Below are 46,782 nucleotides of genomic sequence, written 5' to 3'. Positions count from 1 at the left end.
TACGGAGCATTTTCTTTGAGCGCTGCGCAGATTGCTAGGTTTTCACACAGTCTGTGGCGCCGGGTTTTTTGTGTCTGGCCGTCAGAAAGAGGAACGATTGGCGGCAGGGCTTTTCGAACGTGATACATCCCACACGCTCAAGAGGTGCACCATGACCCCTGAAACTGAAGGCAAAGAAGAGAAGGGCCCGAGTGGATTGCCGTTTATCAATGATCCGGGGAATGAAGATCCCGGCTCGCTGATGGATGATGCGACGGTGCCGTTGAATGATGCGGATGAGGCGGATATGGAGTATGAGGAGGATGGGGATGAGCAGTGAGGTGGGGTTGAGGTGTTGAATGATGGTTTAAGGGCCTGACTCAGCAGGCCCTACAGAAAAATCTGTTCCTCAGAATGATACGTCGATTCTTTGTGCTCTGATTTTTACAAACTGACCATTGAGGTGCGGAAAATCGAAGTGGATATCTTGATCCGCAAATTCGACGAACGACTTGAGCGTATCGCCTTCTAAGCGCCCGTAGATATCGCATGAGAAACCATTGTCAAGCATCTCGACACGTGTTTCGCTGCTTTCACATGTTGAGATGTCTATTTCGTCCGGCAGCACCATTTCGAACTCGGCTGAGTAGGTCTCACCTACTTCGATGACTGACGGGCAGTGGCCTGCGAAACATCTCACAGTCACACCGTTGATGCTGAGCAGGACCATCTCCTCAATCATGGGGTCAATTTCAACGATATTTACCAGATACTTTTTAATCATCTGCAGGTCTCACCGTTTTGTCTTTCCCGGCTCCATTTATTGTTCGCCATAATTCTTTTCCACTCTTGGCGTGGAGCGTCGTGATTTCATTTTTATTATTGGTACCTACGAAAGCGAATTTTGCCTCGCCCTTTCTATTGGTTCCCATAAGACGCAGATAACCTGATCGGGCTTCGCCTTTGTACTCGTACTCAATGCGCGTGCCGTGATTTATAACCATTCTCGCAGTAGACAGGTACTCTTCCTGGCTCGTCGCGTTGAACTCCGCCCCATGTTTTTCATAGTGTCCGGCCAGTTTTTCATTGCTGCCAAAATTTTGGGGCGGTGACCTAGGTGCGGGGACTGCTGGCTCCCCCTCATCAACCTTAACCCCATCACTTGCCCCCGGAACCTCACACCCAGGCTTATTCGGCGGTGGGCAATTGGACGTCAACCCCAACGGATCCACCCACCCCGTCGGATTCGGCACGTACTGGTACTGGTTCAACCCACCCGCCAGCTTCACCGGATCCGGTGTCAGATACCTTCCCAATCTCGGGTCGTAATACCGATGCCGGTTGTAGTGCAGCCCACTTTCAACATCGAAATACTGCCCCTGAAACCGCAGCGGTTGGTCGAGGTAGTCTTCGCCGGCGAGGGTGACGGCGGCGACTTTGCCGTAGGCGTCGTATTGCGCGGACCAGACGATTTCGCCGCTGTAGTCGGTGAGTTCCTGTGGGGTGCCGAGGTGGTCGAGTTGGTAGTAGAACGGGCAGGCCTTTTTCGGGCCTTTGCCGTCGAGCATCGCGAGTGGGCGGAAGGTGCCGGGTTCGTAGAGGAAGCTGCGGTATTGCGTGGCGCTGCTTTCGGCGACGAGGTGTTCGCCTTGCCAGAAGAATTCGGTGACGGCGCCGTCGACGGTTTTGCGGATACGGCGGCCGAAGGCGTCGTATTGATAAGTGGCGGTCTGGCCGTCAGGGCGGGTCAGGCCGATCAGGCGGTGCTGGCAGTCGTAGCGGTATTCGGTGACCAGGGTCTGGCCGTGGCCTCGGCGTTCGCGGATCAGGTTGCCGAAGGCGTCGTAGTCGTAATGACGGTCGCCCTGCATCAGCAGGCGATTGCCCTTGATCTGCGCAGGGCCGGGGCGGTCCTGCATCAGCAGGTTGCCGGCCGGGTCGTGGGCGAAGGATTCGGGCAGTTCGTCGCGTGAGTGACGTACGCGGATCAACCGGTCGAGGGCGTCGTAGCCGTAGGTGCGCTGGCCGTGGCGGCTGTCGGCGATGTGCTCGAGATTGCCGTTGGCGCTGTAGGCATAATCGCGGCGGTACAGCGAGGCGTGGCGATGACCTACAGCATGGGCGAGCAAGCGGCCCTGATCGTCGTAGGAATATTCGCTGAGCAGCAGACCCTGCTGGCGTTGCTGTTCACGACCGCAGTGGTAGACGTGGCGCGTGAGCGGCGTGCCGTTGAGGTCGATGGCCGACAGCGCACCGCCCTTGGCATAGTGATAGTCGAGCTTGCTGTTGTCCGGCAGGCGCAGGCGTTTGAGCTGGCCGCACGCGTCATAGGCGTAACGCAAGGTGCCCCAGCCCTGATGCTCGGTGATCAGCCGGTCCTGACGGTCGTACTCAAAGGCCAGCGGATGGTTTTGCCCGTCATCGACACCGATCAACCGACCGAGGCGGTCGTAGTCATAGCGGATCTTGGCGCCATCGGGCAGGGTCTTGACCAGCAAACGTCCAGCCGCGTCGCGCTCGTACCGGGTGACCAGCGATAAACCCTGCTCGCCGAACTCGGTCTTCTCCAGCAGGTGCCCGTTGAGGTCGTAGGCATAGGCAGTCCGGCGCCCATCAAACCCGGTTTCCTGTCGAATCAGCCCGGTCGGCGTGTAATCCAGTCGGTACTTTTCGCCCGATTCGTTTTCAATCTCGGTCAGCAACAGCCGCGCATGGTCATAGCGATACTGCACGCGGGTGCCGTCAGGATTGATCCGCCGCGAGACCAGGTGCAGGTCATCGTCATATTCATAGCGGGTGATACGACCGAGCTCGTCACGTTCTGCGGTGATCTGGCCGTAGGCGCCGTAGCTGTAGGCGCGCGTGCTGCCCGTAGGAGAAGTCGTCAGGATCAGTCGGCCGGCGGCGTCCCACTCCTGACGGCTGACGACACCAAATTCGTCCTGAGTGGTAATCCGCCGGCCCAGCGCATCGTAGGAAAAGCGCCGCACGCCGCCATCGGGCAGGGTTTCCTCGATGAGCTGGCCCAGCTCGTTCCACACCCAGCGGTGGCGGCTGCTGTCCGGATAACGCAGCGACAGCAACTGCCCGCGCAGGTTGTAGTAGTAATGGGTGACCTGGCCGTCGGGATCGACCGCTTCGGTGACGGCGCCTTCAGCGTTGCGCCGATAGATCCACACCGCCTCACCACGGCAACGCTTGTAGAGAAAACCGTTGCGGTACTCGTAGGACGTTGGTGCATCGTCCGGCGGAATCACCGCGATCAGCCGTCCGACTTCGTCGTAGCGGTATTCGGTGACCGCGCCCAACGCATCCTGCTCGGCGATCAAGCGCCCCTGCTGGTCATAGGCCTTGAGCTGCTCGCCGCCATCGGCCGCAACCTGGCGCACCAGCCGCGCGCGCTCGTCGTGGACGTAGACTTCTTCGGTGCCGTCGACGTAATGCACGGTCACGCTGGCGTCGTCATCGTTCCAGACGTAACGGGTGTTCATCTGCGAGAACGACGCCCAGTGGCGCACGCAGCGCGCCGCTTTGCCCTCGCGCTGCCACTCCCAGAAGAAGCTGGCACCGCCGGTCAACTGGCGCTGGAGGATGACGTGGTGGTCGTCGTAGTCGTAGCGCTCGCTGTCGCCGACCGCGTTGGTCGCGACCAGCAGGCGTTGCCGGGCATCGAAGCTGTAGGTGGCAAGGTTTTGCTCGGTGGTCCACTCGCCCTGAACAAAAACTTGGTAATCGATCGCCACCAGCTGCGCGCGGTCATAGCGCAACAGCAGGGCGCGGCCGGCGCCGTTGTCCAGACGCTGAATGCGGTCGGAGCGATCGCGTTGCAGGGTCAGACGATTACCGTAGACATCGCTGATTGCGGTCAGCCGGCCGGCGCGAAAGTGATAGAACCGCGCACTATCGCCGGCCAACGCCAGAATCAGTTCTTCCGGCTCATCGCCAAGAAAGATCGCCGCCCGCGACAGGCTGTTGTGAATCGCCGGGCGCGCGACGTTGGGCAGGGGAAAACGAGTGCGGCGGTTCTCGTGGTCGATCCAGATCACGCCATCACCGTCGAAGGCCAGCCGATGGGCCAGCGTGTGGCTCCAGCCGAAACCCAGGCCGATGTCGATCTCGACCGCGCTGCTGCGGTACAAACGGGTGAACTCGAAGGGCAACACGCCGTCGAGCACGGCGTCGGTCAGGGTCAGCAGTTCTTCGCCGGTGACCATCGACACCGGGCAGCCATTGGTACAGGTTTTGGGCACGCAATCGGCGGCGTCGCCGTTGGGGTTTTTCGATTGGTCGGGGACGTCGTCGTGTGGCTCATGGCGCTCAAGGCGCGCCATGTTTTGAGATTTGTCCCGCGCGAGTGGCGCCGGATTCGGCACGCTCAACACAACTTCATTGGCTTGGCGAATGTTCAGCGGAATCGATGGCGTCGGCTTCAGCTCCACCTCGCGCGCATGAAACATCAGCGGCTTCAGCGTGCTCGCGTGCTGCTTGAGCTCCGGCGTCGAAGTCAGCTCAGCCAGACGCAAGGCTGACGCGGCCAGCCATTCCCGCGCCCGTGGCGACTTGATCTTCGCCAGGACCTTGCTGCTCAAACGCAGCGATACGCCGGCACCCCCGGCGACGCGCATCAACAGGAAACTGATGAGCAACTCGGTGCGAACTTCGGCCGTCACCTCGGCGAGGTATTGCGGCGGCAGCATCTTCAGCCAACTGGTGAACGCGGCCAGATGAATGAACAGCAACGGCTCGTCGCTGAGCATCAACAAAGCGTTGGCAATCGCCTCGCTGGAAGCCGCCAGCAGCGCCTCAAGTTCGGCTTCGCTCAGGTATTCCAGGAGCTTTGCGCTGTGCTCCTGCAGATCGGCAAGTAGGGCGAACAGTTGTTGAATGTCATCCCAGACGCCATTCAGGGCTTTTTCCAGGCCGCGCCAATCGGCCCGTTGCAACTGTCCGTAACGATCAAGAAAGCCGGCGCTGGAAAACTCCGTCCACTGCGGTTGGAAGCCTGTCCATTCGCTGCGCAGCCAGCCTTCAAGACCGGCAATCACGCCTTCATATGAGGCATACAGGGCGCGGACATGGTCGGTAGAAACATCGGGAAAGAAGGTGACGCGGTAGCGCTGGCTCCGCACGCAATCGGTGACCTCGAGGATCCCGCTCGGGCCAATGGTGTAGCGCAGTGGTTCGCCGAAGGTCAGCACACCGTCGACGTCGCTGAGCAGCGGTTCGAGGGTCACCGGGGTGTCGCCGATCGGCACGAAGCGCGCGGTTTCGAACAAATGCACCAGGGTCAGCGGCCCGCTGGCCGGACACATGACCACCGATGAGCTGACAGGTGCGCGCGAGGTGATCGGCGCGCTCAGTTGTACGTCATTGCCAACCTTGAACACCTGCTCGATGTCCAGCGCGGTCCCGGTCCAGAACTGCTCGGCCCAGGCGTCGTAGTTGTTCAGGCACAGGCGGAACTCGTCGATCAGCGCTTCGAAATCTGGCTGCTTCGGATTCAGGGCGGCCACCACCAGCAGTCCGATGCTGTTGTTCAGGGCCAGGAGCCGATCGGGTTGAAACATTCGCAGTCGCTCGCGCATGTGAAAAAACGGGAGCGCGGACTTTGCGGGGGATCAAAAAGGAAAGAAGTCGGGGAAGTAGGCAGTGTCTGTAGGAGTTTTCGCTAAATGCGAAAAGGCGTCGATGGCATTGCCCGTTGCTCAATGTCCATCGGCCTCGCTATGCTGCTGAACCCATTAATCAGATCCGCGTTGCGGCACGTTGCCTGTCGCCCGGGATGTCTTTGTTAACGGATCCGATGATGAATGCACCGCTGAAGACGTTCGGCCCGATCAAGGCCGTGATTTTCGATATGGACGGTTTGCTGCTCGACACCGAGGGCATTTACACCGAGGTCACCTCGCTGATTGCCGGGCGCTACGGGAAAACCTTCGACTGGAGCGTCAAACAAAACATCATTGGTCGCGGTGCCAATGACCTGGCCAATTACGTGGTGCAGGCGCTGGAACTACCGATCACTCCGGAAGAATTCCTGCAGATCCGCGAGCCGCTGATGCGCGAGCGTTTCCCCAAGGCGCAGGCGATGCCGGGGGCCGAAGCGCTGGTGCGTCACCTCAAGGCGCACAACATCCCGATCGCGGTGGGCACCAGTTCGTCGCGCCAGTCGTTCGGGCAGAAAACCACTTTGCATCGCGACTGGTTTGCGCTGTTCGATTTCATCGTCACGGCGGACGATCCGGAAGTCGGCGCGGCCAAACCGGCGCCGGATATTTTCCTCACCGCCGCCCGGCGTTTGGGCGTTGCGCCCAAGGATTGTCTGGTGTTCGAGGATTCGCCGTTTGGCGTCACCGCAGCGAAAGCGGCAGGCATGACCGCGATCGCCATCCCCGACGCAGCGATGGCCGATGAGAAATATGCCCACGCTGACGGCATTATTCGCTCGCTGAAAGATTTCACGCCCAGCGTATTTGGCCTGCCGATGCTGGAACTGGCTTGACCGCTTAAACATAAACGCCGCCCTTCTATAAAGAAGGGCGGCGTTTTTTTTGCCGGTCTGTCAGGCGCCGAAACCACCGTCGATGGTCAGGCTGGCACCGGTGATGTAACCGGCTTCCGGCCCGGCCAGGTAGGCGACGAAGCTGGCGATTTCATCGGCGGTGCCGTAACGACCGACGGCCATCAGCGGGATCAGGCTGTCGGCGAATTCGCCGTGGGCCGGGTTCATGTCGGTGTCGACCGGGCCAGGTTGCACGTTGTTGATGGTGATGCCCCGTGGGCCGAGGTCGCGGGCAAGGCCTTTGGTCAGGCCGACCAGTGCCGATTTGCTCATCGCGTAGACACCGCCACCGCCGAAAGGCATGCGGTCGGCGTTGGTGCTGCCGATGTTGATGATCCGCGAGCCTTCGCCCATGTGTTTCGCTGCTTCCTGCGAAGCAATGAACACGCTGCGCACGTTGATGGCCAAAGTCTGATCGAAGTCTTCCAGTTTGAAATCTTCCAGCGGCGCGATGGCCAGTACGCCGGCGTTGTTGACCAGAATGTCCAGCCGGCCAAACGCTTCGACGGTGGCGCTGACGGCGTGGCGAATCGCGCCGGCATCGGCGCTGTCAGCCTTGATCGCCAAGGCTTTGCCGCCGTTGCCGGTGATGCTGTTCTGTAGTTCTTCGGCTTTGGCGGCGGAGCTGACGTAAGTGAAAGCGACGGCGGCGCCTTCAGCGGCCAGGCGTTTGACGATGGCTGCGCCGATGCCGCGCGAACCGCCTTGAATCAGAGCGACTTTGCCGCTGAGGTGTTGAGTGGTCATGTTCGATCTCCAAGTGTTCGAGGCGGAATGCCTTGGTGTTGGTGCCGAGTATCGGCGTGGCATCGACAACCGGGTAGACCATGATTGCTATAGTCTGTGTAAACCAGAAGTTTATAGTGGCGATCATGGAAACGTTCAGCAGTATCGAATGCTTTGTGCGCAGCGCCGAAGTCGGCAGCTTCGCCGAAGCCGCGCGACGCTTGAGCCTGACCCCGGCGGCGGTCGGCAAGAGCGTGGCGAAACTGGAGGCGCGGCTTGGCGTGCGGCTGTTCCAGCGTAGTACACGCAGCCTGACCCTGACCGAAGCGGGGCAGCTGTTTTTGAGTGAAGTCAGCGCCAGCCTGACCACCATCCAGAATGCCGTGGCCAATCTGGCCAGTGCCGGCGGGCAACCGGCCGGCACGCTGAAAGTCAGCATGGGCACGGTGTTCGGCCGTCTGTATATCGTGCCGCTGCTCGGTGAGTTTCTGCGGCGTTATCCGGCGATCAACCCGGACTGGCATTTCGATAACCGCCAGGTCGATCTGATCGGGCAGGGATTCGACGCGGCGATTGGCGGCGGCTTTGAACTGCCACAAGGCGTGGTTGCGCGCAGGCTGACACCGGCGCATCGGGTGTTGGTGGCATCGGAGGACTATCTGCAAAAACATGCGCCGATCAGCCATCCCGATGACCTCAGGCAACACGACGGCATTCTGATTCGCTCACCGCAGACCGGGCGCGTGCGTTCCTGGCAACTGACTCACCGCGATCAGCAACACAGTCCGCTGACATTGCGGGCGCGGATGACCATGAGTGATTCCGAGGCTGCCTGTGCAACGGCGATGCAAGGTTTGGGCATTGCGCTGGTGAGCATGCCGTTTGCGGTCGCGTATCTCCAGGCAGGGACGTTACAGCGGGTGCTGCCGGACTGGTTTGTCGATGACGGCAACATTTCGATCTATTACGCCGAGCACAAATTGTTGCCGGGCAAGACCCGGGCGTTTGTGGATTTCGTGATTGAACAGTTTGCTGAGCAGGGACTGGGGCGGCGGTTTAGTGCTATCTGAGCCAGGCACCAAACCGAGTTGCGGCTATCGCGGGCAAGCCCGCTCCCACAAGTTTTGAGTTGCTCACACATGTTGCAAAGAACACAAAACCCTGTGGGAGCGGGCTTGCCCGCGATGAACGATAACTCGGTCTATCGAGCAAAGCGCTGCGCCCAGCCAACAATATTCTTCGGCCGTGGCGTCGCATAAGTCCGCACCTTCGACGTCGACAACTTCAAACGCACCAGCGACTCGGCAATCGTCACCGCCGCCGTCACGCCATCCACCACCGGCACGCCGGTGCGCCGGCGGATCTGCTCGTCCAGCCCGGCCATGCCGCCGCAGCCCAGGCAAATTACCTCGGCCTTGTCCTGGGTCACCGCCAGTTCGGCCTGCTGCACAATCGCTTCCAGTGCGCGCTGCGGTTCGTGTTCCAGCTCCAGAACCGCCAGACCACTGGCGCGCACCGAGGCACAGCGATCCCACAGGCCGGACAATTTCAGCCGATCCTCGATCAGCGGCACGGTGCGATCCAGTGTGGTCACCACCGAGTAGGCATGGCCGAGAAACATCGCGGTGCTGGCCGCCGCATCAGTGATATCTACCACTGGCACGTTGAGCAGTTCCTGCAAGCCTTCGCGGCCATGTTCGCCGTAGCCGGCCTGGATCACCGCATCGAAGGGTTGATCGTAGGCCATCACCCGGTCCATCACGGCGATGGCGGCCAGGTAGCTTTCGAAATTGCCTTCAATCGATTCGGCGCCGAAGAATGGGGTCAGGCCGACGATTTCGGTACCGGGTGAAGCGACGGCCTGCGCCGAGCGGGCGATGGCGTCGGTGATGGATTCGGTGGTGTTGACGTTGACCACGAGAATACGCATGGAAAATCCTTATTGCGGGCAGTGGTGCGGCCCGAAAACCGGGCCGCGAAGGGATCAGTGGCTGACGTTATCCACAGCGATGCATTCGCCGCTGACTTCGGCGTAATGCGTCTGGCGTTTGGCGATGATCAGGTAAAGCATGCCGGCGATACCGGCACCGATCAGCCAGGAGAACGGCGAAACACTGTGGAAACCAGGTACCAGGGCCAGGACGATGGCGATCAGCGCTGCAGGAATAAACGCCGCCACCGCGCGGAAATTGATGCCGCGGCTGTAGTAATAAGCGCCGTTGGGGTCTTCGCTGTAGAGCTGCGGCACGTTGATGCGGCCTTTGCGGATCAACCAGTAGTCGACCATGATCACCCCGTACAGCGGGCCGAGCAGGGCGCCGAGGCCCGACAGGAAATACACGATCACCAGCGGGCTGTTGTAGAGGTTCCACGGCAGGATCAGCACGGCAATGGTCGCGCTGATCAACCCGGCGCGGCGGAAGGTCAGGTACTTCGGCGCCAGGTTGCTGAGGACGAACGCCGGGGCGACGAAGTTGGCCATGATGTTCACTGCGACGGTGACGATCAGAAAAGCCAGGCAGCCGAGCACCAGAAAGAATGTGTTGGGGATCGAGGCGATGATTTCGGTCGGGCTTTCGATGATTCGCCCGTTGATCTGGAACTGCGCGCCACACAGCAACACAGTAATCGCGGCGAATACCAGAATGTTCACCGGCAAACCCCAGAAATTTCCCACCTTGATGGTTTTGCGGCACGGCGAAGAACGGGCGAAATCGCAGAAGTTGAGGATCAGCGTGCCGTAAATCGCCAGCCACAACGCGCCGCCGGCAAAGATGTTGCGCCACATCTCGCCACCGGTCAGCGGCTCGCGGATCGACCAGGCAATGGTCGCGTTGGCCTGGAAGTACATCCACCCGGCGAGGGCAGCAACGGTCAGCAGAATCACCGGTCCGGCAAACGCCTCGTAACGGCGCACCATCTCCATGCCGTAGGCGAGGATCGCCAGTTGCACCAGCCAGATGGCAACGAAGCACACCCAGCCCAGAGTCGACAGGCCGAGAATCGAGTTGTGATCGTATTCGGCAAAGCCCGGATGCACGGCGGTCAGCAGGACGCGGAATACCACCGAGGCGAGGTACGTCTGAATACCGAACCAGGCGATGGCGATAACCGCCCGGATCAATGCAGGAATTTGCGCACCATGGATGCCGAAACTGATCCGGCTGATCACCGGAAACGGCACCCCGGTTTTCTGCCCCATGTACCCGGACAGGTTCATGAAGAAGTACACCAGCGCCGCGCCGATCCCCAGCGACAGCAGAATCTGCCAGCCGCCCAAGCCCAACGCATACAAGCCGATGGCGAACGAGTAGTTGGCGATGTTGTGCACGTCGTTCGTCCACAGGGCGAAGATGCTGTACTGGCCCCAGCGCCGGCCTTCGGCTTTGGTCGGCGCCAGATCGCTGTTGTGCAGACGCGGGCTCAGTTGAAGCGGCTCGCTCAGTCCGTCATCGGGCAACGGTTGATCGAGCGTGGCGGAGGGCAGATTCAGCGCGATGTTATTCGAAAGACTTGTACGCATTCCGGCAGGCTCCTGACGTTCACTCCCGCGATGACTGTGCATGAGCGCTCAAGCTCGACAAATCTTCGTCGCGACGGTGAAGGCATCACTGGTTACGGGGCATCTGCAGCCTGTACGGGATAGGGCGCTTCAGGCTTGCGGATCGAAAGTGTGCATGTTTTGCGGTTTTGTATACAAAACATGTATGCGATAAAGCCAGATTTGTGCCAGTTGCCAATTTATAAGCGGCAGGGCTCATTTCGAATAGTTATCAATGCGGCATAAGTGGCTGAAAAACAGGCGATATAAATTGATCGATCGGGCAGGGATTTTTTTCAGGGGAGGGAGTTTGCAGAGGGGCAAGCAGATGGGGATTCTGCTGGGGAGTGTAACTTTTCAGGGCGTCAGAACTGAAAGTGCACACATAAATGGCACCGATGGTGACAACCTTGTGTACACCTTTTGTGTGCCTGGCACCTATCAATGTGGGAGCGAGCCTGCTCGCGAATGCGGTGGATCAGGCAACTGAAACGTTGACTGCAACTGCGCTTTCGCGAACAGGCTCGCTCCCACAGGGGAACTCATTTCAGCAAATGATCAAACCTTGCTCTTGCTGATGATATTCCCCGCGTGCAAGCCGCATTCTTTCTGCGTGGCTTCTTCCCACCACCAGCGGCCTTCGCGCTCGTGCTGGTTCGGCAGCACCGGGCGGGTGCAGGGTTCGCAGCCGATGCTGATGAAGCCGCGCTCGTGCAGGCTGTTGTACGGCAGTTCGAGCATGCGGATGTAGCCCCAGATCTCCTCGCTGGTCATCTGCGCCAGCGGGTTGAACTTGTACAGGGTGCGTTCCGGTGTCGAGAAGGCTGTGTCGATTTCCAGCACCGCCACAGCGCTGCGGGTGCCCGGGCTCTGATCGCGGCGCTGGCCGGTGGCCCAGGCTTTGACGTCGGACAGCTTACGGCGCAGCGGCTCGATCTTGCGGATGCCGCAGCATTCGCCGTGGCCGTCCTTGTAGAAACTGAACAGGCCTTTTTCCTTCACGAACGGTTCGAGTTTCGTGTAGTCCGGCGAGACGATTTCGATGTCGATCTGGTAATGCTCGCGCACTTGCTCGATGAAGCGGTAGGTCTCCGGATGCAGGCGGCCGGTGTCGAGGCTGAACACTTTGACGTTCTTGTTCAGCTTCCACGCCATGTCCACCAGCACCACGTCCTCGGCGCCGCTGAAAGATATCCACAAGTCATCGCCGAACTCGGCGAAGGCGAGCTTGAGGATGTCCTGGGCGGATTTGTTGGCATAGGTCGTGGCGAGTTCCACGACGTCGAACGATGGGCTCATCAGGGCGGCTTCCTACAGGTCAATGGCGCTCGGGCGCTCTATAGGGGGCCGATGGTAACAAAAAGCTGCCGCGCCCGGGGCGTCCTCTGCGTTGCGCGCCTCGGGTGCAAACGCTAGAGTTCGGCCTCGCTCGACTCAATAATCACTACAAACGGGAGTGTCTTGTGGAAATTGCTTGCCTGGATCTTGAAGGGGTACTGGTACCGGAAATCTGGATCGCCTTCGCCGAAAAAACCGGAATCGACTCCCTCAAGGCCACCACTCGGGACATTCCCGATTACGACGTATTGATGAAGCAGCGTTTGCGCATCCTCGATGAGCACGGCCTCAAGCTCTCGGACATTCAGGAAGTGATCGCCACACTGAAACCGCTGGATGGCGCGGTGGAGTTCGTCAACTGGCTGCGCGAGCGTTTCCAGGTGGTGATTCTATCGGACACCTTTTATGAGTTTTCACAGCCACTGATGCGCCAGCTGGGCTTCCCGACTCTGCTTTGCCACCGCTTGATCACTGACGAAAGCGGTCGGGTGACGGGCTATCAACTGCGCCAGAAAGATCCCAAGCGCCAGTCGGTGCTGGCGTTCAAGAGTCTGTACTACCGGGTGATCGCGGCGGGTGATTCGTACAACGACACGACCATGCTCGGCGAGGCGGATGCGGGGATTCTGTTTCACGCGCCGGACAACGTGATTCGCGAGTTTCCGCAGTTTCCCGCGGTGCATACGTTTGAAGAGCTGAAGCAGGAATTTCTCAAGGCCTCTAATAGAGAGTTGAGTTTGTAGTCGTCTGGAAGGGCGTCTTCGCGAGCAGGCTCGCTCCCACACGATGATCGTTCCCACGCTCTGCGTGGGAATGCCTCATCGGACGCTCCGCGTTCGGCTTCTGAAAGGGACGCGGAGCGTCCCGGGCTGCATTCCCACGCAGGAGCGTGGGAACGATCGGTGTGGGAGGCTGCTCGCGATGCTTCAGAGGTTCTGCAGGGTATCGAGCAGGATCCGCACTTTGGTCATCGACTCCTGATACTCCGCCTGCCAGTCCGAATCGGCGACGATCCCGCCGCCGCCCCAGCAGCACACCTGACCATCCTTGACCAGCAGACTGCGAATGGCGATGGAGCTGTCCATCTCGCCGCGCACGTCCAGATACAGCAACGAGCCGCAATACAGACCGCGCCGGGTCGGTTCCAGCTCGTCGATGATCTGCATCGCCCGAATCTTCGGTGCGCCGGTGATCGAGCCGCCGGGGAAGCTGCCAGCGATCAGGTCCAGCGCATCACGATCCGCCGCCAGTTCACCGGTCACGCTGCTGACCAGGTGATGCACGTTCGGATAGCTCTCCAGACTGAACAACTCCGGCACCCGCACCGAGCCGATGCGGCAGGTGCGCCCGAGGTCGTTGCGCAGCAGGTCGACGATCATCAGGTTTTCCGCGCGATCCTTGGGGCTGGCCAGCAGTTCGGCGGCGTTGGCGGCGTCTTCGGCTGGAGTCAGGCCGCGAGGGCGGGTGCCCTTGATCGGACGCGTTTCAACCTGGCGCTGGCTGACTCTGACGAAACGCTCCGGTGACAGGCTCAGCACTGCGCCGCCGTCGGGCAGGCTCTGGAACCCGGAGAACGGCGTCGGGCAGGCCTGACGCAAAGCGCAGTAAGCCAGCCACGGATCGCCCTGGCATTCAGCACGAAAGCGTTGCGCGAAGTTGACCTGATAGCAGTCGCCAGCCTGGATGTAGTCCTGAATGCGTTCGAAGGCCTGACGGTAATCGTCGGCCGAGAGATCAGCGGCCATCGGGGCGTTCAGTTTGAAGGGCGCCAGCGCGTCAACTTGAGGCTGAGTGAACAGCGCGACCAATCGCTGCCGTTCACTGTCGACAAGCGATGGATGAAAGACCAATTGGCTGGTTTGCCCGTGGTGATCGCTGATCAGCGCCCAGTCGTACAGGCCAAAACGCGCATCGGGCAGTTGCAGGTCATCCAGCGCCTGACTCGGCAGGTTTTCCAGATGCCGGCCGAAGTCGTAGCTCAGATAGCCGATCAGTCCGCCGGCGAATGGTAATTCATACCCGGCAGGCAACTGAGCTTCGCCCAAGCGGCTGAGGTTGTCGCGCAGGCGCTGCACAAAGTGCGCACCGTTCTCGTCCGGCAATACTGCCAATTGTTCCAGCGGCCAGGCGCTGAGCAAGTCATAACGGCCGCGTTCAGCGCTCGGCCGGCCGCTGTCGAGCAGCACGGCGCCGGGTGCGTTGCGAATGGCCGCGAAATAGTCGGCGGGGTTGGCGCGGTAGGGCAGTGGGTGTACGGAGCAGGTCAACATGGGCGGGGCAGATCGGCCGTTGAGGCGGGGTGGGGATTGTAGTCCTCTGCGGGAATTGCTCCTAGAGGGGATGTCGGCGATTGGCAGATGGGCGGCAGAGTTGAAGCTCGGGTTCTTTGATCGTTCCCACGCTCCGCGTGGTAACGCCGCCATGGACGCTCTGCGTCCACTGTGACGCGGAGCGTCACGGGCTGCATTCCCACGCAGAGCGTGGGAACGATCAATGTGGGGGATCAGCCCTCGACCGCAGGAATATGCCCAAACATCTCCTGGGTAAACGCCACCCGCTCTTCTACCGATTCCTTAACGCCCCGCGCCTTCAGCTCTTCCAGCCGCGCTTCGACCGCGTGAGTGCGCAAGGTCAGGCCGCAATCGTTGGCGATCTGAATGTTCAGCCCCGGCCGCGCATTCAGTTCGAGAATCAACGGACCCTTTTCCTGATCGAGCACCATGTCCACACCGATATAACCCAGCCCGCACAGCTCATAGCAGCCGGCGGCGAGTTTCATGAAACCGTCCCAGTAGGGCAGTTGCACGCCGTCCACCGCGTTGGTGGTGTCGGGGTGTTTGGTGATGATGTTGTTCAGCCAGGTGCCGCGCAGAGTCAAACCGGTCGCCAGATCCACACCAACGCCAATGGCGCCCTGGTGCAGGTTGGCCTTGCCGCCTGACTGGCGGGTCGGCAGACGCAACATCGCCATCACCGGGTAGCCCATCAGCACGATGATGCGGATGTCCGGCACGCCTTCGTAGCTGATGCTCTTGAAGATCTGGTCCGGGGTCACACGGTATTCGATCAGTGCGCGGTCGCGGTGGCCGCCCAGCGAGTACAGGCCGGTGAGGATGCTGGAGATGTGATGCTCCAGCTCTTCGTGGGCGAGGATCTTGCCCGACACCGTGCGATAACGGCCTTCGAAGCGGTCGGCGATGACGATGATGCCATCGCCACCCGCGCCCTGCGCCGGTTTGATCACGAAGTCGCTGCGCCCGCCGATGATCTCGTCGAGCTTGTCGATTTCCTTCTCGGTGGAGATCACCCCGTACAGCTCCGGCACGTGAATGCCGGCGGCGATGGCGCGTTCCTTGGTGAGGATCTTGTCATCGACGATCGGGTACAGGCTGCGCTTGTTGTACTTGAGCACGTAGTCCGCGTTTCGGCGGTTGATGCCCATGATGCCGCGCGCCTCGAGGGCCTTCCAGGTCTTCCAGAAACCGAACATCAGGCGTCAGCCTTCTTCAGGAAGGCCTTGAAACGCACCAGTTCGGTCAGGCGGTAGCCGCGGTAGCGACCCATCGCCAGCATGAAACCGACCAGAATCAGCAGGATCGCCGGGAAGGTAAACACGAAGTACACCAGCTCCGGCACGGTCATGATCAGGTGCGCCAGGGAGGCGGCGAACAGCGTGCCGATGGCGACTTTCAGCGCATGGTTGGCGCCGCGTTCTTCCCAGGTAATCGACAGACGCTCGATGGTCATGGTCAGAATCACCATCGGGAACAGCGCCACCGACAAGCCACGCTCAAGCCCCAGCTTGTGGCTGAACAGACTGATCGCCGCAATCAACACCACAACGAAGGTCAGCACCACCGACAGGCGCGGCAGCATTTGCAGTTTCAGATGTTCGAGATACGAGCGCAGCGACAGGCCCAGCGCGGTGATCACCGTGAACAGCAGAATGCCGAAGCCCAGCTGCGTTTCGCGGAAGGCCAGGGCGATCAGCACCGGGGTGAATGTGCCCAGGGTCTGCAGGCCGATCAGGTTGCGCAGGATCAGGATCACCAGCACGCCGATCGGGATCATCACCATGATCATGAAGGTCTGCTGGGTCTGCAGCGGCAAGCCGTACAGCGAATAATCGAGGAAGTTGGCGTCGGTGTTTTCGTCGGTCAGCTTGGCCAGACGAATCGCGTTCATCTCGCTGTTGTTCAGGCTGAAGGTCACGTTGGCTTTCTTGCCGCCGTCGACGGTGATCAGGTTTTCATCGCCGGTCCACCACAGCAGGCGGTCGGTCGGCAGGCCTTGCTCACCGGTTTCCGGATTGAAGTACAGCCAGTCGTTGCCGTTGAAGCTGCGCAGCCACAGTTCGGGTGTCTGTGGCTGATCGGCGACGAGGCGGATGGTGTGGACTTTTTCTACCGGAACGTGGGCAATCGACAGCAGCAGTTCGACGATCTTGGCTTTGTGCGAGGTCGACGGATCGCCGGCCAGCAGCAACTTGACGTTGTCGTCATTCACGTTGTTGACGCGCTTGATCGCCTCGCCAATAAAGGTTTCGACGTCGGCCGAATGTTGGCGGATCGGCGCGAGCAGGGCTTCGGCGGCGATCTTTTCCGGGCCTTCGATGACCATGCTGTCACGGAAGGTCGGGCCTTTGACCTTGGATTTTTCCGCGGTGTAGCGCTTGGTCAGCACCAGACGGTAATACAGCGTCTGGTTGCCCTTGGCGCGACGGGCCGACCAGGTCACCTTGCGGTTGCCGTCGATGCGGTTGACCGCGACGCCGTAGTTATTGGAGATGAAGCTTTCGTTGAGGCTCACGTAATCGCGGCTCAACGGCGGCACGAACATCTGGATCTTCACCGGATCCTTGGTGTTGGCGACGAACTCGACCTTGGCGTCGATGTTCCACAGGTCGTCGGTGGCGTCTTCGGTCACCGGGATGCCGAGCACGAAAATCTGATAGGCCGTAACCGAAACGCCCAGCAGCACCAGCACGGCGATCAGGATTTTCAGGTGGAAGGTTAGAGAACGCATGGAAATTACTCGGCGGTATGAGCGGCGATGGTGCAGGCAGGTTTGCCGGCAGCGTATTTAAGACTGGGGTCGACCAGCGCGTCGAAGCGTTTCAGCGCCTCGGAGCCGATCAAAAGCGGGTATTGGAACGCACTTCGGTCGGTGAGGTTCACTTCGATGCTGCGCAATGCCGAACCCATGCAGATATCCAGCTCGATAACCGGACGGGCGGTGTACTGCTTGCCTTCTTCCGGATCGTAGTCGCCGGCGCGGCGCTTGATCTTGCTGACGCGAGCCAGCGGCCGTTCGATGGGGTGTGAATGCGCGGTGTCGATGGCCAGGTAGAAACGTACCCAGGATTCACCGTTGCGTTTGAAACGTTTGATGTCGCGGGCGCTCAGCGAGGCGGTTTTCGCCCCGGTGTCGAGTTTGGCCGCAACTTCGAGATTGATGCCGTCAAGCGAAGCGTATTCGTTGAGGCCGTACACGGTTTTTTCCCCCGCGGCGGCGAGGCCGGGCAGGCAAAACAGAGCAAAAAAGGTGGGGAAAGGCTTGAGTCTCATAAATCCTGGTGCGCAGCGTTCCGTTATCGGTTCAGGTGCCCGCACAACCGTGCGCAAGCCCCCGCGTGTGCCTGGCAGCTTTTTATGGCAAGCCGTACAAAGACCCGCAAATGCGGGCGGCATTCTAGCACGGTGGTTTTATGGCGCCAGCGCTTGGGGCAGGGTGTAGCAAGATCAAAAGATCGCAGCCTGCGGCAGCTCCTACATTTGGATTTGCGTGCGCCCTGTAGGAGCTGCCGAAGGCTGCGATCTTTTTGCGGTTATTAGACGATTGTCGACAATACCTATTTATCCTTTGACTCATCGGGCCAGATTGGCTAGTTTTTGCCGCATTGGATTTAAAGGTGTCGACAATCATGCTGGATCAACTCGATCCCCCGGTCATCAATGGCGACGATTCCGAGACGCTGTCGGAAAACGTCTTCCGCCGTATCCAGGCGGCTATCGTCAAAGGCGAGATCGCCCCGGGCAGCAAGATCTCCGAGCCGGAACTGGCGCGTACTTATGGCATCAGTCGGGGTCCGCTGCGTGAGGCGATCCATCGTCTGGAAGGGCAGCGCCTGCTGGTGCGCGTGCCGCACGTCGGTGCGCGGGTGGTCTCGCTCAGCCATGCCGAATTGATCGAACTCTACGAAATCCGTGAATCTCTCGAAGGCATGGCCTGCCGCCTCGCTGCCGAGCGCATGAGCGTCGAGGAGATCGACGAACTGCGCCGGGTGCTGGAAACCCACGAGCGCGATGCGGCGTTTCAGGCCGGCGTCGGTTACTACCAGCAGGAAGGCGATTTCGACTTTCATTACCGGATCATCCAGGGCAGCGGCAATCGCACGCTGACGCAGATGCTCTGCGGCGAGCTGTATCAACTGGTGCGCATGTACCGCATCCAGTTTTCCACCACGCCGAACCGCCCGCACCAGGCCTTCGCCGAACACCACCGCATTCTCGATGCCATCTCCGACCGTGACGGCGAGCTCGCGGAATTGTTGATGCGCCGCCACATCGGCGCCTCGAAACGCAACATCGCCCGTCACTACGAGGACGGCGCCCACAACAAGACAGCCACTGAACGAGGTGATGCATGACTTCCAACCTGAACACGCCGGGCCAGCGCTTCCGCGATGCGGTCGCCAGCGAGCATCCTTTGCAAGTGGTCGGCGCGATCAACGCCAACCACGCGCTGCTGGCCAAGCGCGCCGGTTTCAAGGCGATCTACCTGTCCGGCGGCGGCGTGGCCGCAGGCTCGCTGGGCGTGCCGGACCTGGGCATCACCGGGCTGGATGATGTGCTGACCGACGTGCGCCGTATCACCGACGTTTGCGACCTGCCGCTGCTGGTGGATGTCGACACCGGTTTTGGCTCGTCGGCCTTCAACGTGGCGCGCACGGTCAAGTCGATGATCAAGTTCGGCGCGGCGGCAATTCACATTGAGGATCAGGTCGGCGCCAAGCGCTGCGGCCATCGCCCCAATAAAGAAATCGTCAGCCAGCAGGAAATGGTCGATCGCATCAAAGCCGCCGTCGATGCCCGTACCGATGACAGCTTCGTGATCATGGCGCGCACCGATGCGCTGGCGGTGGAAGGTCTGGAATCGGCACTCGATCGTGCGGCGGCGTGCATCGAGGCCGGCGCTGACATGATTTTCCCTGAGGCGATTACCGAGCTGGACATGTACAAGCTGTTCGCCAATCGTGTGAAAGCACCGATCCTGGCCAACATCACCGAGTTCGGCGCAACGCCGCTGTACACCACCGAACAACTGGCCGGCGCTGACGTGTCGCTGGTGCTGTATCCGCTGTCGGCATTCCGTGCAATGAACAAGGCAGCGGAAAATGTCTACACGGCGATCCGCCGCGATGGCACGCAACAGAATGTCATCGATACCATGCAGACTCGCATGGAGCTCTACGATCGTATCGATTACCACACGTTCGAGCAGAAGCTCGATGCGTTGTTTGCTGCGAAAAAATGAAGATCAAAAGATCGCAGCCTGCGGCAGCTCCTACATGAACCACATTCCCCTGTAGGAGCTGACGAGTGCAACGAGGCTGCGATCTTTTTCCCGCACTCCCTAACAAATTCAAGATTGGAGACAACAATGGCCGAAGCAAAAGTACTCAGTGGCGCCGGGCTCCGTGGCCAGGTTGCCGGGCAAACCGCGCTGTCCACCGTGGGCCAGGCCGGAGCCGGGCTGACCTATCGCGGCTACGACGTGCGTGAACTGGCCGCCGACGCGCAATTTGAAGAAGTCGCCTATCTGCTGCTGTACGGCGAACTGCCGACCAAAGCGCAACTGGCCGACTATCAAAGCAAACTGAGCAAGCTGCGCGACCTGCCGCAGGCTTTGAAAGAAGTGCTCGAACGAATTCCCGCCGACGCCCACCCGATGGACGTCATGCGCACCGGTTGCTCATTCCTCGGCAACATCGAACCGGAGAAAGACTTCTCCGAACAGCGCGACAAGACCGACCGTCTGCTGGCCGCGTTCCCGGCGATCATGTGCTACTGGTATCGCTTCAGCCACGACGGCAAGCGCATCGACTGCGTCAGCGACGAGCCAACCATCGGCGGCCACTTCCTGCACCTGCTGCACGGCAAGAAACCGAGTGAATTGCACGTCAAAGTGATGAACGTGTCGCTGATCCTCTACGCCGAACACGAATTCAATGCCTCAACCTTCACCGCACGCGTTTGCGCCTCGACTTTGTCGGATCTGTACTCGTGCGTGACGGCGGCCATCGGTTCGCTGCGTGGCCCGTTGCACGGTGGCGCCAACGAAGCGGCGATGGAAATGATCGAGCGCTTCGGTTCACCGGAAGAGGCGATCAAAGGCACCCTCGGCATGCTCGAGCGCAAGGACAAGATCATGGGCTTCGGCCACGCGATCTATAAGGACAGCGACCCGCGCAACGAGGTGATCAAGGGCTGGGCGAAAAAACTCGCGGACGAGGTCGGTGACAAGGTGCTGTTCCCGGTATCGGAAGCCATCGACAAGACCATGTGGGAGCAGAAGAAACTGTTCCCGAATGCCGACTTCTACCATGCCTCGGCGTACCACTTCATGGGTATCCCGACCAAGCTGTTCACGCCGATATTCGTCTGCTCGCGCCTGACCGGCTGGGCCGCGCACGTGTTCGAACAACGCGCCAACAACCGCATCATCCGCCCAAGCGCCGAATACACCGGCGTCGAACAGCGCAAGTTCGTGCCAATCGAACGTCGCTGAATGGTGAGCTAAGCCGAGTACACCGCAGACCCCTGTAGGAGCTGCCGAAGGCTGCGATCTTTTGACTTTGATTTTCCAGAAGCAAGATCAAAAGATCGCAGCCTTCGGCAGCTCCTACACGGGGCGGTGTGACCCTTGAGGTCGGTGTAACGCCCACCCTTTGAAACCACCGTGACCCGAGTCCTGACCCGATGAACACAGAATTCCGCAAGAACCTGCCCGGCACGCCGCTGGATTACTTCGACACCCGCGCGGCGGTCGAGGCGATTGCGCCTGGCAGCTACGACACCCTGCCGTACACCTCCCGCGTGCTGGCGGAAAACCTTGTGCGTCGCTGCGACCCGGCCACGCTCACCGACTCGCTCAAGCAACTGATCGAACGCAAGCGCGATCTCGATTTCCCGTGGTTCCCGGCGCGGGTGGTCTGCCATGACATTCTCGGCCAGACCGCGCTGGTCGACCTCGCTGGCCTGCGCGATGCCATCGCTTTGCAGGGCGGTGATCCGGCGCAGGTCAACCCGGTGGTGCCGACGCAATTGATCGTCGACCACTCGCTGGCCGTCGAGGCGGGCGGTTTCGATGCCCAGGCCTTCGAGAAGAACCGCGCCATCGAAGATCGCCGCAACGAAGACCGTTTCCACTTCATCAACTGGACCAAAAAGGCCTTCAAGAACGTCGATGTGATCCCGCCGGGCAACGGCATCATGCACCAGATCAACCTGGAGAAAATGTCCCCGGTGATTCAAGTGCGCGAAGGCGTGGCGTTCCCCGACACCTGCGTCGGCACCGACAGCCACACGCCGCACGTCGATGCGCTGGGCGTGATTGCCATCGGCGTTGGCGGCCTCGAAGCCGAGAGCGTGATGCTCGGCCGTGCGTCGTGGATGCGTCTGCCGGAAAGCGTTGGCGTCGAACTGACCGGCAAGCTGCAACCGGGCATCACCGCCACCGACATGGTCCTGGCCCTGACCGAATACCTGCGCAAACAGAAAGTCGTCGGCGCCTGGCTGGAGTTCTTCGGTGAAGGTGCAGCAGCGCTGACCCTCGGTGACCGCGCGACCATCTCCAACATGGCCCCGGAATACGGCGCCACGGCGGCGATGTTCTACATCGACCAGCAGACCATCGATTACCTGAAACTGACCGGTCGTGAAGACCAGCAGGTTCAATTGGTCGAGCAGTACGCCAAACTCACCGGCCTGTGGGCTGACAGCCTCAAAGGTGCGCAATACGAGCGCGGCCTGACTTTTGATCTGTCCTCGGTGGTGCGCAACATGGCCGGCCCGAGCAACCCGCACGCCCGCGTTGCGGTATCGGATCTGGCGGCCAAAGGCATCTCCGGCCAGTGGGATGACGTGCCGGGGCAAATGCCCGACGGCGCAGTAATCATCGCCGCGATCACCAGTTGCACCAACACCAGCAACCCGCGCAACGTCATCGCCGCAGGCCTGTTGGCGCGCAATGCCAACAAGCTCGGCCTGACGCGCAAGCCGTGGGTCAAATCTTCGCTGGCGCCGGGCTCGAAAACCGTGGCGCTGTACCTCGACGAAGCGGGGCTGACCACTGAGCTGGAACAGCTCGGTTTCGGCGTCGTGGCGTTTGCCTGCACCACTTGCAACGGCATGTCCGGCGCCCTCGATCCGCTGATCCAGCAAGAGATCATCGACCGCGATCTGTACGCGACCGCAGTGCTTTCCGGCAACCGCAACTTCGACGGGCGCATTCACCCGTACGCCAAACAGGCATTCCTCGCCTCGCCGCCGCTGGTGGTTGCCTACGCGATCGCCGGGACCATCCGTTTCGATATCGAGAAGGATGTGCTGGGCGTGGTCGATGGCCGGGAAATCCGCCTGAAAGACATCTGGCCGAGCGATGAAGAAATCGATGCGGTGGTGAAGTCTTCGGTCAAGCCTGAGCAGTTCCGTCAGGTCTATATTCCGATGTTCGCCGTGCATGAAGACACCGGGCCGAAAGTCGCGCCGCTGTACGACTGGCGCGAGATGAGCACCTACATCCGCCGTCCGCCGTACTGGGAAGGCGCGCTGGCCGGCGCTCGTCCGCTGAAGGGCATGCGCCCGCTGGCGGTGCTGCCGGACAACATCACCACTGATCACCTGTCGCCATCGAACGCGATCATGCTCGACAGCGCCGCCGGCGAATACCTGGCGAAAATGGGCCTGCCGGAAGAGGACTTCAACTCCTACGCCACCCACCGTGGCGACCACCTGACGGCCCAGCGCGCGACCTTCGCCAACCCGAAACTGTTCAACGAAATGGTCGTGGAAAACGGCAAGGTCAAGCAGGGTTCGCTGGCGCGTGTCGAGCCGGAAGGCCAGGTCATGCGCATGTGGGAAGCCATCGAAACCTACATGCAACGCAAGCAGCCGCTGATCATCATCGCTGGCGCTGACTACGGTCAGGGTTCGTCCCGCGACTGGGCGGCGAAAGGCGTGCGCCTGGCCGGCGTCGAGGCGATTGCCGCTGAAGGTTTCGAGCGCATTCATCGCACCAACCTGGTGGGCATGGGCGTGTTGCCGCTGGAATTCAAACCCGGCACCAACCGCCACACCCTGGCCATCGACGGCAGCGAAACCTACGACGTGATCGGCGAGCGCAAGCCGCGTGCGGATCTGACGCTGGTGATCAATCGCAAGAACGGCGAGCGCGTCGAAGTGCCGGTGACCTGCCGTCTCGATACCGCGGAAGAAGTGTCGATCTACGAGGCCGGCGGCGTGTTGCAGCGCTTCGCACAGGATTTCCTCGAAGGATCGGCGGTAGCCGTTTAAACAGGTTCAGCGGCCGAGGGGTGATGAGTCCCTTGGCCGCTTAGAAGGAGCAATCATGGCTCACGCACCACAAATCAGAATCCCTGCGACTTACATGCGCGGCGGCACCAGCAAAGGCGTGTTCTTCAGCCTCAAGGATCTGCCCGAACCAGCGCAGGTTCCAGGCCCGGCGCGCGACGCTTTGTTGCTGCGAGTGATCGGCAGCCCCGATCCCTACGACAAGCAGATCGACGGCATGGGCGGCGCGACGTCGAGCACCAGCAAAACCGTGATTCTGTCCAAGAGTCTCAAGGCCGATCACGACGTCGATTACCTGTTCGGACAAGTGTCGATCGACAAGCCGTTCGTCGACTGGAGCGGCAACTGCGGCAACCTCTCGGCGGCGGTCGGTTCGTTCGCCATCAGCAACGGTCTGGTCGACGCCAGCCGCATTCCGCACAACGGCGTGGCGGTGGTGCGCGTGTGGCAGGCCAACATCGGCAAGACCATCATCGCCCACGTGCCGATCACCAACGGCGAAGTGCAGGAAACCGGTGATTTCGAACTCGACGGCGTGACCTTTCCGGCGGCGGAAGTGCAGGTTGAATTCATGGATCCGGCGGCGGAAGAAGAGGGCGGCGGTGGCTCGATGTTCCCCACCGGCAATCTGGTCGATGAGCTTGAGGTCCCGGGTGTGGGCACGTTCAAGGCGACCATGATCAATGCCGGGATCCCGACGATTTTCGTCAACGCCGAAGACATCGGTTACACCGGCACCGAACTCCAGGGCGCGATCAACGGCGATCCAAAAGCGCTGCTGATGTTCGAGACAATTCGTGCCTACGGTGCGTTGCGCATGGGCCTGATCGCCAATCTGGAAGAAGCCGCCAAGCGGCAACACACGCCGAAAGTTGCGTTCGTCGCCAAGCCTGCGGATTACGTGGCGTCGAGTGGTAAAGCGATCGCTGCTGGTGACGTGGACCTGCTGGTGCGCGCGTTGTCGATGGGCAAGCTGCACCACGCCATGATGGGCACGGCAGCGGTGGCGATCGGCACGGCGGCGGCGATTTCCGGGACGTTGGTGAATCTTGCTGCGGGTGGGATTGAGCGCGATGCGGTGCGTTTCGGCCATCCGTCGGGGACTTTGCGCGTGGGCGCTGAGGCGACGCTGGAGAATGGCGAGTGGGTGGTGAAGAAAGCCATCATGAGCCGCAGTGCGCGGGTGCTCATGGAAGGCTATGTCCGCGTGCCCGGAGATTCTTTCTGACTTAACACAAAACCAATTAGGAGCTGCCGAAGGCTGCGATCTTTTGATCTTGATCGCGAAAAACAAAATCAAAAGATCGCAGCCTTCGGCAGCTCCTACAGGAGTGAATCGAACATGAGCGCCAACGTCGACCTGAACAACCGCCCCGATTACGATGCAGTCCTGCAGGACATCGCCGACTACGTCCTCACCTTCAAGCCCGAATCCGCCGAAGCGCTGAACACCGCGCGCAACTGTCTGATCGACACGCTGGGCTGCGGCTTGCTGGCCCTGCGTTTCCCCGAATGCACCAAGCACCTCGGCCCGATCGTCGAAGGCACGGTAGTACCGTTCGGTGCACGAGTCCCAGGTACCCCTTATCGCCTCGACCCGGTCAAAGCAGCGTGGGATATCGGCTGCATTGTCCGCTGGCTCGACTACAACGACACCTGGCTCGCCGCCGAATGGGGGCATCCATCGGACAACCTCGGTGCCATCCTCGCCGTTGCCGATCACCAGTCACAGAAACGCATCGCCAGCGGTGAAGCACCGCTGACGGTCCGCGATGTGCTGGAAGCAATGATCATGGCCCACGAGATTCAAGGCGTGATCGCTCTGGAAAACTCCTTCAACCGGGTAGGACTCGATCACGTCATTCTGGTGAAAGTCGCATCAACTGCCGTCAGCGCCCGACTGATGGGCGCCAATCGCGAGCAGCTGTTGTCGGCACTGTCCCACGCCTTCGCCGACGGTCAGGCACTGCGCACTTATCGGCATGCGCCGAACGCCGGCTCGCGCAAATCCTGGGCGGCGGGGGATGCGGCGAGTCGTGGCGTAAGGCTGGCGGACATCGCCATGCGCGGTGAGATGGGCATTCCCGGCGTGTTGAGCGCGAAGCAGTGGGGCTTCTATGACGTATCGTTCAGCCACACCAACAACGATCTGGCGCTCAAGCCCGAGGACAAGCGCGCTTTCAGCTTTTCCCGGCCGTTCGGCAGTTACGTGATGGAAAACGTGCTGTTCAAGATCAGTTTCCCCGCCGAATTCCATGCGCAGACGGCGTGCGAGGCGGCGGTGACCTTGCATCCGCTGGTTCGCAATCGGCTGCATGAGATCGACCGCATCGTCATCACCACCCATGAATCGGCGATCCGCATCATTTCCAAGGTCGGCCCGCTGGCCAATGCCGCCGACCGCGACCACTGCCTGCAATACATGACCGCCGTGCCGCTGGCATTCGGCAATCTGGTGGCTGAGCACTACGAAGACGACTTCCACAAGGCGCATCCGATCATCGATGTGCTGCGCGAAAAAATGCTCATCGTTGAAGAACCGCGCTTCACCCGCGAATACCTTGAGCCTGACAAACGCTCGATTGCCAACGCCGTGCAGGTGTTTTTCAAGGACGGCAGCAGCACCGACAACGTCGTGGTGGAGTACCCGATCGGCCATCGCCGCCGCCGCGCCGAGGGCATTGCGTTGCTGGAGGACAAGTTCAAGGCCAACCTGGCCACGCGGTTTGCCGGCCAGCGTTGCGCTGAGATATTTGCGCTCTGTGAGGATCAGGCGCGGCTGGAAGCCACAGCGGTGAATCGATTCATCGATCTGTTTGTGCTCTGACAGACCGCGTTATCGTTCTTCGCGGGCAAGCCCGCTCCCACAGGGAATGGTGATGAACACAGAAATTGTGAACGCCTTCAGAACCTGTGGGAGCGGGCTTGCCCGCGATAGCGTCAGATCTGGCACCGCAAACCTACTTGAACCGCCGCTCAACGCCTTTCTCCACGAGAATCTTCGCCGAAATCTCTTCCACCGAGAAATGCGTGGAATTGATATGCGGAATGTTCTCGCGGCGGAACAGGTTTTCCACTTCGCGCACTTCGAATTCGCACTGGGCGTAGCTCGAATAACGGCTGTTGGGCTTGCGCTCGTTGCGGATCGCAGTCAGGCGGTCGGGGTCGATGGTCAGGCCGAACAGCTTGTGCTGATGGGCGCGCAGGGCCGTCGGCAGGGTCAGGCGTTCCATGTCGTCTTCGGTCAGCGGATAGTTGGCCGCGCGGATACCGAACTGCATGGCCATGTACAGACACGTCGGCGTTTTGCCGCATCGCGACACGCCCACTAGTATCAGATCGGCTTTGTCGTAATAGTGGGTGCGCGCGCCGTCATCGTTGTCGAGGGCGAAGTTCACCGCCTCGATGCGCTCCATGTAATTGGAGTTGTGTCCGATCGAATGGGATTTGCCGACGGTGTAGGAAGAATGCTCGGTGAGCTCCTGTTCGAGCGGCGCGAGGAAAGTCGAGAAGATGTCGATCATGAAACCATTGGACGTTGCGAGAATCTCACGAATGTCCTGATTGACGATGGTGTCGAAGATGATCGGGCGAAAGCCGTCGGTTTCAGCAGCTTTGTTGATTTGTTGTACCATGGCCCGCGCTTTTTCCACGCTGTCGATGTAGGGCCGCGTGAATTTGCTGAAGGTAATGTTTTCGAACTGCGCCAGCAGGCTTTGACCCAGGGTTTCGGCGGTAATGCCGGTGCCATCGGAGATGAAGAAAGCAGATCGTTTCATTTGCACCTTGGGCCTTAAGCTAGTAACGAATCTTGGATATGATAGGCGCGATTTGCCGGCCGCCATTGGCCCGCATTCTCACTTATTTTCCAGGTCCAGGCCATACAACCGGCCGAGGCTCCCCCGGGCCGCCGGTTTCTGAGCTTTTCCAACACAGTTAGTGGAGAGATCACCTTGGTAGAGTACGTAGTTTCCCTCGATAAGCTCGGCAAACACGATGTTGAGCATGTGGGGGGCAAGAACGCATCCCTGGGCGAGATGATCAGTAACCTGGCAGGCGCCGGTGTTTCGGTCCCCGGCGGCTTCGCCACGACGGCTCAGGCCTATCGTGACTTCCTCGAACTGAGCGGCCTGAACGATCAGATCCACAAGGCCCTCGACGCGCTCGACGTCGACGACGTCAATGCCCTGGCCAAGACCGGCGCGCAGATCCGCCAATGGATCATGGACGCCGAATTCCCTGAAAAGCTCAACACCGAGATCCGCACCGCGTTCGCCGCGCTGTCGGCCGGCAATCCTGACGTGGCCGTGGCCGTACGTTCTTCCGCCACCGCCGAAGACCTGCCGGACGCCTCCTTCGCCGGTCAGCAGGAAACCTTCCTGAACATCCGTGGTGTGGAAAACGTTATCCGCGCCGCCAAAGAGGTGTTCGCTTCGCTGTTCAACGACCGTGCGATTTCCTACCGCGTGCACCAGGGCTTCGACCACAAACTGGTCGCGCTGTCGGCTGGCGTGCAGCGCATGGTGCGTTCGGAAACCGGCACCGCCGGCGTGATGTTCACCCTCGATACCGAATCGGGTTTCCGTGACGTGGTATTCATCACCGGCGCTTACGGCCTGGGCGAAACCGTCGTACAAGGCGCGGTCAACCCCGATGAGTTCTACGTACACAAAGGCACCCTGGAAGCCGGTCGTCCGGCCATCCTGCGCCGCAACCTGGGCAGCAAAGCCATCAAGATGATCTACGGCGACGAGGCCAAGGCCGGTCGTTCGGTCAAGACTGTCGATGTCGACAAGGCCGAACGCGCGCGTTTCTGCCTGACCGACGCCGAAGTCAGTGAGCTGGCCAAGCAGGCGATGATCATCGAGAAGCACTACGGCTGCCCGATGGACATCGAGTGGGCCAAGGACGGTGACGACGGCAAGCTGTACATCGTGCAAGCGCGTCCGGAAACCGTGAAAAGCCGCACCCAGGCCAACGTGATGGAACGTTACCTGCTCAAGGAAACCGGCACCGTGCTGGTGGAAGGTCGGGCGATCGGCCAGCGCATCGGCGCCGGCAAAGTACGCATCATCAAAGACGTCTCGGAAATGGACAAAGTCCAGCCGGGCGACGTGCTGGTTTCCGACATGACCGACCCGGACTGGGAACCAGTGATGAAGCGCGCCAGCGCCATTGTCACCAACCGGGGCGGGCGTACCTGCCACGCGGCGATCATCGCTCGTGAGCTGGGCATTCCGGCGGTGGTAGGTTGCGGCAACGCCACCCAGCTGCTGAAGGATGGCCAGGGCGTGACCGTGTCCTGCGCCGAAGGCGACACCGGCTACATCTTCGAAGGCGAACTGGGCTTCGACATCAAGAAGAACTCCGTCGACGCCATGCCGGAGCTGCCGTTCAAGATCATGATGAACGTCGGCAACCCGGACCGCGCCTTCGACTTCGCCCAATTGCCGAACGCCGGCGTCGGTCTGGCACGTCTGGAATTCATCATCAACCGCATGATCGGCGTGCACCCGAAAGCGCTGTTGAACTACGACGGCCTGCCGCAGGAAATCAAGGACAGCGTCGACAAGCGTATTGCCGGTTACAGCGACCCGGTCGACTTCTACGTCGACAAGCTGGTGGAAGGCATCAGCACCCTGGCTGCAGCGTTCACGCCGAAAAAAGTCATCGTGCGTCTGTCGGACTTCAAGTCCAACGAATACGCCAACCTGATCGGCGGCAAGCTCTACGAGCCGGAAGAAGAGAACCCGATGCTGGGCTTCCGTGGCGCTTCGCGTTACATCAGCGAATCGTTCCGCGATTGCTTCGAGCTCGAATGCCGCGCATTGAAACGCGTGCGCAACGAGATGGGCCTGACCAACGTGGAAATCATGGTGCCGTTCGTCCGTACGCTCGGCGAAGCCAGCCAGGTGGTCGATCTGCTCGCCGAGAACGGCTTGAAGCGCGGCGAGAACGGTCTGCGCGTGATCATGATGTGCGAACTGCCATCGAACGCGATTCTGGCCGAGGAATTCCTCGAATTCTTCGACGGTTTCTCGATCGGCTCCAACGACCTGACCCAACTGACTTTGGGTCTGGACCGCGATTCGGGGATCATCGCGCACCTGTTCGACGAGCGGAATCCGGCGGTGAAGAAGCTGTTGGCCAACGCCATTCAGGCGTGCAACAAGGCCGGCAAGTACATCGGCATCTGCGGTCAGGGTCCTTCCGACCACCCGGATCTGGCCAAGTGGCTGATGGAACAGGGCATCGAAAGCGTGTCGCTGAACCCGGACACCGTGCTGGAAACCTGGTTCTTCCTCGCCGAAGGCCAGGCTTGATCAGTATGTAATTGGCCCGCGCCCCATGTGGGAGCGGGCCTTGAGATTGAAGTAGGGCGGGCTCCATCGGATGCCGCCCTTTTTTGTGCAAGAGCATTATGCAAAGCAGCAGCAACCTGTTTCCTGTCGCGCTGATCAGCGCCGAGCGGCGCGGCGATCTGAGCGAAGACGTCTATCGATTGAAACCCGGCAACAGCCCGGACTGGTCCGTGGAAATCGCCGTCACCCGCCTGGGCATGGCCGATGACACGGCGCCACGCGGCGTGCCGGTGATTCTGTTGCACGGCAGCTTTTCCAATCGGCGCTTCTGGTTTTCCCCCAAAGGCCTCGGGCTCGGCGCGTATCTGACGCGGCTGGGCTTCGACGTGTGGATTCCGGAAATGCGCGGTCACGGCCTGTCCCAGCGCAATGAGGACTACCGGCGCAATCGTGTGGCCGACTACGCCCGCTACGATCTGCCGGCGATTGCCGCGTTCGTGCGTGAGCAGAGCGGACAGATCCCGCACTGGATCGGCCATTCGCTGGGCGGCATCACCCTGGCAGCAGCGCTCGGCGGCGAATACCTTGGCGAACCGGCCGTGGCCTCGGCGGCGTTTTTCGGCACGCAGGTCAGCCGCACCTACTGGCCGTTGAAAATCCCACCGTTGGAGTGGGGCGGGCGCTTTATTCTCAAGCGTTTCGCGCAGTTGTCCGGCTCACGCCTCAAACGCGGTCCGGAAGACGAACCGATCGGCCTGGCCATCGAAAGCATGCGCTGGTACGGCTTGTTCGGCCGCTTCGGCGACAAGGACAAGGATTGGTGGGCCGGACTTGCCGAGGTGCAGGTGCCGGTGTTGGCCGTGACGGCGGCGGGCGATCATCAGGATCCGGCGTGGGCCTGCCGCAAGCTGTTCGAGCAGATCGGCTCAGAGTGCAAGCAGTTCATCAATCTGGGCCGCGAGCAGGGCTTCTCGGACAATTTCGGTCATGTCGAAATGCTGGTGAGCAAAGCAGCGCAGGCTGAAGTGTGGCCCTTGGTGGCGCGCTGGTTGAACGATCAGCAGACGCCATTGCTGGCGCAGGCGACGGATCTGGCCGCTGCGGTGTGAGGGGCGTTCCGTTCAGCCTGGCTTGCGGCTAAGATATGACGCATTGTGCGGTTCCGGTCATATTTCGTGACTGTTTAGCGATAACGTTTCAGCCGCGGTTCAGGTTCGCTCAGCGACCATGGCATGGACTAAGGTAAACAGCGACCGCCGGAACTCGTCTCATCAGAATGCGGCATCCTTGATCGTCTTCCTTGTTACAGGAGTTTTTCGATGGAACATTACCTTACGCCTGACCTGTGCGACGCCTACCCGGAGCTGGTGCAGGTGCTGGAACCGATGTTCAGCAATTTCGGCGGCCGGGATTCCTTCGGCGGCGAAATCGTGACCATCAAGTGCTTCGAAGACAATTCGCTGGTCAAGGAGGAGGCCGAACTCAACGGCAAAGGCAAAGTGCTGGTGGTCGATGGCGGCGGTTCGCTGCGCCGCGCCCTGCTGGGCGACATGATCGCCGCCAAGGCCGCGCAGAACGGCTGGGAAGGGCTGGTGATCTACGGTTGCATCCGTGACGTCGACGTCATCGCCCAGACCGATCTCGGCGTGCAGGCGCTGGCCAGCCATCCGATGAAAACCGACAAGCGCGGCATTGGCGACCTCAACGTCCCGGTGACGTTTGCCGGCGTGACGTTCCACCCAGGCCAGTACATTTATGCGGACAACAACGGCGTGATCGTGTCGCCGAGCCCGCTGAAGATGCCTGAATAAGCTTTTCGACAAGGGATGCGGATGTTCGAGGAAGAAAACGCGCAATGGGGGCTGGTGCATGCCCTGGTGCTGGACGGCAAGGGCGGTGCGCGTTCGATAGCCCGGACTGAGCTCGACGATTTGCAGCTGCAGGCCCATGAAAGCCTGTGGCTGCACTGGGATCGCAGCCATCCGCAGACCCGTACCTGGCTGCGCAAATCCAGCGGGCTCAATGAATTCACCTGCGATCTGTTGCTGGAAGAGAATACCCGCCCGCGTCTGTTGCCATTGCCCGACTCCGAGCTGTTGCTGTTTCTGCGCGGGGTCAATCTCAACCCGGGCGCCGAGCCGGAAGACATGGTTTCGGTGCGGATTTTCGCCTCGGCTCAGCGAGTGATTTCCCTGCGCTTGCGTCCGTTGCGCGCTACAGATGAGTTGCTGGCGCTGCTGGGTGAGGGCAAAGGGCCGAGAACTTCCTCGGAATTGATGCTGTATCTGGCGCAGTTCCTCACCAATAAAGTGCAGGATCTGGTCACGTGCCTGTCGGAAGTGGTGGATGAGGAAGAAGAAAAACTCGACGCCGACGAACGGTATACCCCCGAGCATGGGGCCATTTTGCACATCCGCCGCAGAGCCGCTGGGCTGAAGCGTTTTCTCGCCCCACAGCGGGACATTTTCGGACAACTGACGCGGATAAAACTGCCGTGGTTCGTCGAAGACGACGCCGACTACTGGAACGAATTGAACAACAGCCTGACCCGTTATCTGGAAGAGCTCGAATTGACCCGAGAGCGCGTGGGGCTTGTGCTGGAGGCCGAAGACCGGCGTTTGAGCGTGCACATGAACCGCACCATGTACCGCTTCGGCATCATTACCTGCATCTTTTTGCCGATGAGTTTCATCACCGGTCTGCTCGGGATAAATGTCGGCGGTATTCCTTTCGCCGAAAGCCCGTATGGCTTCCTGATCGCCTGTCTGACGGTGCTCGCCCTGGCATTCGGCCAGTGGTGGTTGTTCCGTCGATTGCGCTGGGTGTGAACATGGCGCATGTGACCCGAGCAAATCTGCCCGCGTCTTTCACAGACATCACGAGAGGTGCGTATGCACGATCCGTTTGAACAGTCTTTGCGCGACATGCTCAACGCTTCGCCGTCCAGCCGCGACGACGATGCGTGCCTTGGCCGCGTACTCAAAACCGCCAACCGCCAGGTCGGCGCCGGTGATCTGTTCAGCCTGCTGGGCCGCTGGCTGCCCGCGCTGATGATCGCCCTGAACAATGGCTCGGCGCATGTCTCGCCGGTTTCCCGTCTTCGTAAAACTACCGCTCGCACTGCTGATAAGGCTGATTGAATATGGAACTTGATCTCTGGACTCAGAGCCTCGTCACTGCAATGACTGCGTTGTGGACCAAAGTCGCTAACTTCATTCCGAACCTGTTCGGCGCACTGGTTGTGCTGCTGTTGGGTTTCGTCGTGGCCAAACTGCTCGATACCTTGCTCTCCAAATTGCTCGCCAAACTGGGCCTCGATCGCCTGATGGGCGGCACCGGGCTGACCAAGCTGATGTCGCGCGCCGGGCTGCAAGTGCCGATCTCGACGCTGATCGGTAAAATCGTCTACTGGTTCGTTCTGCTGATTTTTCTGGTTTCTGCGGCAGAATCCCTTGGCCTCGAGCGAGTTTCAGCTACGCTGGACATGCTGGCGTTGTATCTGCCGAAAGTATTCGGCGCCGCGCTGGTGTTGCTGGTCGGGGTCCTGCTGGCGCAACTGGCCAACGGGCTGGTGCGCGGCGCAGCAGAAGGCGTAGGCCTGGACTACGCTTCGGGGTTGGGGCGGATCGCGCAGGGGCTGGTGATCATCATCAGCATCTCGGTGGCGATCAGCCAGCTCGAGGTCAAGACCGACCTGCTGAACCATGTGATTGTTATCGTATTGATTACCGTTGGTCTGGCAGTTGCGCTGGCCATGGGTTTGGGAAGCCGGGAAATCGCCGGTCAGATTCTTGCGGGAATCTATGTGCGTGAGCTGTATGAGGTTGGGCAACAAGTGCGTGTTGGCGAGGTCGAAGGCCAGATCGAAGAGATCGGCACGGTTAAAACCACATTGCTGACCGATGAGGGTGAGCTAGTCTCTCTCTCCAATCGGATCCTGCTGGAACAGCATGTGAGTAGCCGCTAAACCGGCAAACCCTGCTAATGTATGCCGCCGCAAAATGCCAGCCGAGGCTGGTTGTGGCGGACATTGACCTGACTGTCGGCACGACTTGTTTTGAATAAAGCCCAACCGCTATCCACGCGCTACGACCCCCGCGAGCTCTCTGATGAGGAGTTGGTCGCGCGCTCGCATACCGAGCTGTTTCACGTAACGCGCGCCTACGAAGAGTTGATGCGGCGTTACCAGCGAACATTATTTAACGTCTGCGCGAGATATCTTGGGAACGATCGCGACGCAGACGATGTCTGTCAGGAAGTGATGCTGAAGGTGCTGTACGGCCTGAAGAACTTCGAGGGGAAATCGAAGTTCAAAACCTGGCTTTACAGCATCACTTACAACGAATGCATCACGCAGTATCGGAAGGAACGGCGTAAGCGTCGCTTGATGGACGCTCTCAGTCTGGACCCTCTTGAAGAAGCGTCTGAAGAAAAGGCGCCGAAGCCGGAGGAGAAGGGTGGGCTTGATCGCTGGCTGGTGTATGTGAATCCGATTGACCGCGAAATTCTGGTGCTACGATTTGTCGCAGAGCTGGAGTTTCAGGAGATCGCAGACATCATGCACATGGGTTTGAGTGCGACAAAAATGCGTTACAAACGCGCTCTAGATAAATTGCGTGAGAAATTTGCAGGCATTGCTGAAACTTAGTTCAGCGCAAATATCTCTTACGTGTAGGCAAGTTCTGATAGACTTGCCGCCGAGTTGTCCCCCGGTTTGCGGGACTGCTTCACAATCACCAGATGGGGATTTAACGGATGAAACTGAAAAACACCTTGGGCTTGGCCATTGGTTCTCTTATTGCCGCCACTTCGTTCGGCGCTCTGGCACAAGGCCAAGGCGCAGTTGAAATCGAAGGCTTCGCTAAGAAAGAACAATTCGACAGCGCTCGTAACTTCAAGAACAACGGCAACCTGTTCGGCGGTTCGATCGGTTACTTCCTGACCGACGACGTTGAACTGCGTCTGGGCTACGACGAAGTGCACAACGTACGTGCCGACGATGGCAAGAACGTCAAAGGCGCTAACACCGCTCTGGACGCTCTGTACCACTTCAACAACCCAGGCGACATGATTCGTCCATACGTTTCGGCCGGTTTCTCTGACCAGAGCATCGACCAGAACGGTTCGAACGGTCGTAACCGTTCCACCTTCGCCAACGTTGGCGGCGGTGCCAAGCTGTACTTCACCGAGAACTTCTACGCCCGTGCCGGCGTTGAAGCTCAGTACAACATCGACCAGGGCGACACCGAGTGGGCTCCTAGCGTCGGTATCGGTGTGAACTTCGGTGGCGGCTCCAAGCCAGCTGCTGCTCCAGTTCCAGCACCTGCTGAAGTCTGCTCCGACAGCGACAACGATGGCGTTTGCGACAACGTTGACAAGTGCCCGGACACCCCAGCCAACGTAACCGTTGACGCTGATGGCTGCCCAGCAGTTGCTGAAGTTGTTCGTGTTGAGCTGGACGTGAAATTCGACTTCGACAAGTCGGTAGTCAAGCCAAACAGCTACGGCGACATCAAGAACCTGGCTGACTTCATGAAGCAGTACCCATCCACCACCACTACTGTTGAAGGTCACACTGACTCCGTCGGTCCTGACGCTTACAACCAGAAACTGTCCGAGCGTCGTGCAAACGCCGTTAAGCAAGTTCTGACCAACCAGTACGGTGTTGAATCGTCCCGCGTTCAGTCTGTTGGCTACGGCGAATCCCGCCCAGTTGCTGACAACAAAACTGACGCTGGCCGCGCTGTAAACCGTCGCGTAGAAGCGCAGGTTGAAGCTCAAGCTAAGTAATTAGCTGCCGCTGATGGAAAAGCCCGGCTCAGGCCGGGCTTTTCTTTGTCTGCGATTTGGCTTTGAATCTTGAAAGATCGCAGCCTGCGGCAGCTCCTACATTCAGATCATATGTGTCCTGTAGGAGCTGCCGAAGGCTGCGATCTTTGGCTCTTGAGCAACAGCCGCCACCGCACCAATCACCAGAATCGCCGGGCTTTTCAATTCAAACGCCGAGGCATCCTCAGCCATCGCAGTCAAATCACTGCGACATTCACGCTGATGCGCCAAAGAGGCGTTTTCGATCATCGCCACCGGCGTATCCGCCGCCATCCCTCCGGCCAGCAGATGATCACGAATCTCGCCCAGCTTGGCCACGCCCATGTAAACCACCAGCGTCGTCCCGCCTTGCGCCAGCGCCTGCCAGTTCAACTGGCTGTCATCCTGGGTATGCGCAGTCACCAACGTTACTCCGCGCGCCACGCCCCGCAACGTCAGCGGAATATCGCACTGGGTCGCCCCGGCCAGCCCAGCGGTGATGCCATTGACCAGTTCCACTTCAACGCCACGCTCGCGCAACCACTGCGCTTCTTCGCCACCGCGGCCGAAAATGCACGGATCGCCGCCCTTCAGGCGCACCACGCATTTGCCCTGGCGGGCATAACGCAGCATCAGCCGATGGATAAATGCCTGCGGGGTCGAACGGCAGCCGCCGCGTTTGCCCACCGGGATCACCCGCGCAGCCGGGCAGTGCTCCAGCACCGCGTCGTTGACCAGATCATCGATCATCACCACATCGGCCTCGCGCAATGCGCGCACCGCTTTGAGCGTCAGCAACTCCGGATCGCCAGGGCCTGCGCCCACCAGCCAGACTTTCGCATTCATGGTGTTGTCCTCGTTAAATGACCGCGACCGGCCGCGCTTCGGCAGCCAGCAGACGCTTGATTTCCGGCACGCAGGAACCGCATTGCGTACCGCATCGGAGATTGTTTTTCAGGCCTTGCAGATCCAGGCCCTGGCGAATGCCGGCGCAGACTGCGTTGAGGCTGACGTTTTCGCAGTTGCACAAGGTCTTGTCGCTCGCAATGGCGCCGACAGCGCCCGGCGGCGCGCTCATCGGCGCGAGCAGCCAGCGCCGCAGTTGTTGGTCGGCGCGGCCCTCCAGCCACAGGCTCTGCAACCAATGTTGCGCGAGGGTTTCGCCGGCCAGGCGAATCGCAGTGATACGGCCGTTTTCGATGCGCACCCGCTTGCCAATGGCGCGACGCGGATCGTCATAGGCCAGAACCGGGCCATCCAGCAGGGACAGGCACTGGTCGATCTCGCCCAGCAGCTGTGGATCCGGCGCCTGGCCGTGTGCAGCGCGTATCAGCAGCGCTGGTCGCTCACGCCCGACAAGGCTGAGGCTGACGTAGGAAAACGCCTCGCACAGCGGTCGTAGCGTCTCGAAATGCCGTTGAACATCACCCTCGATCAAGGCGAACAGTTGCCACGGCAGGTTGACTGCCTCCAGACGCACGCCGCTGTGCTTGAGCTCCGGTTGTTTGGACAGCGGATCAAACGCCGGCAAGGTCAGCGTGTTGACGCCGCCCTTGAGATAGCGATCGCCCCAGTGCATCGGCAGGAACGCCTGGCCCGGACGCACGCTGTCGTCGCTGCCGACCGCAACAATCACTGCGCCACGGCGGCTTTTCAGATTGACCAGATCACCGGGCTGCAAGCGGTGCCGGCGCATTTCGTCAGGGTGCAGGCTCAGCACGGCTTCGCTGACGTGGCCGAACAATTGCGCGGCGGTGCCGGTGCGGCTCATGCCGTGCCACTGGTCACGCAGGCGACCGGTGATCAAAGTCAGCGGGAAGCGCGCGTCGCGTTGTTCCTTGGCGGCGCGGTACGGATCGGCAATGAACCGCGCGCGACCATTGGCTGTAGGAAAAATGCCGTCGCCGTACAAGCGTGGCGTGCCTTGGCGGGCGCCGGCAGGGAAGGGCCATTGCTGCGGACCGATCTCGTCGATCAAGGCATGACTGATCCCGGACAGATCCAGGTCTCGCCCACGGGTCAGCGCTTTGAATTCATCAAACAACTGCGAAGGTTGATCGAAAGCGAACAGGCTTGGCTGCCTGGGGCGCAGACGTTTCTCCAGACGCTGTGCGAAATCCACCGTGATTGCCCAGTCCGGCCGCGCTTCGCCCGGTGCGACAACCGCTTTGCGCACGTGGGAAATGCGCCGCTCGGAGTTGGTCACCGAACCTTCTTTCTCGCCCCAACTGGCGGCGGGTAACAGCAGGTCGGCAAACGCAGCGGTTTCGGTGGTGCGAAAGGCTTCCTGCAACACCACAAACGGGCAGGCCTCAAGCGCTGCGCGGACTGCGCTCTGATCGGGCATCGATTGCGCTGGATTGGTACAGGCAATCCACAGTGCTTTGATTTTGCCGCTGCGCAGGTTTTCGAACAGTTCGATGGCGCTAAGGCCCGGCGCCTCGGGCAAGCTCTCCACGCCCCAATACGCCGCCACCTCGGCGCGATGCTCCGGGTTGGCGGCATCGCGGTGACCGGGCAGCAGATTGGACAAACTGCCGGTTTCCCGCCCGCCCATGGCGTTTGGCTGACCGGTGAGGGAGAAAGGTCCTGTACCGGGCCGGCCAATTTGCCCGGTGGCCAGGTGCAGATTGATCAGCGCGCTGTTCTTTGCGCTGCCGGCGGTGGACTGATTCAGGCCCATGCACCACAGCGACAGGAAGCTCGGCGCAGTGCCGACCCATTCTGCGCATTGCTGCAGTTGCTCGATGCTGATGCCGCACAGTTGCGAAACCATTTGCGGGGTGTAATCGCGGACCAGCGTCTTGAGTTCGGCGAGGCCTTCGGTGTGCGCCTTGATGAAATCGCGATCGATCCAGTCTTCCCACAACAGTAGATGCAAAATCCCATGGAACAAGGCGACATCGGTGCCCGGAAGAATCGCCAGATGCAGGTCAGCCAAATCGCAGGTGTCGGTGCGACGCGGGTCGATCACGATGACTTTCATCTGCGGGCGACGGGATTTGGCTTCCTCCAGTCGACGGAAAAGTACCGGATGGGCGTAGGCCATGTTACTGCCGACGATCATCACGCAGTCGCTGAGCTCCAGGTCTTCGTAACTGCACGGCGGCGCGTCGGCGCCGAGGCTGCGTTTGTAGCCGACCACCGCCGAAGACATGCACAGCCGCGAATTGCTGTCGATGTTGTTGGTGCCGACCAGCGCCCGCGCCAGTTTGTTGAAGGCGTAGTAGTCCTCGGTGAGCAACTGCCCGGAGATGTAGAACGCCACGCTGTCCGGGCCGTGTTCGGCGATGGTTTCGGCAAACACGTTGGTCGCGTGGTCGAGGGCGGTATCCCAGTCAGTACGGCTGCGCGCCAGGCCTTTGCCCAGGCGCAGTTCCGGGTATAAGGCGCGGGCGGCGAGGTCGCCGGTCAGGTGCAGCGTCGAGCCTTTGCTGCACAGTTTGCCGAAGTTGGCCGGGTGCGCCGGATCGCCGCTGACGCCGAGGATGCGCTCGCCGTCATGCTCGATCAGTACGCCGCAGCCGACCCCGCAGTAACAGCAGGTCGAGGCGGTCGTCTGGCGGTTCATCAGATGGCGTCCCGCAGGGCCAGTTGCACCCGGCCATTCTCGACCCGCGCCGGATGGTGATGGGCACAGCCGATGTCCGGCGCCTGAGCTTCGCCGGTTTCCAGGTCGATCTGCCAGTTATGCAGCGGGCAGGCCACGCGCTTGCCATAGATCAGGCCCTGCGACAGCGGCCCGCCCTTGTGCGGGCAGCGATCATCGAGGGCGAAAACCTCGTCGTCGCTTGTGCGAAAAATCGCGATGTCACCTTTCGGCCCGGCAATGATCCGCGAACCGAGGGCGTTGATCTCTTCCAGCGCACAGATATCGAGCCAGTTCATGCCGGCACCTCCAGGTTTTTCACGGGGATCACGTCGAATTCTTTCTTCAGTTGCGGCTGCGCCAGGCGCTCCTTCCACGGGTCCTGTTCGAACGACAGGGAGAATTGCAGGCGCTCATTCAGGGCCTTGCGCCGCTCGGCGTCTTCGAGCACGTTCTTCTTGATGTGGTCCATGCCGACCCGTTGCAGGTAATGCACGGTGCGCTCGAGGTAGAAGGCTTCTTCGCGGTAGAGCTGCAGGAACGCGCCGTTGTATTCACGGACTTCCTCGGCAGTCTTGAGCTTGACGAAGAACTCGGCGACTTCGGTCTTGATCCCGCCGTTGCCACCGATGTACATCTCCCAGCCGGAGTCGACGCCGATAATTCCTACGTCCTTGATGCCCGCTTCCGAGCAGTTGCGTGGGCAACCGGACACGGCCAGCTTCACTTTGTGCGGCGACCACATATTGAACAAGTCGTGTTCGAGCTCGATGCCCAGTTGCGTCGAGTTCTGCGTGCCGAAGCGGCAGAACTCGCTGCCGACGCAGGTTTTCACGGTGCGGATGGATTTGCCGTAGGCGTGGCCGGACGGCATGTCGAGGTCTTTCCAGACGCCGGGCAGATCCTGTTTCTTGATCCCCAGCAAATCGATGCGCTGACCGCCGGTGACCTTGACCATCGGCACGTTGTACTTGTCGGCCACATCGGCGATCCGCCGCAGTTCCGATGGGTTGGTCACGCCGCCCCACATGCGCGGCACCACCGAATAGGTGCCGTCCTTCTGGATGTTGGCGTGGGCGCGTTCGTTGATCAGACGCGATTGCGGGTCGTCCTTGGCCTCGCCCGGCCAAGTGGAAATCAGGTAATAGTTGAGCGCCGGGCGACAGGTCGCGCAGCCATTGGGCGTGCGCCAGTTCAGGTAACTCATGGTCTCGGCGATGGTCAGCAGGTGTTCCTGACGGATCGCCTGACGAATCTGCCCGTGGTTGAGGTCGCTGCAACCGCAGATGGCTTTTTCGCTTTTCGGTTTGACATCGGCCGCGCCACCCACGGTATTGATGAGGATTTGCTCGACCAGACCGGCGCACGAACCGCACGAGCTGGCAGCCTTGGTGTGTTTCTTCACTTCATCGACGCTGAACAGGCCGTGTTCCTGAATCGCCTTGACGATGGTGCCCTTGCACACACCGTTGCAGCCACACACTTCGGCGCTGTCGGCCATGACCATGGCTTTGTCCTGGCCCTGATGTCCTACGTCGCCTAAAGCGTTTTCGCCGAACATGAGGTGATCGCGGATCTCGCCGATGGCGTGATTCTCACGAATCTGCCGGAAATACCAACCGCCATCTGCCGTATCGCCGTACAGACAGGCGCCGACCAGCACGTCATCCTTGATCACCAGTTTTTTGTACACGCCGCCGATCGGGTCGGAGAGGGTGATGGTCTCGGTGCCTTCGCCGCCCATGAAATCGCCGGCGGAGAACAGGTCGATGCCGGTGACTTTCAATTTCGTCGAAGTCACCGAGCCCTGATAGCGAGCGAAACCCAGTTGCGCGAGGTGATTGGCGCAGACCTTGGCTTGTTCGAACAGCGGCGCAACGAGGCCGTAGGCGATGCCGCGATGACTGGCGCATTCGCCGATTGCGTAGATGCGCGGGTCGTAGGTTTGCAGGGTGTCGTTGACCAGAATCCCGCGATTGCACGGAATGCCGGCCTTTTCTGCCAGTTCGGTGTTGGGGCGGATGCCGGCGGCCATCACCACCAGATCGGCAGGAATGATGTCGCCGTTCTTGAACTGCACCGAGCCGACCCGGCCATTGCCGGCATCGTGCAAGGCTTGGGTCTGTTCGCACAGGCGAAAATGCAGGCCACGGGATTCCAGCGCCGATTGCAGAAGCTGGCCGCTGGTCTTGTCCAGTTGCCGCTCCAGCAGCCATTCGCCGAGGTGCACCACGGTGACGTGCATGCCGCGCAGCATCAGGCCATTGGCCGCTTCGAGGCCGAGCAGGCCGCCGCCGATGACTACGGCGTGCTTGTGGGTCCTGGCGGTGTCGATCATGGCCTGGGTGTCGGCGATGTCGCGGTAACCGATCACGCCCTGCAAAGTGTTGCCGGGGATTGGCAGGATGAACGGGGTCGAGCCGGTGGCGATCAGCAGGCGATCGTACTCGGCTTCGGTGCCGTCCTCGGCAATCACTCGGCGTTTGACCCGGTCGATCTCCACCACTTTGCGGTTGAGCAGCAACTTGATGTTGTTTTCCAGATACCAGTCGAGGTCGTTGAGGACGATCTCCTCGAAAGTCTGCTCACCGGCCAGCACCGGCGACAGCAGGATGCGGTTGTAGTTGGTGTGCGGTTCGGCGCCGAAGACGGTGATGTCGTAGAGCTCGTCGCTCAGCTTGAGCAGTTCTTCCAGGGTACGCACCCCGGCCATGCCATTGCCGATCATCACCAGTTTGAGTTTTTTCATCAGGTTCTCCGGGAGCTGCGGCTGGCCTCTGGTGGGCCGTCGGGCCTTGCTCGACAAATTTTGCGCAAACAAAAAAAGGCGTCCCGCTAGTTGCCTAGCGAGGACGCCTTTGTCCTGGTCCCGTTCTCTCGGGAAGCGCAGCCTTCGTCGTTGAAGGTTGGGCTTTATGTATGGTGAAAAGGGTTATGCAGTGGTTGTGCCAACTTGTTATGGCGCCGCAATTGCTGGTTTTTTTGCCCGATTGGAGCTGGCTCGATGCACTTTCTCGAGGCGTGTTGCGCTTTTTTGGAGCGCAGGATCAAAAGATCGCAGCCTTCGGCAGCTCCTACAGGTGTACGCAACCAACTGTAGGAGCTGCCGAAGGCTGCGATCTTTTCAGGGCTGATGAAACAACAAAACCAGCAGCACCACATTCCCCAGCAACGCCACCAACGCCATGGTCCGCCAGACCTTCAACGGCTCTCGCTCGAGTAAAGGCCGGGGTCGCACACTCAAACTTTGCCGCTCACCCTGTTCCAGCACCAGCAGCCACTCTTCAGCGGTTTCAAAGCGTTGCTGCGGATCGGCGGCGACGCCGCGTTCCAGGCTTTGCGCCAGCCAGTCCGGCAGGTCCGGGCGATAGCGACTGGCATTCACCGGTACGCCAAATCGGGGCCGCTGAAACGCTTCGATCTCGCCATAGGGGAAATGCCCGGTGAGCAGGTAATAGAGAGTGACGCCGACTGAGTACAAATCCTGCTGCGCACTCGGTGGTTCGCCGCGAAACGCTTCCGGGGCGATGAAACTAGGCGTTCCCGGCAGGGTCGACGGTGCGTCCTCGGACAGTCCCGGGCAATAAGCCAGGCCGAAATCCAGCAGGCGCAGTTCGCCGTCGTCACCCCGCAGCAGGTTTTCCGGTTTGACGTCGCGATGCAGAATCTGCCGCCGATGCAGCAGCCCGACCGCGCGCAATAGCCGTTCGGCGATGTCCTGCCACTGCGCCAAAGGCAGCGGGCCGCTGTGTTGAAACACGTCGGCCAGCGTCGTCCCGGCGTATTCGCGCATGACGTAATACAAATGCTGACGCTGAGTGCAGGCATGGATTTGCGGAAAATGCCGGCCGGCCACGCGCTTGAGAAACCATTCCTCCGACAGCAATGCCTGCCCGGCTTGCGGATCGTCGGCCAGCCGCGTCGGCAAGGTCTTCAACAGCCAAGACTGGCCCTGACCATCAAGCACGCGATACAGCAATGATTGCTGGCTCTGGCCGATGATGCCTTGCACCTGCCAGCCTTCAAACGCTTGCCCGGGTTTCAGCGTTGGCGGCAGTGGCCATTGCTGCAATTGCACCAGCGCATCGCCGATGCTCGCTTCGCCCAGCGCATCGACGCGCACCAGCAGGGCACTGGCGTTGTCCTGACTGCCCGCCAGATGCGCGGCGTTGACCAAGGTTTGCGCCGCGCTGTGCAGGTCCGGTTGATCACGCAGAATCGCCGCGATCGCGGTATCACCCAAGGTCGACCAGACGCCGTCGCTGAGTAAAACGAAGCTTTCGCCCTCACGCAGTTCGCCGTCGAGGAAATCCAGGACCAGATGCTGATCGAGCCCGAGCGCACGCTTGAGCACGTGTTGCATGCCCGGTTGCTCCCAGACGTGATCCTCGCTGATGCGCTGCAAGCGCTCGGCGTGCCAGCGATAGACCCGGCAATCGCCGACGTGGGCGAGGGTGAAGCGCCGACCGCGCATCACCAGCGCGCTGACCGTGGTCAGCAGCGGTTGCCCGCCGCCGTTGGCCTGCAGCCAGCGATTTTGCGCGAGCAGCAGGCGATCCAGCGCTTGGGCCCCGCTCCAGGTTTCCGGCGTCGCGTAGTAGTCCAGCGCCAGCGCCTGCAAGGTCGAACGCGCGGCGAGGCCGCCATCGGCGCACTGGCTGACGCCGTCGGCGATGGCGAACAGATAACCCTTGCTCACCGCCAGTGCCGGCGCCGGTGTCACCGAACGCAGGGCGTCCTGATTCTCCGCACGCGGGCCGGTGGCGCTGGCTTCGGCGAAGCTCAGTTGCAGGGCCATTCGAGCCTCAGACCCGCGCCGCCGTTACTGCCGCCGAACCCCAGGTGGTTCTCCAGCGACGCTTGACGCCGTGCAAGCCAAACCACGCCAACACACCGAGGCTGGCGAACAACCACAGCGCCAATTGATAGCTGCCGGTGCTTTGCTTGATCGCGCCCATGCCGGCCGCGAGGGCGAAGCCGCCGATACCGCCGGCCATGCCGATCAGCCCGGTCATCACGCCGATCTCCAGACGAAAACGCTGCGGCACCAGTTGGAAAACCGCACCGTTGCCCGCGCCCAAGCCGAGCATGGTGCAGACGAAAAGCGCCAGCGCCGCGTAGGAACTTGGCAGATTGAAGCCCACCGCTGCGATGCAGATGGCAGCGACGGTGTACATCGCCAGCAAGGTGCGGATGCCGCCGAAGCGATCGGCCAGCGCGCCACCCAATGGCCGCATCAGGCTGCCGCCGAACACGCAGGCAGCGGTGTAGTAGCCGGCGGTTACCGGGCTCAGACCGTATTGATCGTTGAAGTAACCGGGCAGGGCGCTGGCCAGGCCGATGAAGCCGCCGAAGGTGACGCTGTAGAAAAACATGAACCACCAACTGTCGCGATCACCGAGGGCCTTGAAGTAGTCGGCCATGGCTTTAGGTTTTGGCCGCTGCGGGGCATTTTTTGCCAACAGGGCGAACAGCACCAAGGTCAAAACCAGCGGGATCAGGGCGAAACCGAAGACATTGCTCCAGCCGAACGCGGCGGCAATCACTGGCGCCAGCAGCGCGGCGAACACGGTGCCGGAGTTGCCGGCGCCGGCGATGCCCATGGCTTTGCCTTGGTGCTCTGGCGGGTACCACTGCGAGGCCAGCGGCAGGGCCACGGCGAACGACGCGCCGGCCATACCAAGAAACAGACCGAGGATCAGCGCCTGTTCATAACTGTGGATGCCGAGTTTCCAGGCGCCGAACAGCGCGCAGATGACGATGACCTGGCCGATTAGCCCGGCGGTCTTGGGCGACAAGCGATCAGCGAGCATGCCCATGGCGAAGCGCAACACCGCGCCGGCGAGAATCGGCGTGGCGACGACGAGGCCGCGTTGCTGGGTGGTCAGGTGCAGGTCGGCGGCAATCTGCACCGCCAGCGGGCCGAGCAGGTACCAGACCATGAAGCTCAGGTCGAAATACAGGAAGGCCGCGAACAGGGTCGGGGTATGGCCGGATTTCCAGAAGCTTGAATTCATCGCGCACCTCGGCTGAAAAGAGTCTCGAAAGGAGTCATGCACAGCAGGTGGAGCGCCTCACGGCCGCACCACCGGCCCCGCTCTGTGGGGCCAAAACGCAAAAACGCCGCTACCTGATTCGCCGAGGGGCGAACGGGGTGAGCGACGTCTTTGTCGTAGGTGGGGCAACCGCCGTTGGTTACCTGTGCGGTTTACTTAGCGAGATTTGTGCCAACAGCTGAAAAGCAAAAGCCCCTCACCCTAGCCCTCTCCCAGAGGGAGAGGGAACCGAGCGGGGGATGGCCGAATCATTTGCCGATCTGAACGATTTCGAGTGAATCCATAATCGACTCGGTCGTTCAGGTCGGCGGACAGCGCAAGACAACGCGGTCGGTCCCCTCTCCCTCCGGGAGAGGGCTAGGGTGAGGGGCTCTTGATTTGCAGCGAAAATTTCAGCCCAGCAACTCACTCATGGCAATGATCTGCTCCGCCACCTGAATCAGCTTCTGCTGGCGGCTCATCGCCTGGCGGCGCATCAGCGTATAGGCCTCTTCCTCGTTGCAGTCCTTCATCTTCATCAGCAAACCCTTGGCCAGTTCAATGCGCTTGCGCTCGGCCAGTTGCTGGTCACGGGCCTGCAATTGCGCGCGCAGGGCCTGGTCACTCTCGAAGCGCGCCATCGCCACATCGAGAATCGGCTGCAACCGTTGTGCGTGAATGCCTTCGACGATGTAGGCACTGACCCCGGACTTGATCGCCTGACGCATCACCCCCGGGTCATGTTCGTCGGTGAACATCACGATCGGCCGGGGCTGGTCGCGGCTGACCAGCACCACTTGCTCCATGACATCGCGGCTCGGTGACTCGGTATCGATCAGGATCACGTCCGGGCGCACCGTTTCGACGCGCGCCGGCAGGTCGATGGTCAGGCCGGACTCGTCGATCACTTCGAAGCCGGCCTCGGTCAGCGCCGCTTTCAGGCGTCCGACTTTTTTCGCGGTGTCGTTGATCAGCAGAATGCGCAACATGTTCGCGGTCTCCTGTCAGCGGCGGGCGAGAAGGGGGGCGGTGTCGTTCAGGGCATGCAGCTTGAAACTGCGCGCATAGCCCGCCGGATCGCTGCCGTCCCAGACCTTGCCGTCGAGCAACAGGCTGCTGCGCAGGTCGGCGTGCGAAGCCGCAATACCGACAGCGCTCGCTGCCTCGCGGTACAGATCCAGACGCTGAACCTGGCGGGCGACGGCCAGATAATCCGGATCCTCGCGCAATAGACCCCAGCGACGGAACTGGGTCATGAACCACATGCCGTCGGAAAGGTAGGGCAGATTGACCTCGCCATCGCCATGA

37 protein-coding genes (1 of these 37 cut by a window edge) are annotated in these 46,782 nt (G+C 60.7%); 18 read left to right on the top strand and 19 right to left on the bottom strand.

The annotated features are described in order from the left end of the window. Positions 1 to 151: 151 nt before the first annotated feature. A complete protein-coding gene (locus D8U60_RS27705; protein ID WP_016773805.1) occupies positions 152 to 319 on the top strand; it encodes a hypothetical protein in 168 nt (55 codons plus the stop codon). Positions 320 to 388: 69 nt separating this feature from the next. On the opposite strand, the gene D8U60_RS20595 is transcribed toward D8U60_RS27705, so the two are convergent. Then, positions 389 to 763, bottom strand: a complete 375-nt coding sequence (locus D8U60_RS20595; protein WP_130900800.1) for a hypothetical protein — start codon at positions 761 to 763, stop codon at positions 389 to 391. Continuing rightward, entirely contained in the window at positions 756 to 5,546 is a 4,791-nt protein-coding gene (locus D8U60_RS20590) for an RHS repeat-associated core domain-containing protein (protein ID WP_130900799.1), read from the bottom strand. Before D8U60_RS20590 ends, D8U60_RS20595 begins: the two co-directional genes overlap by 8 nt. 239 nt (positions 5,547 to 5,785) lie before the next feature. On the opposite strand from D8U60_RS20590, the gene D8U60_RS20585 reads away from it, so the two are divergent. Continuing rightward, on the top strand, positions 5,786 to 6,481 hold the full coding sequence (locus D8U60_RS20585; protein ID WP_130900798.1) for an HAD-IA family hydrolase: 696 nt from the start codon (positions 5,786 to 5,788) through the stop codon (positions 6,479 to 6,481). Positions 6,482 to 6,541: 60 nt separating this feature from the next. Here the strand turns inward: D8U60_RS20585 and D8U60_RS20580 are convergent, their stop codons facing one another. Next, complete coding sequence (locus D8U60_RS20580) at positions 6,542 to 7,288, bottom strand: 3-oxoacyl-ACP reductase family protein (protein ID WP_016773811.1); 747 nt, start codon at positions 7,286 to 7,288, stop codon at positions 6,542 to 6,544. A 125-nt stretch (positions 7,289 to 7,413) separates the two neighbouring features. On the opposite strand from D8U60_RS20580, the gene D8U60_RS20575 reads away from it, so the two are divergent. Beyond that, complete coding sequence (locus D8U60_RS20575) at positions 7,414 to 8,337, top strand: LysR family transcriptional regulator (protein ID WP_130900797.1); 924 nt, start codon at positions 7,414 to 7,416, stop codon at positions 8,335 to 8,337. Positions 8,338 to 8,468: 131 nt separating this feature from the next. On the opposite strand, the gene D8U60_RS20570 is transcribed toward D8U60_RS20575, so the two are convergent. The 3 genes from D8U60_RS20570 to D8U60_RS20560 all read right to left on the bottom strand — a co-directional run bounded on the left by D8U60_RS20570 (position 8,469) and on the right by D8U60_RS20560 (position 12,107). After that, positions 8,469 to 9,197, bottom strand: coding sequence for an aspartate/glutamate racemase family protein (locus D8U60_RS20570; protein WP_122881613.1), 729 nt, complete (start codon positions 9,195 to 9,197; stop codon positions 8,469 to 8,471). 54 nt (positions 9,198 to 9,251) lie between these two features. After that, positions 9,252 to 10,790, bottom strand: coding sequence for an NCS1 family nucleobase:cation symporter-1 (locus tag D8U60_RS20565; protein WP_122881612.1), 1,539 nt, complete (start codon positions 10,788 to 10,790; stop codon positions 9,252 to 9,254). Between the two features lie 576 nt (positions 10,791 to 11,366). Beyond that, the gene (locus D8U60_RS20560) at positions 11,367 to 12,107 is read right to left on the bottom strand and encodes a phosphoadenylyl-sulfate reductase (RefSeq protein ID WP_122611940.1); all 741 of its coding nucleotides are present in this window, start codon (positions 12,105 to 12,107) and stop codon (positions 11,367 to 11,369) included. Positions 12,108 to 12,271: 164 nt separating this feature from the next. On the opposite strand from D8U60_RS20560, the gene thrH reads away from it, so the two are divergent. After that, complete coding sequence (gene thrH, locus D8U60_RS20555) at positions 12,272 to 12,889, top strand: bifunctional phosphoserine phosphatase/homoserine phosphotransferase ThrH (RefSeq protein WP_016773816.1); 618 nt, start codon at positions 12,272 to 12,274, stop codon at positions 12,887 to 12,889. 183 nt (positions 12,890 to 13,072) lie between these two features. On the opposite strand, the gene pabB is transcribed toward thrH, so the two are convergent. The 4 genes from pabB to D8U60_RS20535 all read right to left on the bottom strand — a co-directional run bounded on the left by pabB (position 13,073) and on the right by D8U60_RS20535 (position 17,713). Further along, entirely contained in the window at positions 13,073 to 14,416 is a 1,344-nt protein-coding gene (gene pabB, locus D8U60_RS20550; RefSeq protein WP_130900796.1) for an aminodeoxychorismate synthase component I, read from the bottom strand. Positions 14,417 to 14,649: 233 nt separating this feature from the next. Then, the gene (locus D8U60_RS20545) at positions 14,650 to 15,636 is read right to left on the bottom strand and encodes an alpha-L-glutamate ligase-like protein (protein ID WP_016773817.1); all 987 of its coding nucleotides are present in this window, start codon (positions 15,634 to 15,636) and stop codon (positions 14,650 to 14,652) included. After that, positions 15,636 to 17,171: an inactive transglutaminase family protein gene (locus D8U60_RS20540; RefSeq protein ID WP_130900795.1), complete on the bottom strand. Its 1,536-nt coding sequence runs from the start codon at positions 17,169 to 17,171 to the stop codon at positions 15,636 to 15,638. The genes D8U60_RS20545 and D8U60_RS20540 overlap by 1 nt, the downstream gene beginning before the upstream one ends. Positions 17,172 to 17,176: 5 nt before the next feature. Further along, positions 17,177 to 17,713: an ATP-dependent zinc protease gene (locus D8U60_RS20535; RefSeq protein WP_041479149.1), complete on the bottom strand. Its 537-nt coding sequence runs from the start codon at positions 17,711 to 17,713 to the stop codon at positions 17,177 to 17,179. Positions 17,714 to 18,072: 359 nt separating this feature from the next. Between D8U60_RS20535 and D8U60_RS20530 the strand changes: the two genes are divergently transcribed. The 6 genes from D8U60_RS20530 to prpD all read left to right on the top strand — a co-directional run bounded on the left by D8U60_RS20530 (position 18,073) and on the right by prpD (position 26,567). Continuing rightward, positions 18,073 to 18,795, top strand: a complete 723-nt coding sequence (locus tag D8U60_RS20530; protein WP_177435487.1) for a GntR family transcriptional regulator — start codon at positions 18,073 to 18,075, stop codon at positions 18,793 to 18,795. Continuing rightward, positions 18,792 to 19,682: a methylisocitrate lyase gene (prpB, locus tag D8U60_RS20525; protein ID WP_041479146.1), complete on the top strand. Its 891-nt coding sequence runs from the start codon at positions 18,792 to 18,794 to the stop codon at positions 19,680 to 19,682. Before D8U60_RS20530 ends, prpB begins: the two co-directional genes overlap by 4 nt. Before the next feature lie 126 nt (positions 19,683 to 19,808). Further along, on the top strand, positions 19,809 to 20,936 hold the full coding sequence (gene prpC / locus D8U60_RS20520) for a 2-methylcitrate synthase (RefSeq protein ID WP_130900793.1): 1,128 nt from the start codon (positions 19,809 to 19,811) through the stop codon (positions 20,934 to 20,936). 191 nt (positions 20,937 to 21,127) lie between these two features. Then, positions 21,128 to 23,722 carry a Fe/S-dependent 2-methylisocitrate dehydratase AcnD gene (acnD, locus tag D8U60_RS20515; protein WP_016773823.1) on the top strand — a complete coding sequence of 865 codons (2,595 nt, stop codon included), beginning with the start codon at positions 21,128 to 21,130 and terminating at the stop codon, positions 23,720 to 23,722. Between the two features lie 55 nt (positions 23,723 to 23,777). After that, the gene (prpF, locus tag D8U60_RS20510) at positions 23,778 to 24,968 is read left to right on the top strand and encodes a 2-methylaconitate cis-trans isomerase PrpF (RefSeq protein WP_130900792.1); all 1,191 of its coding nucleotides are present in this window, start codon (positions 23,778 to 23,780) and stop codon (positions 24,966 to 24,968) included. Between the two features lie 114 nt (positions 24,969 to 25,082). Next, positions 25,083 to 26,567: a 2-methylcitrate dehydratase gene (gene prpD / locus D8U60_RS20500; RefSeq protein WP_130900791.1), complete on the top strand. Its 1,485-nt coding sequence runs from the start codon at positions 25,083 to 25,085 to the stop codon at positions 26,565 to 26,567. Positions 26,568 to 26,700: 133 nt separating this feature from the next. Here the strand turns inward: prpD and D8U60_RS20495 are convergent, their stop codons facing one another. Next, complete coding sequence (locus D8U60_RS20495; RefSeq protein ID WP_016773826.1) at positions 26,701 to 27,519, bottom strand: pyruvate, water dikinase regulatory protein; 819 nt, start codon at positions 27,517 to 27,519, stop codon at positions 26,701 to 26,703. 174 nt (positions 27,520 to 27,693) lie between these two features. On the opposite strand from D8U60_RS20495, the gene ppsA reads away from it, so the two are divergent. The 8 genes from ppsA to D8U60_RS20455 all read left to right on the top strand — a co-directional run bounded on the left by ppsA (position 27,694) and on the right by D8U60_RS20455 (position 35,832). After that, positions 27,694 to 30,063 (top strand): phosphoenolpyruvate synthase, encoded by a 2,370-nt coding sequence (gene ppsA, locus D8U60_RS20490; protein WP_051600403.1) that lies wholly within the window; start codon positions 27,694 to 27,696, stop codon positions 30,061 to 30,063. 98 nt (positions 30,064 to 30,161) lie between these two features. After that, complete coding sequence (locus tag D8U60_RS20485) at positions 30,162 to 31,151, top strand: alpha/beta fold hydrolase (protein ID WP_130900790.1); 990 nt, start codon at positions 30,162 to 30,164, stop codon at positions 31,149 to 31,151. A gap of 210 nt (positions 31,152 to 31,361) precedes the next feature. After that, the gene (rraA, locus tag D8U60_RS20480) at positions 31,362 to 31,853 is read left to right on the top strand and encodes a ribonuclease E activity regulator RraA (RefSeq protein WP_130900789.1); all 492 of its coding nucleotides are present in this window, start codon (positions 31,362 to 31,364) and stop codon (positions 31,851 to 31,853) included. 21 nt (positions 31,854 to 31,874) lie between these two features. After that, positions 31,875 to 32,870 carry a zinc transporter ZntB gene (locus D8U60_RS20475; protein ID WP_122611237.1) on the top strand — a complete coding sequence of 332 codons (996 nt, stop codon included), beginning with the start codon at positions 31,875 to 31,877 and terminating at the stop codon, positions 32,868 to 32,870. A 63-nt stretch (positions 32,871 to 32,933) separates the two neighbouring features. Next, a complete protein-coding gene (locus D8U60_RS20470) occupies positions 32,934 to 33,182 on the top strand; it encodes a hypothetical protein (protein ID WP_003223293.1) in 249 nt (82 codons plus the stop codon). A 2-nt stretch (positions 33,183 to 33,184) separates the two neighbouring features. Further along, complete coding sequence (locus D8U60_RS20465) at positions 33,185 to 34,009, top strand: mechanosensitive ion channel domain-containing protein (RefSeq protein WP_016773831.1); 825 nt, start codon at positions 33,185 to 33,187, stop codon at positions 34,007 to 34,009. A gap of 90 nt (positions 34,010 to 34,099) precedes the next feature. Beyond that, positions 34,100 to 34,690, top strand: coding sequence for an RNA polymerase sigma factor SigX (gene sigX / locus D8U60_RS20460; protein WP_016773832.1), 591 nt, complete (start codon positions 34,100 to 34,102; stop codon positions 34,688 to 34,690). A gap of 107 nt (positions 34,691 to 34,797) precedes the next feature. After that, a complete protein-coding gene (locus D8U60_RS20455; RefSeq protein ID WP_016773833.1) occupies positions 34,798 to 35,832 on the top strand; it encodes an OmpA family protein in 1,035 nt (344 codons plus the stop codon). A gap of 102 nt (positions 35,833 to 35,934) precedes the next feature. On the opposite strand, the gene cobA is transcribed toward D8U60_RS20455, so the two are convergent. The 8 genes from cobA to D8U60_RS20415 all read right to left on the bottom strand — a co-directional run. After that, the gene (cobA, locus tag D8U60_RS20450; RefSeq protein ID WP_130900788.1) at positions 35,935 to 36,696 is read right to left on the bottom strand and encodes a uroporphyrinogen-III C-methyltransferase; all 762 of its coding nucleotides are present in this window, start codon (positions 36,694 to 36,696) and stop codon (positions 35,935 to 35,937) included. A 13-nt stretch (positions 36,697 to 36,709) separates the two neighbouring features. Then, positions 36,710 to 39,421: a nitrate reductase gene (locus D8U60_RS20445; protein ID WP_130900787.1), complete on the bottom strand. Its 2,712-nt coding sequence runs from the start codon at positions 39,419 to 39,421 to the stop codon at positions 36,710 to 36,712. Continuing rightward, positions 39,421 to 39,738 carry a nitrite reductase small subunit NirD gene (gene nirD, locus D8U60_RS20440; RefSeq protein WP_016773836.1) on the bottom strand — a complete coding sequence of 106 codons (318 nt, stop codon included), beginning with the start codon at positions 39,736 to 39,738 and terminating at the stop codon, positions 39,421 to 39,423. The genes D8U60_RS20445 and nirD overlap by 1 nt, the downstream gene beginning before the upstream one ends. Then, positions 39,735 to 42,188 carry a nitrite reductase large subunit NirB gene (gene nirB, locus D8U60_RS20435; protein ID WP_130900786.1) on the bottom strand — a complete coding sequence of 818 codons (2,454 nt, stop codon included), beginning with the start codon at positions 42,186 to 42,188 and terminating at the stop codon, positions 39,735 to 39,737. The genes nirD and nirB overlap by 4 nt, the downstream gene beginning before the upstream one ends. Positions 42,189 to 42,563: 375 nt before the next feature. Then, entirely contained in the window at positions 42,564 to 44,237 is a 1,674-nt protein-coding gene (locus D8U60_RS20430; protein ID WP_130900785.1) for a bifunctional protein-serine/threonine kinase/phosphatase, read from the bottom strand. 7 nt (positions 44,238 to 44,244) lie between these two features. Further along, positions 44,245 to 45,456 (bottom strand): nitrate/nitrite transporter, encoded by a 1,212-nt coding sequence (locus tag D8U60_RS20425; RefSeq protein WP_016773839.1) that lies wholly within the window; start codon positions 45,454 to 45,456, stop codon positions 44,245 to 44,247. A 431-nt stretch (positions 45,457 to 45,887) separates the two neighbouring features. Then, positions 45,888 to 46,463: an ANTAR domain-containing protein gene (locus D8U60_RS20420; protein WP_007916390.1), complete on the bottom strand. Its 576-nt coding sequence runs from the start codon at positions 46,461 to 46,463 to the stop codon at positions 45,888 to 45,890. A gap of 15 nt (positions 46,464 to 46,478) precedes the next feature. Then, positions 46,479 to 46,782, bottom strand: partial view of a CmpA/NrtA family ABC transporter substrate-binding protein gene (locus D8U60_RS20415; protein WP_130900784.1) — the final stretch only. Its footprint extends 908 nt past the window's final position; 304 of the gene's 1,212 nt are visible here — the last part of the coding sequence; its start codon lies off the right edge, out of view — the gene reads right to left on this strand; its stop codon occupies positions 46,479 to 46,481.

The sequence above is a fragment of the Pseudomonas sp. Sample_11 genome (genome assembly GCF_004307505.1).
Taxonomy (GTDB): domain Bacteria; phylum Pseudomonadota; class Gammaproteobacteria; order Pseudomonadales; family Pseudomonadaceae; genus Aquipseudomonas; species Aquipseudomonas atacamensis.
Note: the sequence above shows the minus strand (reverse complement) of the source record. Positions and strands in the feature narration are given on the sequence as shown.

What these genes read in the sequence shown, in the direction of transcription:
- D8U60_RS20540 (WP_130900795.1), bottom strand. Translation starts at nt 17,171, where the DNA reads ATGCGTTCTCTAACCTTCCACCTGAAAATCCTGATCGCCGTGCTGGTG.
- D8U60_RS20465 (WP_016773831.1), top strand. Translation starts at nt 33,185, where the DNA reads ATGGAACTTGATCTCTGGACTCAGAGCCTCGTCACTGCAATGACTGCG.
- prpF (WP_130900792.1), top strand. Translation starts at nt 23,778, where the DNA reads ATGGCTCACGCACCACAAATCAGAATCCCTGCGACTTACATGCGCGGC.
- D8U60_RS20535 (WP_041479149.1), bottom strand. Translation starts at nt 17,713, where the DNA reads ATGAGACTCAAGCCTTTCCCCACCTTTTTTGCTCTGTTTTGCCTGCCC.
- pabB (WP_130900796.1), bottom strand. Translation starts at nt 14,416, where the DNA reads ATGTTGACCTGCTCCGTACACCCACTGCCCTACCGCGCCAACCCCGCC.
- D8U60_RS20430 (WP_130900785.1), bottom strand. Translation starts at nt 44,237, where the DNA reads ATGGCCCTGCAACTGAGCTTCGCCGAAGCCAGCGCCACCGGCCCGCGT.
- prpC (WP_130900793.1), top strand. Translation starts at nt 19,809, where the DNA reads ATGGCCGAAGCAAAAGTACTCAGTGGCGCCGGGCTCCGTGGCCAGGTT.
- acnD (WP_016773823.1), top strand. Translation starts at nt 21,128, where the DNA reads ATGAACACAGAATTCCGCAAGAACCTGCCCGGCACGCCGCTGGATTAC.
- cobA (WP_130900788.1), bottom strand. Translation starts at nt 36,696, where the DNA reads ATGAATGCGAAAGTCTGGCTGGTGGGCGCAGGCCCTGGCGATCCGGAG.
- D8U60_RS20570 (WP_122881613.1), bottom strand. Translation starts at nt 9,197, where the DNA reads ATGCGTATTCTCGTGGTCAACGTCAACACCACCGAATCCATCACCGAC.
- nirD (WP_016773836.1), bottom strand. Translation starts at nt 39,738, where the DNA reads ATGAACTGGCTCGATATCTGTGCGCTGGAAGAGATCAACGCCCTCGGT.
- D8U60_RS20495 (WP_016773826.1), bottom strand. Translation starts at nt 27,519, where the DNA reads ATGAAACGATCTGCTTTCTTCATCTCCGATGGCACCGGCATTACCGCC.
- D8U60_RS20565 (WP_122881612.1), bottom strand. Translation starts at nt 10,790, where the DNA reads ATGCGTACAAGTCTTTCGAATAACATCGCGCTGAATCTGCCCTCCGCC.
- nirB (WP_130900786.1), bottom strand. Translation starts at nt 42,188, where the DNA reads ATGAAAAAACTCAAACTGGTGATGATCGGCAATGGCATGGCCGGGGTG.
- D8U60_RS20590 (WP_130900799.1), bottom strand. Translation starts at nt 5,546, where the DNA reads ATGTTTCAACCCGATCGGCTCCTGGCCCTGAACAACAGCATCGGACTG.
- prpB (WP_041479146.1), top strand. Translation starts at nt 18,792, where the DNA reads ATGACTTCCAACCTGAACACGCCGGGCCAGCGCTTCCGCGATGCGGTC.
- rraA (WP_130900789.1), top strand. Translation starts at nt 31,362, where the DNA reads ATGGAACATTACCTTACGCCTGACCTGTGCGACGCCTACCCGGAGCTG.
- D8U60_RS27705 (WP_016773805.1), top strand. Translation starts at nt 152, where the DNA reads ATGACCCCTGAAACTGAAGGCAAAGAAGAGAAGGGCCCGAGTGGATTG.
- D8U60_RS20560 (WP_122611940.1), bottom strand. Translation starts at nt 12,107, where the DNA reads ATGAGCCCATCGTTCGACGTCGTGGAACTCGCCACGACCTATGCCAAC.
- D8U60_RS20455 (WP_016773833.1), top strand. Translation starts at nt 34,798, where the DNA reads ATGAAACTGAAAAACACCTTGGGCTTGGCCATTGGTTCTCTTATTGCC.
- prpD (WP_130900791.1), top strand. Translation starts at nt 25,083, where the DNA reads ATGAGCGCCAACGTCGACCTGAACAACCGCCCCGATTACGATGCAGTC.
- D8U60_RS20595 (WP_130900800.1), bottom strand. Translation starts at nt 763, where the DNA reads ATGATTAAAAAGTATCTGGTAAATATCGTTGAAATTGACCCCATGATT.
- D8U60_RS20470 (WP_003223293.1), top strand. Translation starts at nt 32,934, where the DNA reads ATGCACGATCCGTTTGAACAGTCTTTGCGCGACATGCTCAACGCTTCG.
- D8U60_RS20420 (WP_007916390.1), bottom strand. Translation starts at nt 46,463, where the DNA reads ATGTTGCGCATTCTGCTGATCAACGACACCGCGAAAAAAGTCGGACGC.
- D8U60_RS20545 (WP_016773817.1), bottom strand. Translation starts at nt 15,636, where the DNA reads ATGTTCGGTTTCTGGAAGACCTGGAAGGCCCTCGAGGCGCGCGGCATC.
- D8U60_RS20485 (WP_130900790.1), top strand. Translation starts at nt 30,162, where the DNA reads ATGCAAAGCAGCAGCAACCTGTTTCCTGTCGCGCTGATCAGCGCCGAG.
- D8U60_RS20575 (WP_130900797.1), top strand. Translation starts at nt 7,414, where the DNA reads ATGGAAACGTTCAGCAGTATCGAATGCTTTGTGCGCAGCGCCGAAGTC.
- D8U60_RS20585 (WP_130900798.1), top strand. Translation starts at nt 5,786, where the DNA reads ATGAATGCACCGCTGAAGACGTTCGGCCCGATCAAGGCCGTGATTTTC.
- D8U60_RS20580 (WP_016773811.1), bottom strand. Translation starts at nt 7,288, where the DNA reads ATGACCACTCAACACCTCAGCGGCAAAGTCGCTCTGATTCAAGGCGGT.
- D8U60_RS20425 (WP_016773839.1), bottom strand. Translation starts at nt 45,456, where the DNA reads ATGAATTCAAGCTTCTGGAAATCCGGCCATACCCCGACCCTGTTCGCG.
- D8U60_RS20445 (WP_130900787.1), bottom strand. Translation starts at nt 39,421, where the DNA reads ATGAACCGCCAGACGACCGCCTCGACCTGCTGTTACTGCGGGGTCGGC.
- D8U60_RS20475 (WP_122611237.1), top strand. Translation starts at nt 31,875, where the DNA reads ATGTTCGAGGAAGAAAACGCGCAATGGGGGCTGGTGCATGCCCTGGTG.